At 61.3% G+C, this 41,636-nt stretch carries 26 protein-coding genes, 4 tRNA genes, 6 rRNA genes, 1 pseudogene and 2 riboswitches (1 of these 39 cut by a window edge); of the genes and pseudogenes, 28 read left to right on the forward strand and 9 right to left on the reverse strand.

Annotated features, from left to right (window positions below):
• Together upp and HH302_RS20700 are read left to right on the forward strand one after the other, a co-directional pair.
• Nucleotides 1-504, forward strand: partial view of a uracil phosphoribosyltransferase gene (gene upp, locus HH302_RS20695; protein ID WP_172204684.1) — the 3' portion only. 126 nt of this gene lie to the left of the window's left edge; the window shows 504 of its 630 coding nt (coding positions 127-630); its start codon lies off the left edge, out of view; its stop codon occupies nucleotides 502-504.
• Nucleotides 505-572: 68 nt separating this feature from the next.
• Nucleotides 573-1,802 (forward strand): uracil-xanthine permease family protein, encoded by a 1,230-nt coding sequence (locus HH302_RS20700; protein WP_172204686.1) that lies wholly within the window; start codon nucleotides 573-575, stop codon nucleotides 1,800-1,802.
• A 79-nt stretch (nucleotides 1,803-1,881) separates the two neighbouring features.
• Here HH302_RS20700 and HH302_RS20705 read toward each other — a convergent pair whose 3' ends face one another.
• The gene (locus HH302_RS20705) at nucleotides 1,882-2,409 is read right to left on the reverse strand and encodes a glycine cleavage system protein R (RefSeq protein WP_172204688.1); all 528 of its coding nucleotides are present in this window, start codon (nucleotides 2,407-2,409) and stop codon (nucleotides 1,882-1,884) included.
• 14 nt (nucleotides 2,410-2,423) lie between these two features.
• Nucleotides 2,424-3,335, reverse strand: a complete 912-nt coding sequence (locus HH302_RS20710; protein WP_172204690.1) for a DMT family transporter — start codon at nucleotides 3,333-3,335, stop codon at nucleotides 2,424-2,426.
• A 123-nt stretch (nucleotides 3,336-3,458) separates the two neighbouring features.
• Here HH302_RS20710 and HH302_RS20715 point away from each other — a divergent pair, with 123 nt between their 5' ends.
• Nucleotides 3,459-3,815 carry a rhodanese-like domain-containing protein gene (locus HH302_RS20715; RefSeq protein ID WP_172204692.1) on the forward strand — a complete coding sequence of 119 codons (357 nt, stop codon included), beginning with the start codon at nucleotides 3,459-3,461 and terminating at the stop codon, nucleotides 3,813-3,815.
• Nucleotides 3,816-3,834: 19 nt separating this feature from the next.
• Here HH302_RS20715 and HH302_RS20720 read toward each other — a convergent pair whose 3' ends face one another.
• From HH302_RS20720 to gcvT, 7 genes are all read right to left on the reverse strand, one after another.
• Nucleotides 3,835-4,365: an RHS repeat protein gene (locus HH302_RS20720; RefSeq protein WP_172204694.1), complete on the reverse strand. Its 531-nt coding sequence runs from the start codon at nucleotides 4,363-4,365 to the stop codon at nucleotides 3,835-3,837.
• Nucleotides 4,366-4,419: 54 nt separating this feature from the next.
• Nucleotides 4,420-6,174, reverse strand: a complete 1,755-nt coding sequence (locus HH302_RS20725; protein ID WP_172204696.1) for a diguanylate cyclase — start codon at nucleotides 6,172-6,174, stop codon at nucleotides 4,420-4,422.
• Nucleotides 6,175-6,319: 145 nt separating this feature from the next.
• A complete protein-coding gene (locus HH302_RS20730; protein ID WP_172204698.1) occupies nucleotides 6,320-7,234 on the reverse strand; it encodes a hypothetical protein in 915 nt (304 codons plus the stop codon).
• Nucleotides 7,235-8,103: 869 nt separating this feature from the next.
• Nucleotides 8,104-8,982 (reverse strand): hypothetical protein, encoded by an 879-nt coding sequence (locus HH302_RS20735; RefSeq protein ID WP_172204700.1) that lies wholly within the window; start codon nucleotides 8,980-8,982, stop codon nucleotides 8,104-8,106.
• A gap of 57 nt (nucleotides 8,983-9,039) precedes the next feature.
• Nucleotides 9,040-11,955 (reverse strand): aminomethyl-transferring glycine dehydrogenase, encoded by a 2,916-nt coding sequence (gene gcvP, locus HH302_RS20740; protein WP_172204702.1) that lies wholly within the window; start codon nucleotides 11,953-11,955, stop codon nucleotides 9,040-9,042.
• A gap of 222 nt (nucleotides 11,956-12,177) precedes the next feature.
• The gene (gene gcvH / locus HH302_RS20745; protein ID WP_172204704.1) at nucleotides 12,178-12,558 is read right to left on the reverse strand and encodes a glycine cleavage system protein GcvH; all 381 of its coding nucleotides are present in this window, start codon (nucleotides 12,556-12,558) and stop codon (nucleotides 12,178-12,180) included.
• Nucleotides 12,559-12,687: 129 nt separating this feature from the next.
• Nucleotides 12,688-13,779 carry a glycine cleavage system aminomethyltransferase GcvT gene (gcvT, locus tag HH302_RS20750; RefSeq protein WP_172204706.1) on the reverse strand — a complete coding sequence of 364 codons (1,092 nt, stop codon included), beginning with the start codon at nucleotides 13,777-13,779 and terminating at the stop codon, nucleotides 12,688-12,690.
• A 101-nt stretch (nucleotides 13,780-13,880) separates the two neighbouring features.
• A riboswitch (glycine riboswitch) is annotated at nucleotides 13,881-13,984 on the reverse strand.
• 19 nt (nucleotides 13,985-14,003) lie between these two features.
• A riboswitch (glycine riboswitch) is annotated at nucleotides 14,004-14,091 on the reverse strand.
• A gap of 75 nt (nucleotides 14,092-14,166) precedes the next feature.
• On the opposite strand from gcvT, the gene HH302_RS20755 reads away from it, so the two are divergent.
• From HH302_RS20755 to rrf (HH302_RS20875), 25 genes and pseudogenes are all read left to right on the forward strand, one after another.
• Nucleotides 14,167-15,066 carry an alpha/beta fold hydrolase gene (locus HH302_RS20755; RefSeq protein WP_253946258.1) on the forward strand — a complete coding sequence of 300 codons (900 nt, stop codon included), beginning with the start codon at nucleotides 14,167-14,169 and terminating at the stop codon, nucleotides 15,064-15,066.
• Between the two features lie 53 nt (nucleotides 15,067-15,119).
• Entirely contained in the window at nucleotides 15,120-15,956 is an 837-nt protein-coding gene (locus HH302_RS20760; protein ID WP_172204708.1) for a 3',5'-nucleoside bisphosphate phosphatase, read from the forward strand.
• A 62-nt stretch (nucleotides 15,957-16,018) separates the two neighbouring features.
• Nucleotides 16,019-16,648, forward strand: coding sequence for an L-threonylcarbamoyladenylate synthase (locus HH302_RS20765; protein WP_172204710.1), 630 nt, complete (start codon nucleotides 16,019-16,021; stop codon nucleotides 16,646-16,648).
• A 42-nt stretch (nucleotides 16,649-16,690) separates the two neighbouring features.
• Nucleotides 16,691-17,344: a site-2 protease family protein gene (locus tag HH302_RS20770; protein ID WP_172204712.1), complete on the forward strand. Its 654-nt coding sequence runs from the start codon at nucleotides 16,691-16,693 to the stop codon at nucleotides 17,342-17,344.
• A 64-nt stretch (nucleotides 17,345-17,408) separates the two neighbouring features.
• Nucleotides 17,409-18,221 carry a ScpA family protein gene (locus tag HH302_RS20775; protein WP_172204747.1) on the forward strand — a complete coding sequence of 271 codons (813 nt, stop codon included), beginning with the start codon at nucleotides 17,409-17,411 and terminating at the stop codon, nucleotides 18,219-18,221.
• On the forward strand, nucleotides 18,211-18,825 hold the full coding sequence (gene scpB, locus HH302_RS20780; RefSeq protein WP_206255169.1) for an SMC-Scp complex subunit ScpB: 615 nt from the start codon (nucleotides 18,211-18,213) through the stop codon (nucleotides 18,823-18,825). The genes HH302_RS20775 and scpB overlap by 11 nt, the downstream gene beginning before the upstream one ends.
• Nucleotides 18,779-19,612: pseudogene (rluB, locus tag HH302_RS22565) on the forward strand (23S rRNA pseudouridine(2605) synthase RluB); the annotation flags it as partial. The gene scpB and the pseudogene rluB, both read left to right, overlap by 47 nt.
• 699 nt (nucleotides 19,613-20,311) lie before the next feature.
• Nucleotides 20,312-20,740, forward strand: a complete 429-nt coding sequence (gene rimP, locus HH302_RS20790) for a ribosome maturation factor RimP (protein WP_172204716.1) — start codon at nucleotides 20,312-20,314, stop codon at nucleotides 20,738-20,740.
• Between the two features lie 21 nt (nucleotides 20,741-20,761).
• Nucleotides 20,762-22,234, forward strand: coding sequence for a transcription termination factor NusA (gene nusA / locus HH302_RS20795; RefSeq protein ID WP_172204718.1), 1,473 nt, complete (start codon nucleotides 20,762-20,764; stop codon nucleotides 22,232-22,234).
• A gap of 19 nt (nucleotides 22,235-22,253) precedes the next feature.
• Nucleotides 22,254-25,076, forward strand: coding sequence for a translation initiation factor IF-2 (gene infB, locus HH302_RS20800; protein ID WP_172204720.1), 2,823 nt, complete (start codon nucleotides 22,254-22,256; stop codon nucleotides 25,074-25,076).
• Between the two features lie 84 nt (nucleotides 25,077-25,160).
• The gene (gene rbfA / locus HH302_RS20805) at nucleotides 25,161-25,580 is read left to right on the forward strand and encodes a 30S ribosome-binding factor RbfA (protein WP_172204722.1); all 420 of its coding nucleotides are present in this window, start codon (nucleotides 25,161-25,163) and stop codon (nucleotides 25,578-25,580) included.
• On the forward strand, nucleotides 25,577-26,494 hold the full coding sequence (gene truB / locus HH302_RS20810) for a tRNA pseudouridine(55) synthase TruB (protein ID WP_172204724.1): 918 nt from the start codon (nucleotides 25,577-25,579) through the stop codon (nucleotides 26,492-26,494). Before rbfA ends, truB begins: the two co-directional genes overlap by 4 nt.
• Before the next feature lie 67 nt (nucleotides 26,495-26,561).
• Entirely contained in the window at nucleotides 26,562-26,831 is a 270-nt protein-coding gene (gene rpsO / locus HH302_RS20815; RefSeq protein ID WP_172204726.1) for a 30S ribosomal protein S15, read from the forward strand.
• A gap of 226 nt (nucleotides 26,832-27,057) precedes the next feature.
• Nucleotides 27,058-29,115, forward strand: a complete 2,058-nt coding sequence (gene pnp / locus HH302_RS20820; protein ID WP_371814747.1) for a polyribonucleotide nucleotidyltransferase — start codon at nucleotides 27,058-27,060, stop codon at nucleotides 29,113-29,115.
• Between the two features lie 108 nt (nucleotides 29,116-29,223).
• Nucleotides 29,224-30,615, forward strand: coding sequence for a replicative DNA helicase (dnaB, locus tag HH302_RS20825; RefSeq protein WP_172204728.1), 1,392 nt, complete (start codon nucleotides 29,224-29,226; stop codon nucleotides 30,613-30,615).
• Nucleotides 30,616-31,036: 421 nt separating this feature from the next.
• Nucleotides 31,037-32,567 (forward strand): 16S ribosomal RNA (locus HH302_RS20830).
• 66 nt (nucleotides 32,568-32,633) lie between these two features.
• Nucleotides 32,634-32,710: transfer RNA gene (locus tag HH302_RS20835), tRNA-Ile, on the forward strand.
• A gap of 37 nt (nucleotides 32,711-32,747) precedes the next feature.
• Nucleotides 32,748-32,823, forward strand: a tRNA-Ala gene (locus tag HH302_RS20840).
• Nucleotides 32,824-33,077: 254 nt separating this feature from the next.
• A 23S ribosomal RNA gene (locus tag HH302_RS20845) occupies nucleotides 33,078-35,963 on the forward strand.
• Between the two features lie 77 nt (nucleotides 35,964-36,040).
• Nucleotides 36,041-36,153, forward strand: a 5S ribosomal RNA gene (gene rrf / locus HH302_RS20850).
• A 318-nt stretch (nucleotides 36,154-36,471) separates the two neighbouring features.
• Nucleotides 36,472-38,002: ribosomal RNA gene (locus HH302_RS20855) — 16S ribosomal RNA — on the forward strand.
• 66 nt (nucleotides 38,003-38,068) lie between these two features.
• Nucleotides 38,069-38,145 (forward strand) — tRNA-Ile (locus HH302_RS20860).
• 37 nt (nucleotides 38,146-38,182) lie between these two features.
• Nucleotides 38,183-38,258, forward strand: a tRNA-Ala gene (locus HH302_RS20865).
• Nucleotides 38,259-38,512: 254 nt separating this feature from the next.
• Nucleotides 38,513-41,398: ribosomal RNA gene (locus tag HH302_RS20870) — 23S ribosomal RNA — on the forward strand.
• A 77-nt stretch (nucleotides 41,399-41,475) separates the two neighbouring features.
• A 5S ribosomal RNA gene (gene rrf / locus HH302_RS20875) occupies nucleotides 41,476-41,588 on the forward strand.
• The 16S, 23S and 5S rRNA genes sit together here with 4 tRNA genes alongside, the layout of an rRNA operon.
• Nucleotides 41,589-41,636: the final 48 nt, after the last annotated feature.

The raw sequence follows: 41,636 nt of genomic DNA on the forward strand, positions 1-41,636 counted from the left end.
GCTGCGAAAGACTTTGAGCTGGAGCGCATCACGATCGAAGGCTGGGCCGGTCCGGTCGAGATCGACCAGATCAAGGGCAAGAAGCTGACTGTTGTGCCGATCCTGCGGGCTGGCATCGGCATGCTCGACGGTGTGCTGGACATGGTGCCGAGCGCCAAGGTCTCGGTCGTCGGCATTGCGCGTAACGAAGAAACCCTGATGCCGGAGCCGTACTTCGAGCGCTTCGTGGGCAACCTGGCGGAGCGCAGCGCCTGGATCATCGACCCGATGCTGGCGACCGGCGGCTCGCTGATCGCGACGATCGAGATGCTCAAGCGCAACGGTTGCCGCCACATCACCGCGCTGACCCTGGTGTCGGCGCCCGAGGGCATCCGCGCACTGGAGGCGGCGCATCCGGACGTTGCGGTCTACACCGCCGCGATCGACAGCCACCTCAACGAGCACGGCTACATCATCCCCGGCCTCGGGGATGCCGGAGACAAGATCTTCGGCACCAAAGTCTGACTCATCGATCGGCCGCCACCCGCGGCCGTTTTTTCATCCACCCTCCGTCACCCGGAAAGGCCCCCTGCATGTCCGCTACCCCCGAGCCCGTATGGCGCACCGCGCTATCCGGCGCGCAGATCCTGTTTGTCGCCTTCGGCGCCACCGTGCTGGTGCCGCTGCTCACTGGCCTGAACCCCAGCCTCGCCTTGCTTGGCGCAGGCATCGGCACGCTGATCTTCCAGATCTGCACCAAGCGTCAGGTGCCGATCTACCTCGGATCGAGCTTCGCCTTCATCGCGCCGGTGATCTACTCGGTGCAGACCTGGGGCATGCCTGCCACGCTGGGTGCGCTCGCTTCAGCCAGCTTCTTCTACTACGTGGCGGCTGGCCTCGTGAAATGGCGTGGCGTGGATTTCATTCACAAGCTGCTGCCGCCGGTGGTGATCGGCCCGGTCGTGATGGTGATCGGCCTCGGGCTCGCGCAAGTGGCCGTCAATATGTCTTCCGGCAAGGCCGGTGATGCGCAGGTGGTTCCGTACGGCACGGCGCTGGGCGTTGCCGCGGTGTCGCTGATCGCCACCATGCTGACCGCGATTCGCGCCAAGGGCCTGCTGAAGCTGGTGCCGATTCTCGTTGGCGTGGCGGTTGGCTACGTGCTGTCGCTGTTCCTGGGCATCGTGAACTTCCAGAAGGTGATCGACGCACCGTGGCTGGCACTGCCCCAGTTTGGCCACCCGGAGTTCAACATCGCCGCGATCCTCTTCATGATCCCGGTCGCGATCGCGCCGATCGTCGAGCACGTGGGCGGCATCCTCGCGATCGGCTCCGTGGTGGGCAAGGACTACACCGACTCGCCCGGCCTGCATCGCACGCTGCTCGGCGATGGCCTCGCGGTGAACGTCGCCGGCCTGTTCGGCGGCCCGCCGGTTACGACATACGGCGAAGTCACCGGCGCCGTGATGCTGACGAAGAACTACAACCCGGTCGTGATGACCTGGGCCGCCGGCTTCGCGATCCTGATGGCCTTCGTCGGCAAATTCGGCGCGCTGCTGCAGACGATTCCGATGCCGGTGATGGGCGGCATCATGATGCTGCTGTTCGGTTCGATCGCCGGCATCGGCCTCAAGACGATCATGGACGGCAAGGTCGAGCTGATGAACCCGCGCAACCTGTGCATCGTGTCGGTCACCTTGGTTACCGGCATTGGCGGGCTCGGTGTCCATATCGGCAGCTTCAGCCTGCAGGGCATCAGCCTGTGTGGCGTACTGGCGGTGTTGCTGAACCTGGTATTGCCGAAGGTGCAGGCCGATCACTGACCCAGCGCAATCGCGCAAACGAAACGGGGCGCCGGTGTTGATTCACCGGGCGCCCCGTTTTCATTTCAGCGAAGTCAGGTCAGATCTTCACGACTTCGTCGAGCGTGATGTCGACCATCAGGTCGTCCGAGATGCGCTCCAGGTCGGCTTTCAGCGCGCGCGCGTCGAGATCGTCCGCGGCCTGCAGTTCGGCTTGCGCGTGGAACATGATTTCGGCCGACATCGGTGCGCTGGCGGTGAAGGTGTTCAGCGCCTCGACGTTCACCGCATGGCGCGCCAGCACTTGCGAGACCTCGCGCACGATGCCGATACGGTCGTGCCCGATCAGCGCCAGCGTCAGCCGACGGCCCTTGTGCGATTCCGCGCCGGCGTTGGCTTCTTCCACCGTCACCTTCAACGCGCCGAGGCCCGCCAGCGCGCGGCGCAGCGCGTCGACCTCCTCGCTCGCCACACTGACCTCGACGATGCCGGCGAACTTGCCCGCCAGATGCGCCATCGAGGATTCCAGCCAGTTGCCACGGTGTTCGCTGATCGCGGCAGCGAGCTGCTCGACGAGGCCGGGGCGGTCGTCGCCGATCACGGTGAGAACGAGGAAAGTGGTGCTCATGCGCGAACTCCTGTTTAGGTTTGCGTGGATTTTACGGTGCGCCGCAGTGTCGTGAGCAGAATGCCGCCGAGGATCAGTGCCATCCCGGCAAAGTGGTACGCGTGCGGCGCCTCACCGAGGAACAGGGCGGAGAGCAGCGGCGTGAACACCGGCATCAGGTGGATGAACAGCCCGGATACCGGCCCGCCGACCTGCGCCACCGCGCGGTTCCAGAACACATAGCCGAGAAAGGCCGGGAACACGCCGGTGTAGAGAATGCCTGCGAAAGCGGCCGCGCTGGGGTGAATCAGGCGCCCCTGCGCAAGCTCCCAGCCGTAAAGCGGGGCGAGCATCAGCACGCCGAATGCAGTCAGGATCGACAGCATCGCCATTGGATGCAGGCCCGCCGGCCGGTATTGCAGCAGCAGCGTGTAGCCGGCCCACACGAATACCGACACCATGATCCACAAGTCGCCCGGGTTCAGCGACAGCGCCGCGAGTTTGGCGAGATCGCCATGCGCCACGATCACGGTGACGCCGCACAAGGAGATCAGCGCGCCGAAGCCTTCCCGCAGCGATAACCGTTTGCCGAAGAAGGCCCACGAAAGGCCGATGATCACGATCGGGATGAAGGAGTTCAGCAGCACGCCATTGGTGGCCGTGGTCTGCTGCAGACCGATGTAGGTGATGGTGTTGTAGCCGCTGATGCCCAGCAAGGACAGCAACAGCAACATGCCAAGGTGGCCACGCAGTGCGGCGCCGATCTGGTGGCGGTGGGGCCAGGCGAAGGGCAGGGTGCAGGCAAAGGCGAGTGTCCAGCGCCAGAAGGCCAGCGCCACCGGTGGCACATCGCCACGCAGGCCGCGCCCGACGACCCAGTTGCCGGACCAGAACAGCACGGTCAGCAACAACAGCAGGTATGGGTTGTCCAAGCGGAGTCGAGACATGGCGGGCAGCGCAGACGAACGGGCCGCCACTATGTCACCGCCCGGGGGCGTGCGCCAGCCTGGGCTGCTACAGTGCCGTCGAGCGGCTGCCGTGGCGGCCCGGCGTCTTTCAAGGAGGATGGAATGCAAGTTCGTGGTTTTCTGCACCGTTTGGTGATGAGTATGGGCGTGGCGCTGTGGGCGTCGGTGGTCTTTGCGGCGGCGCCGGTCGTGATCGATGTTCGCACGCCGGAAGAGTTTGCCGCGGGGCATGTGGATGGCGCGATGAACGTGCCCTACGAGCAGATCGGCGGGCGCATTGCTGCGCTGGCGCCGGGCAAGGACACACCGGTCGTGCTCTACTGCAAGAGCGGGCGCCGTGCCGGCATCGCGCAACAAACACTGCGCGACATGGGCTATTCGAAGGTCGAGAACTACGGCGGCTTCGAGGATGCACGCAAACGCCTCGCGGGCGGCTGCACCGCCGGCACCAACTGCTGATCGCGCACAGCACCGCGGCCTAAAGCGGCGGGCAAGGCGGTTTCACCAGCGCCATCAACGCCTGAAAGGCCTGCGTCACGCCCAGTGCGGTGGCTGCACCGCTCGGTGAGTGCACCGCCGCGATTTCGCCGTCGGCGTCGTAGCGAACCGTGATCACGCCGGTGCCCAGCAGTTCGATGCGTATCGGTCTCTCGGTGTCGCTGTAAGCGAATCGCAACTCGCGCTTTGCCTGCGCCGCGTCGGTCGTGGCCCACATGTGGATGACGCGGCCCCGGGTGTCGTACGCAAGGCGCACGGCTCGCCCGTCAGATGCCTCGGCAATCTCCAGCAGCCCTTGCGGGTCGTAGTGGTATTGGATGAACAGCGTGCCACTGCGCAGCAGAATCAGTTTGCCGCTGCGTGGGTGGCGAATTTGTTCCTGGTCACCCGCGCAGACGACCGGGCCATCGCAAGCGCTTGGCGCGCGAGCCGGCGCTTCGCCGGCAAATACGGGTTGAGCGACCAGCGCGAGCGCGATGCAAATCAGCAGATTTCGGATGTGTTCTTGCACGTTGCGTTCCTTATGTTGGGCACAAGGACTTGGACGTGCGAAGGTGTGGGACTGTCAGGCGGTGGGGCCGCCCAGCGGTTGCGCGGCCTCGCTTGAATTGGCGACGACGCGGTCGCGCCCGAGTTGTTTGGCGCGGTAGAGCAGCCTGTCCGCGTTGTCGATCAGCGCATCGAGCGAGGCTTCACCGCGACGCTGGGCGACGCCGAAACTGGCTGACAGCGAGATCTCGGTATCGCCCGCGCGCAGCCGAATCAGCGCGATCTTTTGGCGCAAGCGCTCGGCCAGTGCCGCCGCCTGTGTTTCGTTGGTCTCGGGCAGCAACAGCACGAATTCCTCACCGCCCCAGCGTGCCGCCACATCGCCGCGCCGCCCCGCGGCCAGCAGGATCTGGCCCACCGCAGCGAGCGCTTCGTCGCCCCGCTGGTGCCCGTAGCGGTCGTTGAGCTGCTTGAAGTGATCAATGTCGATCATGACCAGGGTGATGTCGCGCTCGCGCCGCAGTGCGGTGCTCCAGATCGCCTCGGCCTGTTCGCGGAATGCGCGCCGGTTGGGCAACCGGGTCAGCGGGTCGGTACGCGCGAGGTGTTCCGCCCGGATGCGCTCCTGCTGGTCCTGCCGGAAGCGGTGGGCGATCGCCAGCGCCAGCAGCGTCGCGTCTGCCAGCATGCCAAGCTCCACGGCGCGATAGGTCCACTCGTTGAAGGGGATGAAGCCCCATACCGCCAATGAGCTCGCCAGGGTGCCACTCATGCCGGCCACCGCTGCGGCGAGGAAATAGCGCGCCGCGGTGTAGCCGTGGCGCACCGCGAGCACACCGAGCAGCAGCATCACCAACGCGAACATCACCACGAAGCCGAACGCAATCCAGGCCGTGATCGCCTGTTGCCCAGCTGCTGCTGCGGCCCCCACAGCGAGCAGGGCGGCGACACACAGCAGGTGCACCGCGTTGCGCAAGGCGGGCGCATGGCGCGCAAGATCGAGAAAGCGCGCGGCGAACTGCAGCCCTGCCACGCCGAACAGCACCATGCTGATCAGAATCACATAGCGCTGTACCCCGGGGTAGTCGGGCCACAGCCACGCGTAACCGTGCCCGGTGTAGCCCAGATTCATCAGGATGAAGGCGGCGAGGTAAACCGCGTAGAGCAGATGGCTGCGCTTGCGCAGCCCGGTGTAGAGCAGCAGGTTGTAGGCAATCAGCGCCAACAGGTAGCCATACACGAAGCCGTGGCTGTAATGCGTCCAGCGATGCGCTGTGCCGGCCGTCTCGATCGCTTGCAGCGAGGTCGGCAACACCATCGGGTCGGCGGTTGCGGCGCGCATCAGTACGTCCGTGCGGCCCGGTTCCAGATGCAGATCGAACGCGAACCCCAGGCCAGCGATCGGGCGCTGGCGCTGCGGTCGTGCGTCGCCGGTCTGCCAGTGCGCCTGCACCGTGCCGGCCTGGATCACGTAGACATCGAGGTCGTCCACCCACGGCGTATCCATGCTTAGTCGCCGGATCAGCGACTGCGCAGCATGGTTCTCGATGCGCCAGTGCAGCCACACCGGCCGTGCGCCGATGCCGAAATCCGGCACCGGGCGGCGTGGCGTAGCGCCCTCGCCGCGCCGCAGGCGAGTCATGACCTCATCCGGCGTCAGGCGTACCCCCGATTCCTGCAGGAAATCGGCGTAATGCCCCAGCGGGCCATCTGGCGGCGCCTCCGCGTTGAGCGCGTGGGCCGCATCGGCCGACGCGCTCAGCAGGCAAAGCCCGGTGAGCAGCGCGGCTGCAAGTGCGCCTTCAAGCAAACGGACGATTCGATCAAGCACGTGAAGTCCCGGCCCCCAACGTGGCGCAGCCACCCGGCAGCGCCAATGCAATGCGGGCCCCACCCGCACACATGTCAGGGTAACAGCCGGGCCGGGGCCGCGTGTAGGGGCTGATCTGTCGTGTTGTGGCCGGGCCCCTGCCGACTCACGCGGCGGCGGGCGGCAAAAGCGCGCCGAGCAGGCTCGCGATGCCCCCGATCTGCCGTGCCGGCACGCTCAGCGCAAAGCCGACGTCGCTCTCGATCGCGATCCGCACGGTGCTGTCACCACGGCGCTGGGGCTGCGGCAGATGCAATGCCAGTGGGTGTTGCCGCAGCACATAGGTGGCGATCTTGCCGTGCGGCGATTTGCCCTTGTGCTGCTTTTCCTTGCCGGCCGGCGGATCGGTGATCACGCCGAGGTAGCTGTCGGTCACCGCCAGCACACCCGCCGGCGCCGCCGGCTTCATGAACAACAGCCGCGCGAGGGGCGACACCTCGCTCGTCCAGCTGCGCACATCGCGCAGCGCGACGCCGCTTGGCGTCTGCTCCTGCAGTGCCGTGCGGAACTTGAAGCTCAGCACCGAAAGCTCCGCCTCGATGTTGCCGCCGCGCGTAGGGTTCGTTGCGGCGGGCCGGGCACCCGCGAGCATGATGAACAGCGCTTCGCGGAACAGTTCGATCGACACCATGTTGAAGCCCACCGCGCAGCCCGCGGCGCCACCCACCGACTCGATCCGCAACTGCCCGCCGAGCAGGATCATCGTCAGCTCGATGACCGCTGCGGCGGCGAAGGGGGCGGTGCTCGTCACGGTGCCAGTGGCCGTCTTAGCGACCAGGATCCAGCGCGTGCTCGTCAAGGCGAACACATTCTCCGGGCTGCTCTGCCCTACGGTGGCAAATGCCGGCGAGTGGATGATCAATTGCAGCGCATCGGCCTCCGCGCCAAGCGCGGTTCTCAGGGCTGCGGCAAGCGCTTCGGGCAGGTCGTCCGGTGACCCGATGCTTTCGGAAAAGGGCAGGGCACGGCCCACGTTGGCGGCCTGGCGGCCAAAGGCGGAAACACGGGCGACATCAGTCATGGCGAAACAGCTTTCATCAGCGCGGCGTTTTGGCCGTTGCCGGTCGGACGGCACGGCGCTGGTCGGCCGCTCTTGCGGCGGCTCGTTGTACTTGCCAGCGTACCAAGTGGGGGGCGCTATTTTTTTCTCAGCGGTGAGAATGAGTTGAGCGGGCTCAAACGGAAGGCTCTGCGGTGTTGTTGGCTGGCGTAGGTTGGCGTTGGTGTTTTTCAAAGCCCAACGCTTCGCCTTGCGAATGACGCAGGCAATTTGCGCCGGCCTTCCCGCTGAAGCCGGGTCCCGCCCCGGCGGCCGGGGTACTTTCTTTGTGCGAACAAAGAAAGTACCCACAGAAAGTCGCCCCGCTTCAACGCCCCGACTCTGTCGGGGTGCCCTGCGCTGCTCGAAACATCGGGTGTCTGCGCAACTCGCCCTCGCTGCGCTCGGTGCTCGAACAGTGCTCGCCACCGCCATGCTTCGCATGTCGGAACCCGATGCTTCTGCGCTGCTCGGCGTTTCAGAGGGGGGGGAAGAAAAGCGTCGACAATCAACCGTTCTCTGCAATTTCCCGGCGCGTGAAAATTGTGATGGTCTTGATTTTGGGTCCCGTCGAGAGCGCCGAGTAGCGGAGCGCGACCGGGAAGAAGGCCGAGGACTGTCTGAGCTCCGAGCGCAGCGAGGGCGAGTTCCGCAGGCCCCCGGTCGTGCGAGCAACGCAGGGGAGTCAGGTGCGTAGCACCTGACCGCAAACGCCGGGTCGTCTTTTCTTGGTTACTTCTTTTGACGAAGCAAAAGAAGTAACACGCCCGCCGGGTGCGGGAACCCGGCCATTCCGTACTTGCTCGCGGTACACCGGGTCGGACGGCGTTCAGCCTTCCCTATGGCAATTTTTACTTTGACTCGCGAGCGACCGGCCCATTTGAGAATCTATATTGGGAATCCGAAGTGAACACCATTAGGTTGTAGATGCGCCCGTAATCACCCCACATTGCCCGAAGTGTTAAGTGGCCAGCCTCGTTTTTGCCGATATCGCCGGGCATTCCGACGCTATTTCCAAAGCACTCAGGAGAGTCGACCCATGCGATATCACGTTTGGGCTTTTGAGTTGTCGAAAGATCTCGTTCGATTTCGCTTAGCAGCTCGGTGAAGCCGGCCTTAATGCTGGCTTTGTACACATCGAGCTCCTGCGTTGGAATTGGACTGCTGAGCCATGCTGCGGGCAGTGTTCTATTCGAGCAATAGAAGTAATTGCCCGTCCATGGTGTTTTTGCCTCTCCGATCGCAGTGGGCCCTTCGGCGCGTACCGCTATAAGGGTGTTGATAGGGAGATCCTTCCCTTGTGAAAGCAGAACCAGATAGGGCTTCAATTGAATTAATTGCGCGGAACTGTGTTTGGCCGGAATCCGATCCGCCCAAGCCGATTTCGCGAGATCGAGTGAATCTAGGGTGTAGAGTGACGCGCTCTTGCCGGACTCCCCCATCTCCTGCGTAATCCGATCGATGTTGGCAGAGTTTGCCAGTACGCCTAGAGGTCCAAGCAGGACGCCTAGTGCTGCATTGCCTCCAGATGTCTGTTGGACAAATAGTGAGCGCTCCGGAACTTCATAGGCGCGAGGGGCGACTAGATCCTTTGTGGGTCTTGACTCGGCGACCGACAAGCCACCACTGCGGATATCCGACGGAACCTCCGCTACTCGTACTGCTTGCAGATTCCCGCAGGCAGACAGAATCAATGACACAAAGCTTATGAGGCCGACTCGTAGAAACATCAAATAGCTCCCGATCCTTAAAATTGAATTCGGGCGCCTAGGCGCCCGAATGACATGCTAAGCGGAGTATTCTTCCATCGGCACACAAGCACAGAACAAATTCCGATCCCCATACACGTCATCAATCCGATTGACGCTCGGCCAGAACTTGTTCTCGGCAACGTAAGCCAGCGGGAACACCGCTTCTTCACGCGAATACGCGCGCGACCACTCCGCCACCATCACGTCCGCTTGCGTGTGCGGGGCGTGCTTGAGCGGGTTGGCGTCGGCGGGCCACGTGCCTTGTTCGACCTTGCGGATCTCTTCGCGGATCTGCGTCATCGCGGCGATGAAACGATCCAGCTCACCTTTCGATTCCGACTCGGTCGGCTCGACCATGATCGTGCCGGCGACCGGGAAGGACATCGTGGGCGCGTGGAAGCCATAGTCCATCAGGCGCTTGGCGATGTCGACCTCGGTGATGCCGGTGGCGGCCTTGATCGGGCGGATGTCGAGGATGCACTCGTGCGCGACGCGGCCGTGCGTGCCGCGGTAGAGCACCGGGTAGTGCGGCGCGAGCTTGGCGGCAACGTAGTTGGCGTTGAGGATCGCGTACTCGGTCGCCTGCTTGAGCCCTTCGCCACCCATCATCGTGATGTACATCCACGAGATGGTGAGGATGCTGGCCGAGCCGAACGGGGCGGCTGACACGGCGCCCTGGCCAGCGTGCGAACGCGCGTCGGCGCCGGTGGGCTTCACGGCGTGGTCGGCCATGAACGGGGCGAGGTGCGCCGCGAGGCCGATCGGGCCCATGCCGGGGCCGCCGCCGCCGTGCGGGATGCAGAAGGTCTTGTGCAGGTTCATGTGGCTCACGTCGGCGCCGATGGTGGCGGGCGAGGTGAGGCCGACCTGCGCGTTGAGGTTGGCGCCGTCCATGTAGACCTGGCCGCCGAAGGCGTGCACCGTGGCGCAGATGTCCTTCACGGCTTCCTCGAACACGCCGTGCGTCGAGGGGTAGGTGATCATCAGCGCGGCGAGGTTGTCCTTGTGCTGTTCCGCCTTGGCCTTGAGGTCCGCGACGTCGACGTTGCCGTTCTCGTCGCAGTCGACCACCACCACATCCAGCCCGCACATCTGCGCGGTAGCGGGGTTGGTGCCGTGGGCGGATTTCGGGATCAGGCAGATGTTGCGGTGCGCGTCGCCGCGCGACTCGTGGTAGCGGCGGATTGCGACGAGGCCGGCGTATTCGCCCTGCGCGCCGGAGTTCGGCTGCATGCAGATCGCCGGGAAGCCGGTGACTGCGCGCAGGTAGTCGGCGAGGCCCTCGATCATTTCGAGGTAGCCCGCAGCCTGCTCGCGCGGCACGAAGGGATGCACATCGCCGAACTCGGGCCAGGTGACCGGGATCATCTCGCTGGTGGCGTTGAGCTTCATGGTGCAGGAGCCCAGCGAGATCATCGAGTGGTCGAGCGCGAGGTCGCGGTTCTGCAGCTTCTTCAGATAGCGCAACATCTCGTGCTCGGTGTGGTGGCTGTTGAACACCGGGTGCGTGAGGATGGCATCGGTGCGCAGCAGCGACGCGGGGATCGCGCAGCTCTGCTCCAGCGCGGCGAGGTCCGATTCATCGAAGGCGCGCGCGAGTTCGCACACATTGGCGAGCCGGCCCACTTCGGCGAAGGCGTTCAGCAGCGTCAGCACATCGGCGCGGGTGGTCTTCTCATCGAAGGACACGCCCAGCACCGAGGGCGAAACCTGGCGCAGGTTGTAGCCGGCGGCCAGCGCTGCAGTATTGATCGCCTCGGTCTGTGCGCCGGTGGCGATATCGAAGGAATCGAAGAACTGGCTGCCGAGTACCTTGAAGCCCACCTGCTTCAAGCCGGCGGCGAAGATCGCGGCGAGCTTGTGGATGCGCGAGGCGATGGTCTGCAGGCCCTTGGGCCCGTGATACACCGCGTACATGCCCGCCATGTTGGCCAGCAGCACCTGCGAGGTACAGATGTTGGAGTTGGCCTTCTCGCGGCGGATGTGCTGCTCGCGCGTCTGCAGCGCCATGCGCAGCGCCTTCTTGCCGCGCGCGTCGACCGACACGCCGATGATGCGGCCCGGCACCGAGCGCTTGTGCTCGTCGCGGGTCGCGAAGAAGGCGGCGTGCGGGCCGCCGAAGCCCATCGGCACGCCGAAGCGCTGCGCCGAACCCAGCGCGATGTCCGCGCCCATCTCGCCCGGCGATTTGAGCAGCACCAGCGCCATCAGGTCCGACGCCACGGCCACCAGGGCGCCCTTGGCCTTCAGTGCGGCGATGATGGCGGTCAGGTCACGCACCGCGCCGGTCTTGTCCGGGTACTGCAGCAGCGCGCCGAACACGTCGGCGGATGCGGCTTCCTCGGCGGTGCCGAAGACCAGATCCCAGCCGAAGTACTTGGCGCGCGTCTTCACCACGTCGATGGTCTGCGGGAAGGCGGCGCTGTCGACGAAGAAGGCGTTGGACTTGCTCTTCGATGCGCGGCGCGCCATCGCCATGGCTTCGGCCGCGGCGGTGGCTTCATCGAGCAGCGAGGCGTTCGCCAGCTCCAGCCCGGTGAGGTCCATCACCATCTGCTGCCAGTTCAGCAGCGCTTCGAGGCGGCCCTGGGCGATCTCGGCCTGGTAGGGCGTGTAGGCGGTGTACCAGCCCGGGTTCTCCAGCACGTTGCGCAGGATGACCTTGGGCAGGATGGTGTCGTAGTAGCCGAGACCGATCAGCGAACGCTTCAGCACGTTCTTGCCGGCGATGGCCTTGAGCTTGGCGAGCGCTTCGTGCTCGGGCACGGCGGCGGCGATCGGCAGCGGCGCGGCCAGGCGGATGCCGGCAGGCACGGTCTCGGAAATCAGCGCGGCGAGCGACGCGGCGCCGATGTCGGCACACATCGCGGCGGTCTCGGCGGCATCGGGGCCGATGTGGCGGCCGATGAAGTCATCGCGCTGTTCAAGCGCGGAAAGCGGAAGGTTCAGCATGGTCTGGCTCTGTCAGGATGCGGTACAGGTCGGGGCAGAGGCGCGGTGTGTTGTTCTTTTGGGCGCCGGCAATCAGGGTAGATCGCGTGCTCAGAAACGCGGATTTGCGCGAAGCGATCGTCGCGAGCGACCCAAGCTCGGGCCGAGAAGGGCAGCCGTACATGCGTACGGCGAGCATCGCAGGCCCGTGATTGGATCGCGCAGCAGATCGATACGCGTAAATCAGGCGTCGGCGATCTTGTCGTAGGCGGCCGCGTCGAGCAGCTTCGCCACGTCGTCCGCATTCACCGGCTTGAGCTTGAACAGCCACGCGGCGTAGGCGTCGGCGTTGACCGATTCCGGAGCATCCACCGCGGCCTGGTTGGTCTCGATCACTTCACCCGCGATCGGGGCGTAGATGTCGGACGCAGCCTTCACCGATTCGACGATGGCGCAGTTCTCGCCGGCCTTAAGCGTGCGGCCGACATCCGGCAGCTCAAGAAAAACCACATCGCCCAGTGCGTTCTGCGCGTGGTCGGTGATGCCGACGGTCACGGTGCCGTCCGGCTCCATGCGGACCCATTCGTGCGATTCGGTGTAGCGCAGGCTGGTCGGGGTGCTCATGTGTTCGCTCCTGTGAGTGAAGTTCAGATGTTCAAAGCCAATCAAGTGTCGCCGCAGCCTTCATTCGCGCACCGGGATGAAGTCAAAACATCGCGATGCATCGTCTGAATTTGCCGGCAGTCGTGTCGCTCAGGCCAGTACCTTGCCGTTGCGCACGAACGAGAGTTTGGTGACGCGCGCCTTCAGCAGCTTGCCGCGGATGTCGACCTCCACGGTGTCGCCCTGTTGCACCGCAGCCGGGACGCGCGCGAACGCGATCGAGGCGTTCATCGACGGCGCAAACGAACCGCTGGTCGTCTCGCCCTCGCCATGCGGGGTGACGACGCGCATGTGGCCGCGCAGCACGCCGCGGTCTTCGAGCAACAGACCCACCAACTGCTTGCTGCGATCGTAGGCTTCGAGCGCGGCGCGGCCGATGAAGTCGCGACCCTCGGTGAAGTCCACCGTCCAGGCGAGGCCGGATTCGAGCGGGTTCTTCGTCTCGTCCATGTCCGAGCCGTAGAGGTTCATACCGGCTTCCAGGCGCAGCGTGTCGCGTGCGCCCAGGCCGATCGGCTTCACGCCGGCAGCTTCCAGCGCCTTCCAGATCTCGGCTGCGCGTTGCGCCGGCACGATCAGTTCAAAGCCGTCTTCGCCGGTGTAGCCGGTACGGCAGATCATGATTTCGCCGAACCCGCCATTCCACTTCGCGGCCTGAAAGGGCTTGAGCCCCTCGCTGGCGGCTTGCGAGCCGGGCAGGGCTGCCCAGGCCTTGGCGCGCGCATTCGGGCCTTGCACCGCGATCATCGCCAGATCGCGACGCGACGCGATGGTGACGTTGGCGCCCATCTTCGCCGCCTGCGTGCGCATCCACGCGATGTCCTTGTCGGCGGTGCCGGCGTTCACGACGATGCGGTAGTCGTCCGGCGCGAAGAAGTAGGTGATCAGGTCGTCGACTACGCCGCCATCGTCCTGCAGCATGCAGGAGTACAGTGCCTTGCCAGGCAGCGTGAGCTTGCCGATGTTGTTGGCGAGCAGCTTGCTGAGGAAGGCCTGCGCACCGGCGCCGGAAACGTCCACCGGCAGCATGTGTGAGACGTCGAACATGCCGGCGTCGCGGCGCACCTGGTGGTGCTCTTCGAGTTGGGAGCCGTAGTGGATCGGCATGTCCCAGCCGGCGAAGTCGACGATCTTCGCGCCTGCGGCCACATGGAGGTCAAAAAGAGGTGTCTGCTTGCCCAAGTGAGGCTCCCGGAGTGTTGGCAACTAAGGTGCCAAATAAGGTGGCAAATTCAGGTTAGTCCAAAAACGCAAAAGGGCCCGCCGCACGATGCGCTGTGCGGCGGGCCCCATCTGTCCTTGGTACCTGAGAGATTACATGCCGCCTGGCATGCTGCCCCTTCGGTGGGCGCGGTCGATGCCGCGCCTGCTCTCCAGATTGTGTTCCACGCAGCGGCGCGCGCTGCGCGTGTCGTCGGTCCTTTGTACCTGAGCGGTTCCGGGGTTACGCCTTCGGCGGCCTGCACAGGGCAGGCGCTCTCCCGAGCGACAGGGGCGGGACTCTACCGGAAGGGCTGAGGCACGGCAACCTGCTGATAACATTTACGCTTTTCGCGCACGGAGCTCGCCATGCCGACTGCTGCAACGCCGTGGATGCCGCGCCGTGAATCGCATAGCGAATGGCTCGATGTGCGTGGTCTGCGCCTGCATGTGCGGCGCTGGCCATGTACCGGAGCGCGCAAGCTCTTCCTGCTGCATGGCTGGATGGATGTGTCGGCGTCCTTCCACTTCCTTGTCGATGCACTGGCGGACGATTGGGATGTGATCGCGCCGGACCTGCGCGGTTTCGGCGAGAGTGCGTGGAGCGCCGACAGCTACCTCTTTGCGCACTACCTCAGTGATCTCGACGCCTTGCTGCAGGCCTACAGCCCGGACGAACCGGTGCGCCTGGTCGGCCACAGCCTCGGCGGCAATCTTGTTTGCATGTATGCCGGCGTGCGCCCAAACCGGGTGCGCGCAGTCGCGTCCCTCGATGCGTTCGGCCTGCGCGACGCCGCACCGGAGGACGCCCCTGGCCGCCTCGAAAAATGGCTGCACCAGTTGCGCGAGCCGGAGCGATTTCGCAGCTACCCGGACTTCTCCGGTCTGGCGCGCCAGTTGCGTTTCGAGAATCCGCGTCTGCCACCGGAGCGCGCCGAGTTCCTCGCCCGTCATGTTGGTGAGGAGGATGGCCTGGGCGGCGTAATTCGCGCGGCGGACCCGGCGCACAAGCATGTCAGCCCGGCGCTCTACCGCTTCGCCGAGACGGCTGCCGTGTGGCGGCGCATCGCCGCTCCCGTCCTCGCGGTGCTGGCCGACGACACCGCGCTGCTGGAGCGGCTTGGTTTGACGCGCGATGAGGTGAGCGCGCGGCTGGCAGTCATTCCGGACTTGCAGCTCGCCACCCTTCGCGATTGCGGCCACAACCTGCACCTGGAGCGGCCGGCTGATGTAGCCGCCCTCCTGCAGACCTTCTTCGACACGCGCTGAGTGCCGCGCAAGATCGCCGGGTTACCGGCGGGGCGGTGGAGTACACTTGCTGCATGCCCCCAATCAACGCCGATCTTCACTGTCACTCCACCATTTCGGATGGCCTGCTTGCCCCTGCCGAGGTCGTCGCACGCGCCGCGCGCAACGGCGTCGAACTGCTTGCGCTGACCGATCACGACGAGCTCGCCGGCTTGGCCGACGCTCGCGAGGCCGCCCGTATCCACGGGCTTGCGTTCGTGAATGGGGTGGAGGTGTCGGTGTCGTGGGGCGAACAGACGGTGCATATCGTCGGCCTTGGCGTAGATCCGGCGTGTACCGTGCTGGCGGACGGACTGGCCGATGTGCGCGCCGGCCGCGACGGCCGCGCGGCGCGCATGGGCGAGGCGCTTGCCGCGATCGGCATTCGTGGCGCCTATGAAGGTGCCTTGAAGTATGTCGGCAATCCTGCGCTCGTCAGCCGTTCGCACTTCGCGCGTTACCTTGCCGAGATCGGCGCCGCGCGTGACGTGAAGAGCGTGTTCGACCATTACCTTGTGCGCGGAAAGCCGGGCTACGTCGAGCATGTATGGGCGACGATGGAGGACGCGCTGGCGTGGATCCATGCCGCGGGCGGCCTGGCCGTGATCGCGCATCCGGGCCGCTATCGGTTGTCCAAGCGCGAGCTCGACGAACTGTTCGTGCGCTTTCACGACTTGGGCGGCGAGGCAATCGAGGTGGTCTCCGGGTCGCATAATCGCGAGGCCACGCTGGAGTTCGCTCGCGTCGCCCGGCGCTACGGTTTCCTCGCGTCGCGCGCGTCGGACTTTCACGGGCCTGGCGAGAGTAGCGTCGACCTCGGCGGATCCGATCCGTTGCCGGAGGATCTGACGCCCGTCTGGTCAAAGCTCTGAAACCCGCGACAGCCTTGGGGCTGCAGGCATAGAATCCGCGCTTTCCTGCCCGGTCTGCAAACGTGGCCCAGTTCTTCTCACTCTTTCCTGAAAACCCACAGCCACGGCTGCTGCGACAGGCCGCGGAGATCATCCGCGACGGCGGTCTTGTGGTCTTCCCGACCGATTCGGCCTACGCGTTGGCGGGGCAGACGGGCGACGCGCACCTGCTCGAGCGCATCCGCCGCATCCGTGGCGTGGACGACCGCCACCACCTGACCCTGATGGTGCGGGATCTCTCCGAGATTGCGCACTATGCGCGGGTCGATAACGCGCAGTACCGACTGCTCAAGGCGGTGACCCCCGGCCCCTACACCTTCATCCTCGAAGGCACCAAGGAGCTGCCCCGTCGCGTGCTGCACCCCAAGCGCAAGACGATCGGCATCCGCTGCCCCTCCCATCCGGTTGTCGCGGCCCTGCTTGGCGAACTCAATGAGCCGATGCTCACCTCGACCCTGTTGCTGCCGGGCGAAGATCTGCCGCTGACCGACGCCGAGGAAATCCGCGAGCGTCTCGAAAAGCAGGTCGATCTGGTGATCGAAGCGGGCGCCTGCGGCCCGGAAGCGACGACCGTGATCGACCTGACCGGCGGTGCGCCGGCGGTGATCCGACGCGGCCTCGGGCCGCTCGGGCCGCTCGGGCTGGACGACTGAGGTCGTCTGGTAAACTGCTGTTTTCCCTGAAATTGAGTGGCCATGGACATCGTCCTGACGATCGTGGTTTGGGCGCTGCCTGTGTTGCTGGCGATCACCTTGCACGAGGCCGCACACGGCTATGCGGCCTTCCGCCTTGGCGACCCCACCGCGCATTTGGCCGGGCGCATCAGCCTCAATCCGCTGCGTCACGTCGATCCGGTCGGCACGCTCGCCGTGCCGCTCGGCATCGTGCTGCTGAACCTCGCCACTGGCGCGAGCTTCCCGCCCTTCGGCTGGGCGAAGGCGGTACCGGTCAACTTCGGCCGCCTGCGCCACCCCAAGCGCGACATGTTCTGGGTCGCCGCTGCGGGGCCGGCCGCGAACCTCGCGCAGGCCTTCGGATGGGGCTTGATGATTGGTCTGCAGACGGCACTGGATGGCTATGGCGGTGACTACTTCTTCGCCATGGCGACTGCCGGTATCGTCGTGAACCTCGCGCTGATGCTGTTGAACTTGCTGCCGATTCCGCCGCTCGATGGCGGCCGCATCGCGATCAGCCTGTTGCCGGGGCCCTTGGCGTGGAAGTTCGCGCGCCTTGAGCCCTACGGTTTCATGATTCTGATCGGCTTGCTGTACCTGCGGGTGCTGGATTACGTGCTGTGGCCGTTGATCGCCCCACTGAAGCGTTTGATCCTGTTATTGACCGGCTCATGAAGGGGCGTGCTGTTCGCTGCAATCTGACGATAGGTGACGCGCGGTGAGCGAAGTCGAGACGCCGATGCTCGACCTGCGCCCGCACGAGGAACCGCTGCCCCCAGCCCTGGCGCGGATCTATGGCGAATCGCTGTTCGAGCTGCCGAAGGATCTCTACATCCCGCCGGATGCGCTGCAGGTGTTCCTCGAAGCGTTCGAGGGGCCACTCGACTTGCTGCTTTATCTGATCCGCAAGGCGAACATCAACGTCCTCGATATTCCGATGGCGCCGCTGACTGCGCAGTACCTGAAGTACGTCGAGGCCATGCGCCGCAGCAACCTTGAGCTTGCGGCCGAGTATCTGCTGATCGCCGCGATGCTGCTCGAGATCAAGTCCCGCATGCTGCTGCCGCGGCCCGCCCAGGCGGAAGCAGAGGAAGCCGACCCGCGTGCCGAACTCGTGCGCCGGCTGCTCGAATACGAACAGATGAAGATCGCCGGCGCACGACTCGATGCACTGCCGCGGGTGGAGCGCGATTACGAATGGGTCACCGTGTGGGTGGCCGAAAAGGTGGCGGAACGTTTGCCTGAAGTGAGCCTGCACGATCTGCAGGTCGCCTGGCTGGGTCTCGTGCGCAAGGCGAAGCTGACCCGTCACCACACGATTCAGCGTGAGGAACTCTCGGTTCGCGAACGGATGACCACCATCCTGCGCCAGCTCGGCGGTGGCCAATTCCAACCCTTCGTCGAGTTGTTCGATTTGACGGCGGGCGTGCCGATGCTGGTTGTCAGCTTCCTTGCCGTGCTGGAACTGGTGAAGGAGCGCCTGGTTGTTGTCAGCCAGGTTGCACCTCTGGAGCCGATTTATGTCAGACTTAATACCTCGGATGCCGACTGAAGCTGGCATTCCGGTGCAAGCCGAAGATTCGATAGACTTCGAATTTGCCTTGCGCGTGCTGGAAGCTGCCCTTCTGGCAGCCGCCGAGCCGCTTGCAATGGCCGAGCTGCGCAGGCTCTTCGATGAGCAGTTGGATGCGGATCTGATTCGCCGCCTGCTCGAAACCCTGCGTGAGCGCTGGAATGATCGCGGCGCCGAACTAGCCCAACTGTCGACCGGATGGCGTTTCCGTACTCGTGCGGAGTACCAGCCCTACCTCGATCGGTTGCGCGAACAGAAACCGCCGAAATATTCGCGTGCTGTTCTGGAGACCCTGGCGATCATCGCCTACCGTCAGCCGGTCACGCGAGGCGATATTGAAGATATTCGCGGCGTTGCCGTCTCTCCGAACGTGTTGAAAACGCTGGAATCGCGCGGATGGGTCGACGTTGTCGGCCATCGCGACACCCCGGGGCGCCCGGGCCTGTACGCCACCACGCGACGCTTCCTGGATGAACTTGGCCTGCGCAGCCTCACCGAGCTGCCGCCTCTGGCCGAAATTGAAAAGGTGATGGATCTTGTCGATACCGCAACGCAAACCGCGCCCGCAGCAGCGGCGGAATAGCAACGCACCCGCTCCTGGCCGCCGTGGCCGTGGCGTCAAGGCACAGGCTGAGGCCTACGAGCCGCAGCGACTGCACAAACTGCTCGCTGAAGCCGGCTACGGTTCGCGTCGCGAACTCGAAGAGTGGATCATCGCCGGCCGCGTCAGCGTGAATGGCCTGCCCGCAGGGCTCGGTCAGAAGATCGGCCCGGGTGACCGGATCAAGATCAACGGCAAGCTGGTGAACATCCGTTTCACTGAACGCGCGCCGCGTGTGCTGATGTACCACAAGCCGGAGGGCGAGATCGTCAGTCGCGACGATCCGGAAGGTCGTCCCACGGTCTTCGAGCGCCTGCCGGTGCTCAATCGCGGGCGCTGGATCGCGATCGGCCGACTCGACTTCAATACCTCCGGCCTGTTGCTTTTTACCAGCAACGGCGATCTGGCCAACCGCATGATGCATCCGCGCTACGAACTCGAGCGCGAATACGCAGTGCGCGTGATTGGCGAGCTGACCGAAGAACAACAAGCCACGCTGACGACGGGCGTCGCCCTTGAAGACGGCGAAGCGCGTTTCAACTCGCTGCACGATGGCGGCGGCGAGGGCAGCAACCACTGGTATCGCGTCACGATCTCCGAAGGTCGCAATCGCGAAGTGCGTCGCATGTTTGAATCGGTTGGGCTGACGGTGAGCCGGCTGATGCGTGTTCGCTATGGCCCGGTCCAGCTTCCGCGTCAGCTCAAGCGCGGCGCCTGGACTGAAATGTCCGACGCCGATGTGCGTGCATTGATGGCGGCGCTGCCGGAGGATGTCGAGCCTGAATCGCCGTTTGCAGAGCCGGATGAGCATCAGCTTGAGGTCGATCTGGAGGCGGAAGACGCCGAGGCCTGGGCCAAGGCGCAGCGCCTGGCGGTTCCCGGCGTGCGCCCGCTCAATCCTGGCGGCGCCCCGCGTGGCGATCGCGCGCCCGGTCGTGGCGCGCCACAAGGCGGTCGTCGCCGTGGCGGCGATGGCGGCCCACGCCCGCAAGGCGGTGGTCCGCGTCCGCAAGGTGGGCAAGGGCCGCGCCCGCAGGGCGGCAAGGGGCCCCGTCCGCCACGCGGTGCACGTCCGGTCGAGGCTGGTCAGCCCGGTGAAGTCGGGCGTGTTGATGCGCCGGTTGATGGCGTGAGGCCGGAGCAGGGCGCTGAGCCGCGCCGCCCGAAGCGCCCGAACAAACCAAGGAAGCCGCAAGGCGGGCCGCGCCCGCCGCGTCCCGAAGGCGCGCCCGCCCCGCAGGATGGGGCTGCGCCGCGTCCGGAAGGTGAAGCCGGCGCACGCAAGCGCCCAGCTGGTCGTGGCCGTCGGCCGCGCAAGCCGCCGGTTGCCGAGTAAACGCATTTACGTGGCACGCCAGGTCTGCTAAACTCTCGCCGGTTATACGATCTGGCGGCCGCATTGCTTCGGGCCGCGATTGTTGTTTTTTGATGAGTGGGCATTGCGCCCACTTTTTGTTTGTAGCGGCGCATGGATCTGAAACTGCTGATTGAAAAGACGGCCGAGGGCCTGGGTTTCGAGGTGATCGACATCGAGTCGTCGCCCCGTGGCCGGCTTCTGCGCGTGTTCATCGACAAGCCTGAGGGCATTACCGTCGAGGATTGCGCAACCGTCAGCAACCAACTGACCCGTCTGTTCGAGGTCGAGAACATCGACTACGACCGGCTGGAAGTCTCATCGCCCGGGCTTGATCGCCCGCTGACCAAGCTGGCGCATTTCGAGCGCTTCGCTGGCGAGGAAATCCAGCTGCGCGTGCGGATCCCAGTCGCCAATCAACGCAATTTCAGCGGCACCCTGAGAGGGGTCGACGGCGAGACCGTGATCCTTGAGACCGCAACCGGCGAGCAGCGCTTCGCATTCGACGATGTCGAGCGTGCGCGGATCGTTCCCAAGTTTTGAGAGATTTGAGGGGTTGATGCAATGAGCCGCGAGGTTTTGCTGCTTGTCGATGCGCTGTCGCGCGAGAAGAACGTCTCCAAGGAGATCGTTTTCCAGGCGCTTGAGTCGGCGCTGGCTTCGGCCACCAAAAAGCGCATTCACGACGACGCCGATGTGCGCGTCACGATCGACCGCGAGACGGGCGCTCACGAAGCGTTCCGCCGTTGGCTGGTGCTGCCGGACGCCGAAGTGACGAACGATGAGGCCGAGATGGGCATCATCGATGCACGCGAGCAGTTCGAGGACATCCAGGTTGGCGAGTACGTCGAAGAACCGCTCGAGCCGATCGACTTCGGCCGTATCGGTGCGCAGGCGGCCAAGCAGGTGATCCTGCAGCGCATCCGCGACGCCGAGCGCGAGCAGATCCTGAATGACTTCCTCGAGCGCGGCGAGCATCTCGTCACCGGCAACATCAAGCGCATGGAGCGTGGCAACGCGATCGTCGAAGTCGGCCGCCTCGAGGCAGTGCTACCCAAGGATCAGATGGTGCCGAAGGAAAACCTTCGTGTGGGCGACCGTACGCGCGCCTATCTGAAGGAAATTGCCCGTGGCGCCCGCGGTCCGCAACTGATCCTGTCGCGCACCGCGCCGGAGTTCGTCACCAAGCTGTTCGAGCTTGAAGTGCCGGAGATGGAAGACGGCCTCCTCGAAATCAAGGCCTGCGCACGTGATGCTGGTATGCGTTCCAAGATCGCGGTCAAGGCCAATGATGCCCGCATCGATCCGATCGGCACTTGCGTCGGCCTGCGTGGTTCGCGGGTTACCGCGGTGCGCAATGAGCTCGGTGGCGAGAACATCGATATCGTGTTGTGGTCAGCCGACCCCGCGGAATTTGTGATCAAGGCGCTGGCGCCGGCCGAAGTGTCGTCGATCGTGGTCGACGAAGAGGCTCATGCGATGGATGTGGTGGTCGATGAGAGCAATCTCGCGATCGCGATCGGCCGCGGCGGCCAGAACGTCAAGCTCGCGTCCGAGCTGACGGGCTGGCAGATCAACCTGATGACGGTGGAAGAGAGCACGCAGAAGAGCGAGGCCGAACGCGGCCGTCTGCGTAGCGCATTCACCGAGAAACTCGATGTGGACGACGAAGTCGCCGACATCCTGATTGACGAAGGCTTCACCTCTCTTGAGGAAATCGCCTACGTCCCCCTTTCTGAAATGCTGGAAATCGAAGCCTTTGACGAAGAGACGGTTAACGAACTGCGGACACGTGCCCGCAACGTTCTGCTGACCGAAGCCATCGTCAGCGAGGAGCAACTCGAGCAAGTCGCTGAAGACTTGCTGGCACTCGAAGGCATGGACAAGCCGCTCGCCGCCAAACTGGCGCGTGCCGGCGTTAAAACCCGCGACGATCTCGCTGACCTTGCCGTCGACGAGCTGACCGAGATTGCGGGTATCACCGAAGAAAGTGCCAAGGACCTGATTACCAAGGCCCGTGCGCACTGGTTCGAGTAAGACGGAGGTTGTTTCGTTTATGGCAGAAATGAGCGTGGCGCAGTTCGCCAGCGAGCTGAGGATGCCTGCATCCGTCTTGCTTGAGCAGTTGCAAAAGGCCGGTGTTGCAAAGTCGGGCGAAAACGATGGAGTGAGCGAAGCCGACAAGGCGCGCTTGCTGGACTATCTGCGTCGCTCTCATGGAGAAACGGCTCCGAAAGCCAAGATCACGCTGACGCGCAAGCAGACGTCCGAGATCAAGGCTTCCGATGCCACCGGCAAGGCACGGACGATTCAGGTCGAGGTGCGCAAGAAGCGCGTTTTCGTCAAGCGTGATCCTTCGGAGCTGCTTGCCGAAGGTGCGCAGCCGGAAGGCGAAGAGGCGCTCGATCACCACGAGGAAGATCTTTCGACGCTTCCCGAGGTCGTCGCGGAAGCTGCCCCTGTGGCGGCCGAACCCGAAGTGCAGGTGGCTCCCGAGCCCGAACCCGAGCCGGTCGTCGAAGTGGCGCCCGAACCCGAGCCGGAGCCCGTGCCTGAGCCGGAACCCCAGCCAGAGCCCGAACCTGAGCCGGTCGCAGCGCCCGTCGTTGAGGCTGCTGTTGAGACCGCTCCTGCGGCCGAGCCTTCGCCTGAAGCCGCTCCTGCGGCCCCGCGTTCGATCCTTGACATGCTGTCGCCCGAAGAGCGCGCGGCTCGCGAACGCGAAGCACGCCGTGCGTCGGAGCTTGCCCGCATTCAGGCTGAAGAGCTGCGCTTGAAGCAGGCACGCGAAGCGCGCAAGAAGGCTGATGAAGAGGCTGCGCGTCAGCGCGCCATCGAGGCTGCTGAGAAGGCGCGTCAACCGGCTGCGCCGGCCGCTGCAGCTGCGGCGCCTGCCGGCAAGTCCGGCACCCTGCACAAGCCGGTCAAGGCTGAGGGTGCGAAGGAAGAGAAGAAGGGCCCGGCCAAGAAGGGCGACCGCGAGGACGATTCCAAGCGTCGCCAGATCAAGACGCGTGGCGACACCGGCGGCGGAGCCGCTGGATGGCGTGGTGCGCGTGGCGGCGGCCGTCATGGCAAGGACAACCGCCAGCAGGACACCAACTTCCAGGCGCCGACCGAGCCGATCGTGCGCGAAGTGCATGTGCCGGAAACCATCTCGCTGGCTGACCTCGCCCACAAGATGGCGATCAAGGCGACCGAGCTCATCAAGCAGATGATGAAGCTGGGTCAGATGGTGACGATCAACCAGGTGCTGGACCAGGAAACGGCGATGATCCTCGTCGAGGAAATGGGGCACCAGGCGATCGCCGCCAAGCTCGACGATCCTGAGGCGCTGCTCGACGATTCGCAGAGCAAGGATGCTGAGCAACTGCCGCGCGCGCCGGTCGTGACCGTCATGGGCCACGTCGACCACGGCAAGACCTCGCTACTCGACTACATCCGTCGCGCCAAGGTTGCGTCGGGTGAAGCCGGCGGGATCACGCAGCATATCGGCGCGTACCACGTCGAAACGGACCGCGGCATGGTCACCTTCCTCGATACCCCGGGTCACGAGGCGTTTACCGCCATGCGTGCGCGTGGTGCCAAGGCGACCGACATCGTGATTCTGGTGGTGGCTGCCGACGACGGCGTGATGCCGCAGACGAAGGAAGCGATCCACCACGCGAAGGCGGCTGGTGTGCCGATCGTCGTTGCGATCAACAAGATGGACAAGCCCGATGCACACCCGGACCGCGTCAAGCAGGAACTGGTCGCCGAAGGTGTTGTGCCGGAAGAGTACGGTGGCGACTCGCCGTTCATCCCTGTGTCGGCCAAGACCGGCATGGGCATCGACGACCTGCTCGAGAACCTGCTGCTGCAGGCCGAAGTGCTTGAACTGACCGCCGCCGAGAAGGCGCCGGCCAAGGGGCTCATCATCGAAGCCCGCCTCGACAAGGGGCGTGGTCCGGTTGCGACCATGCTGGTTCAGAGCGGCACGCTCAAGCGCGGCGACGTGGTGCTGGCGGGGGCGACCTTCGGCAAGATCCGCGCGATGCTTGATGAGAACGGTAAGCCGATCAACGAGGCGGGCCCGTCGATCCCGGTCGAGATTCTTGGCTTGTCGGACGTTCCGGCTGCGGGCGACGATGCCATGGCGCTGGCCGACGAGCGTAAGGCGCGCGAAATCGCACTGTTCCGTCAGGGCAAGTTCCGCGATGTGAAGCTCGCCAAGCAGCAGGCTGCGAAGCTGGAGAACATGTTCGAGCAGATGAAGGAAGGCGAAATCAAGTCGCTGCCCCTCATCATCAAGGCGGACGTGCAGGGTTCGCAGGAAGCCTTGGTGCATGCGCTTACCAAGCTTTCGACCGATGAAGTTCGAGTGCAGGTCATCCACGCTGCCGTCGGTGGCATCACCGAGAGCGACATCAACCTCGCACAAGCCTCGAAGGCGGTGGTTATCGGCTTCAATACCCGGGCCGACGCTGGCGCGCGGAAGACGGCCGAGGCGTTCGACGTCGATATTCGCTACTACAACATCATCTATGACGCTGTGGATGACGTGAAGGCCGCGTTGTCGGGCATGTTGGCGCCTGAGCGTCGCGAGCAGATCATCGGTACCGTGGAGATCCGCCAGGTCTTCCGTATCTCGAAGGTCGGTGCGGTGGCTGGTTGCTATGTGCTGGACGGCAACGTCAAGCGCCATGCCCGCGTCCGCGTGCTGCGCAACAACGTGGTGGTGCACGATGGCGAACTCGAATCGCTGAAGCGCTTCAAGGATGACGTGAAGGAAGTGAAGTTCGGCTTCGAATGCGGCCTGCAGATCAAGAACTTCAACGACATCATGGAAGGCGATCACCTGGAAGTGTACGAAATCCAGGAAATCGCACGGACGCTCTGATCCGCGTCGCGGTGAAGCGCCAACGGGCCCCGCGACGGGGCCCGTTTTGTTTGAAGCCCCTTGCATGGGGGCAGGAGTAGCCGTATGGCAAAGACATTTTCGCGCGGCGACCGTGTCGCCGAGCAGATCCGCCGTGAATTGGCGGAGTTGATCCGCATGGAAGTAAAAGATCCCCGTGTCGGCTTCGTTACGCTGACGTCGGTTGAAGTGAGCCCGGATTACTCGCACGCCAAGGTATTCTTTACGACCCTCGAAGGCGAGCGTGCCGTGCCGGAACTCGCGCAAGGCCTGCGTCGTGCGAGCGGCTTTTTGCGCCGTGAGCTGGGGCGCCGAATCCGCATTCACACGATCCCGGATCTGCACTGGGTTTATGACCGCTCGATCGAGCGTGGCGCACAGCTATCCGCGCTGATCGACGAGGCGGTTCGTAGCGACGCCGCACACAGTGATGATGTGGATGAGGCCGCTGCCTCGCCCGACGAGGCGGAGAAGCCGGACGCATGAGTGCGCAACGGCCCGCTCGCGCGCCTCGATTGAAAGTGGATGGGGTCGTGTTGTTCGACAAGCCTTCCGGCATGAGTTCGAACGGCGCCCTGCAGACCGTGCGCCGCCTCTATTGGGCGGCCAAGGGCGGTCATACTGGCACGCTCGACCCGCTGGCGAGTGGCTTGTTGCCGTTGTGCCTGGGCGAAGCCACCAAGTTCAGCCAGATGCTGCTGGATGCGGACAAGACCTACCTTGCGCGCGTGAAGCTCGGCGTGACAACGACCACGGGCGATGCTGAGGGCGAGGTGACGTCCACACGACCGGTGGTGACCGACGACGCTCAGATCGCGGAGGTCGTTGCTCGATTTGAAGGCGAGATTGACCAGGTGCCGCCGATGTACTCGGCGCTCAAGCGCGACGGCAAGGCGCTCTACGAGTATGCGCGTGAGGGTGTGACGCTTGAGCGGGCGCCGCGCCGCGTAACGATCCACCGCATCGGATGTGGTCCGCTGTCCGGTGATGAGTTCGATCTCGAAGTGTGTTGCAGCAAGGGGACGTACATCCGGACGCTCGCCGAAGACATTGGCGAGGCGCTCGGTTGTGGCGCACATCTCGTTGGCTTGCGGCGCACTGCAATCGGTCCGTTTGTCATCGATCACGCCGTATCGCTCGAAGTTCTTGAATCTGGCGAGCAGGCCCGCGCCGACGCACTGCGTCCGGCCGATCTGCTCGCGTCACATTTGCCTGCTGTTCCGCTTGCTCCGGATGCAGCAGGCAGTTTTCTGCACGGTCAGTCTGTCGCTGTCCCGCTGCCGCCAGGCGCGGTGGAATGCCGTGTATTTGCCGATGGGCGTTTTCTCGGCCTTGGCCGGGTGGATGCCGACGGTCGGCTGGCACCTCGCAGGCTCATTGCGAGCGTCGCAGGTGCTTGATGCAACAGAAAATTCGCCGCTATAATGCGCGGCTCGACTGAAGACACAGACAACTGGATTAGAAGAGATGGCTATTGCTACCGAACAAAAGGCGCAGATCGTTGCTGATTTCCAGCGCGCCAAGGGTGACACCGGGTCGCCGGAAGTGCAGATCGCACTGTTGACCGCCCGCATCAATGACCTCACCGGTCATTTCAAGGAACACACCAAGGATCACCACTCCCGTCGCGGCCTGCTCGCGCTCGTCAGCCAGCGTCGTAAGCTGCTGGACTACCTGAAGCGCAAGGAAGTCGACCGTTACCGCAGCGTCATCGAACGCCTGGGCCTGCGTAAGTAATCGACGGCTGTCAGCCGTGATCACGACGCACTTCCCGCGGTTCGGCTGATATCGCAATGCCGGCGAGCCCTACGGGCCACGCCGGCATTGTTCCATTTGAAGCTCCGTTGCGCAGACGCGCGGCATTCGCCGCAGGCGTTGCTCCGCGACGGGCAGACTGAAAGGATTTCCCTTGCTGCCTACTCCGACCAAGAAGACCTTCACGTACGGCTCCCAGACGGTCACCATGGAGACCGGCGAGATCGCCCGTCAAGCACACGGTGCCGTCGTCGTCTCTGTTGAAGACACTGTTGTTCTCGCCACCGTCGTCGCCGCCAAGAACCCGAAGCCGGGTCAGGATTTCTTCCCGCTGACGGTCGACTACATGGAGAAGTTTTACGCCGCGGGCCGTATCCCCGGCGGGTTCTTCAAGCGCGAAGGTCGCCCGACCGAAAAAGAGACGCTGACCTCGCGCCTCATCGATCGCCCGATCCGACCGCTGTTCCCGGATGGTTTTTATAACGAAATCCAGGTTGTCGTGACCGTGCTGTCGCAGAACCCGGAAGTCGATGCGGACATCCCCGCGATGATCGGCGCTTCGGCCGCACTTGCGCTGTCCGGCGTTCCGTTCCAGGGCCCGATCGGCGCTTGCCGCGTCGGCTACGCGAATGGCGAATACATCCTGAACCCGACCGTTACCGAACTGAAGACCAGCCAGATGAACCTGGTGGTGGCCGGTACCGAAGTTGGCGTGATGATGGTCGAATCGGAAGCAAACGAGCTGCCGGAAGACGTGATGCTCGGCGCCGTCGTGTTTGGCCATCAGCAGATGCAGACCGTGATCAACGCGATCAACGAACTGGCTGATGAAGCTGGCAAGCCGGAATGGGACTGGCAGCCGCCGGCCAAGAATGAGGCGCTCGCCGCCAAGGTTGAAGAGCTCGCGCTGGCTGGTCTGAACGAAGCCTTCGGCCTGACGGTCAAGCAGCAGCGCAGCGACCGTATCAAGGAAGTGACCGCCGCGACCATCGCTGCGCTCGCAACCGGTGAAGAAGGTGCGCCGACCGATGCGCAGATCAAGGATCTGTTGTTCGGCCTGGAGTCGCGGATCGTCCGCAACCGTATCCTGAATGGCGAGCCGCGCATCGACGGTCGCGACACCCGCACGGTGCGCCCGATCACGATCCGTACCGGCGTGCTGCCGCGCACCCACGGCTCGGCCCTGTTTACCCGTGGCGAGACTCAGGCGCTGGTCGTTGCGACCCTCGGTACTGGCCGCGATGAGCAAATCATCGACGCCATCGCTGGCGAGTACAAGGAGCGCTTCATGCTCCACTACAACTTCCCGCCCTTTGCGACCGGCGAAACCGGCCGTGTCGGCGCGCCGAAGCGCCGTGAGATCGGCCATGGCCGTCTTGCCAAGCGCGCCCTGGTTGCAGCCCTGCCGCCGGACAACGAGTTTAGCTACACGATGCGCGTGGTCTCCGAGATCACCGAATCGAACGGCTCGTCCTCGATGGCTTCGGTGTGTGGTGGGTCGCTCGCGATGATGGATGCCGGTGTCCCGCTCAAGAATCACGTGGCAGGCATCGCCATGGGCCTGATCAAGGACGGCAACCGTTTTGCGGTGCTGACTGACATCCTGGGTGATGAAGATCACCTCGGCGACATGGACTTCAAGGTTGCCGGTACCGAAAACGGTGTTACCGCGCTGCAGATGGACCTCAAGATCGACTCGATCAACCCGGCCATCATGAAGAAGGCGCTGGAGCAGGCGCGCGAAGGCCGCATGCACATTCTGGAGCTGATGAAGCAGGCGATGGGCGGGCACCGGACCGAGTTGTCCGAGTTCGCGCCGCGTCTGCTGACCATCAAGATCAATCCGGAGAAGATCCGCGATGTGATCGGCAAGGGTGGCGCCGTGATTCGTGCGCTGACCGAAGAGACTGGCACCGTGATCGACATCCAGGACGACGGCACCGTGACCATCGCGTCGGTGGATGGCGCCAAGGCGGAACTCGCCAAGAGCCGGATTGAAGCGATTGCGGCCGACGTCGAAATCGGCAAGATCTACGAAGGTCCGGTGCTCAAGATTCTTGAGTTCGGCGCAATCGTCAACATCATGCCGGGCCGCGACGGCCTGCTGCACGTCTCTCAGATTGCGAACAAGCGCGTCGAGAACGTCTCCGACTACCTCAAGGAAGGCCAAGTCATCCGTGTCAAGGTCATCGAGACCGACGACAAGGGCAAGATTCGCCTGAGCCTGAAGGCAGTTGAGGCAGAGGCGCAGCAACAGCAGCAGTAAGCGCTTCCGTCGTCAAGCAAAGGGCCCGTTCGCGGGCCTTTTGTTTTTTGTGTTGTCCGCGCAGTGGTCGGTGCTTGGTTAGAATCGCCGATCGATTCGAGGTAATTCATGTCCCAGTTCAGTATGTCCGCCGACGCGCCCGATCCGTTGCTTGCCAAGCTCAAGCTGCCGCCACACTCAATCGAGGCGGAGCAGTCCTTGATTGGTGGCCTGCTGCTGGACAACGAGGCATGGGACCGCATCGCTGATCTGGTCAACGAAAGCGACTTCTACCGCGACGACCATCGTCGGATCTTTCGGCACATCGCCACCTTGGTCGAGCAGGGCAAACCTGCCGACGTCGTGACTGTGTTCGAGTCGCTCGACAAGTCGGCGGAGGCCGCACAAATCGGTGGCCTTGCCTATCTGGCCGAAATCGCAAACAACACCCCGTCGGCGGCGAATATTCGTCGCTACGCCGAGATCATTCGCGAGCGCTGCATTCTGCGTCGACTGGTCACAATCGGCGATGACATCGCGGCCAATGCGCTCGCGCCTGCCGGTCGTGATGCCAAGGACCTGCTCGATCAGGCTGAAGCGAAGATCTTCGAGATCGCCGAGTCAGGCGCACGCCACGCCTCAGGCTTTGTGCCGATTCAGCCGGTGCTCGGGCAAGTGGTCGACCGCATCCAGGAGCTCTACGACCGCGACGACCCGGACGAAGTCACGGGAATTCCCTACGGCCTAGTTGATCTAGATGACAAGATGTCGGGCCTGCACGGCAGCGACATGATTGTTATCGCCGGCCGCCCTGGTATGGGAAAAACCACTTTTGCGCTGAATGTGGCCGAAAACGTCGCCATTCATTCAAAGCTCCCCGTTGCGATCTTTTCGATGGAAATGCCCGCGACCCAGTTGGCAATGCGTTTCATCGCGTCCGTTGGGCGACTCGATCAGACCCGGTTGCGCAGCGGCAAGCTGACTGACGACGACTGGCAGAACCTAACGATGGCGCTTGGGCTGCTCCACGAAGCGCCCATCTTCATCGATGAAACGCCTGGCCTGAACCCGACCGATCTGCGCGCGCGCTGCCGTCGCCTGCATCGTCAATGCGGGAAGCTGGGCCTGATCGTCATCGACTACCTCCAGCTGATGACCTCGCTGAAGGAGACCGATAACCGCGCGCAGGAGCTCTCCGACATTTCGCGGTCGATCAAATCGCTGGCCAAAGAACTCAACGTGCCGATCTTCGCGCTCTCGCAGCTCAACCGCAGTCTTGAGCAGCGCCCCAACAAGCGCCCGGTTGCGTCGGATCTTCGAGAGTCGGGCGCCATTGAGCAGGACGCGGACATCATCATGTTCATCTACCGCGACGAGATCTATAACCCGGACTCTCCGGACAAGGGCACGGCTGAGCTGATTGTTGGCAAGCACCGTAATGGCCCGACCGGCACAGTGCGCCTGACGTTCCGCGGCGAGAGCACGCGTTTCGAGAACTACGTCGCAGCACCGAGCTACTGACGCGACACAGCTTTTCGGCTATCAGCGTAAATAGGCGAGCGAGCGCAAATTAGAAAATATTGCTTTGGCAGTTGACGCGAAAAGGCGGGGTCGCTATAGTCTCACCTCTCTGCTGCTGACGAAGCGAAAGCAACGGCGCGGCAGGGTTTCAAGCGGTTCTGGCTGTCGCGAAATGCGGCAGCGAAAATGAAAAGCTTGACAGAAAATTTTGAGTTGGTAATATAGCCGGCTCAGCACAAACGACGCAGTCGGGTGTGCGCAGTAAGAAGTTGAGCAGTTTGCAGTTGATCTTTAAAAATTTGGACAACCGATAAGTGTGGGTGCTCGGTTGAAGCGAATCGAAACTTCGGTTTCGAAAAAGCAAGAGACTTGAGTGCCAATACTACATCGTCAGTGATGATGAGTTTGGCCAATTTGGATTGAACTTAAGAGTTTGATCCTGGCTCAGATTGAACGCTGGCGGCATGCCTTACACATGCAAGTCGAACGGATCTAGGGGCTTGCTCCTAGGTTAGTGGCGAACGGGTGAGTAATGCATCGGAACGTACCCAGTCGTGGGGGATAACGTAGCGAAAGTTACGCTAATACCGCATACGTCCTGAGGGAGAAAGCAGGGGATCGCAAGACCTTGCGCGATTGGAGCGGCCGATGTCGGATTAGCTAGTTGGTGGGGTAAAGGCCTACCAAGGCAACGATCCGTAGCTGGTCTGAGAGGATGATCAGCCACACTGGGACTGAGACACGGCCCAGACTCCTACGGGAGGCAGCAGTGGGGAATTTTGGACAATGGGCGAAAGCCTGATCCAGCCATGCCGCGTGAGTGAAGAAGGCCTTCGGGTTGTAAAGCTCTTTCAGACGGAAAGAAAACTTCGAGGCTAATACCTTCGGAGGATGACGGTACCGTAAGAAGAAGCACCGGCTAACTACGTGCCAGCAGCCGCGGTAATACGTAGGGTGCGAGCGTTAATCGGAATTACTGGGCGTAAAGCGTGCGCAGGCGGTTTTGTAAGACAGCTGTGAAATCCCCGGGCTCAACCTGGGAACTGCGGTTGTGACTGCAAGACTTGAGTACGGCAGAGGGGGGTGGAATTCCTGGTGTAGCAGTGAAATGCGTAGATATCAGGAGGAACACCGATGGCGAAGGCAGCCCCCTGGGCCTGTACTGACGCTCATGCACGAAAGCGTGGGGAGCAAACAGGATTAGATACCCTGGTAGTCCACGCCCTAAACGATGTCGACTAGTTGTTCGGAGGGTAAAACCTTTGAGTAACGTAGCTAACGCGTGAAGTCGACCGCCTGGGGAGTACGGCCGCAAGGTTAAAACTCAAAGGAATTGACGGGGACCCGCACAAGCGGTGGATGATGTGGATTAATTCGATGCAACGCGAAAAACCTTACCTACCCTTGACATGTCAGGAACTTTCCAGAGATGGATTGGTGCCCGAAAGGGAGCCTGAACACAGGTGCTGCATGGCTGTCGTCAGCTCGTGTCGTGAGATGTTGGGTTAAGTCCCGCAACGAGCGCAACCCTTGTCATTAGTTGCTACGCAAGAGCACTCTAATGAGACTGCCGGTGACAAACCGGAGGAAGGTGGGGATGACGTCAAGTCCTCATGGCCCTTATGGGTAGGGCTTCACACGTCATACAATGGTCGGTACAGAGGGTTGCCAAGCCGCGAGGTGGAGCCAATCCCAGAAAGCCGATCGTAGTCCGGATCGTAGTCTGCAACTCGACTACGTGAAGTCGGAATCGCTAGTAATCGCGGATCAGCATGCCGCGGTGAATACGTTCCCGGGTCTTGTACACACCGCCCGTCACACCATGGGAGTGGGTTTCACCAGAAGCAGGTAGCCTAACCGCAAGGGGGGCGCCTACCACGGTGGGATTCATGACTGGGGTGAAGTCGTAACAAGGTAGCCGTACCGGAAGGTGCGGCTGGATCACCTCCTTTCTAGAGCAAAGCAGATGCCGAGCTCCCACAACTTATCGGTTGTTCAGTAAAGACAGCGGACGTGCAGGGTCTGTAGCTCAGCCGGTTAGAGCACCGTCTTGATAAGGCGGGGGTCGTTGGTTCGAATCCAACCAGACCCACCATCAAATACTGATGGGTTCGGCTCGTACCACGGAACATGGGGCTGTAGCTCAGCTGGGAGAGCACCTGGTTTGCAACCAGGGGGTCGTCGGTTCGATCCCGTCCAGCTCCACCAATCTTGGTTACGTCAAAAGTCGCGTCATGAATGCAGATGGTGTCTGCATTCATGACTCTTCTTGAGTCAGCTGTCGATCTTTAAAAATCTGGAAGGCATGTATGAAGTCAGCGTGATGAGCGCTGAGCTTCATAGGTTGTGATTGCATCGAATTACATTCCATCCTTTGAACCAGCGATGGGGTGTAAAGAAACATTTGGCGTTTGAATCGAACACTGTAGCCGCCTGAAGCAATTCAGGGTTCAAGGTTATAGGATCAAGCGACTAAGTGCATGTGGTGGATGCCTTGGCGATCACAGGCGATGAAGGACGTGGCAGTCTGCGAAAAGCCTCGGGGAGCTGACAAGCAAGCTTTGATCCGGGGATGTCCGAATGGGGAAACCCACCTCTTACGAGGTATCCCGCACTGAATACATAGGTGCGCGGAGGCGAACGCGGCGAACTGAAACATCTAAGTAGCCGCAGGAAAAGAAATCAACCGAGATTCCCATAGTAGTGGCGAGCGAATTGGGAAGAGCCTGTACGTGATAATCGAATTGCTAGTGGAACGGTCTGGAAAGTCCGGCAATAAAGGGTGATAGCCCCGTACGCGAAAGCAAATCGATGGTACTAAGCGTACGACAAGTAGGGCGGGGCACGAGAAACCCTGTCTGAACATGGGGGGACCATCCTCCAAGGCTAAATACTCGTGATCGACCGATAGTGAACAAGTACCGTGAGGGAAAGGCGAAAAGAACCCCGGGAGGGGAGTGAAATAGATCCTGAAACCGCATGCATACAAACAGTGGGAGCCTCCTTGTGGGGTGACTGCGTACCTTTTGTATAATGGGTCAGCGACTTACGTTCAGTAGCGAGCTTAACCGAATAGGGGAGGCGTAGCGAAAGCGAGTCTGATAAGGGCGCTTTAGTTGCTGGGCGTAGACCCGAAACCGGATGATCTACCCATGGCCAGGATGAAGGTTGGGTAACACCAGCTGGAGGTCCGAACCCACTAGTGTTGAAAAACTAGGGGATGAGCTGTGGGTAGGGGTGAAAGGCTAAACAAATCCGGAGATAGCTGGTTCTCCCCGAAAGCTATTTAGGTAGCGCCTCGTGTATCACTCTCGGGGGTAGAGCACTGTAATCGTTGAGGGGGTCATTGCGATCTACCTCGCGATAGCAAACTCCGAATACCGAGAAGTGCGAGCACGGGAGACAGACCTGGGGTGCTAACGTCCTGGGTCAAGAGGGAAACAACCCAGACCGCCAGCTAAGGCCCCAAATGCGTGGCTAAGTGGAAAACGAGGTGGGAAGGCATAGACAGCTAGGAGGTTGGCTTAGAAGCAGCCACCCTTTAAAGAAAGCGTAATAGCTCACTAGTCGAGTCGTCCTGCGCGGAAGATGTAACGGGGCTCAAGCCACGAGCCGAAGCTGCGGATGTGTCTATGACACATGGTAGGGGAGCGTTCCGTAAGCCTGCGAAGGTGGATCGAGAGGTCTGCTGGAGGTATCGGAAGTGCGAATGCTGACATGAGTAGCGATAAAACGGGTGAAAAGCCCGTTCGCCGAAAGCCCAAGGTTTCCTACGCAACGTTCATCGGCGTAGGGTGAGTCGGCCCCTAAGGCGAGGCAGAAATGCGTAGTCGATGGGAAACAGGTCAATATTCCTGTACCGCTCTTTGATGCGATGGGGGGACGGAGAAGGTTAGGTCAGCCGGGTGTTGGACGTCCCGGTTCAAGCCTGTAGGCGTGCTGCGTAGGCAAATCCGCGCGGCTTAGCTGAGGGGTGATAACGAGCGAACTTGTTCGCGAAGTGACTGATACCAAGCTTCCAGGAAAAGCCTCTAAGCTTCAGTCAAAGAGTGACCGTACCGCAAACCGACACAGGTGGGCAGGTTGAAAATACCAAGGCGCTTGAGAGAACTCAGGAGAAGGAACTCGGCAAATTGATACCGTAACTTCGGGAGAAGGTATGCCCCGGTAGCTTGTAGGAGTACATCCGAAGGGCGATGGGGCCGCAGAGAATCGGTGGCTGCGACTGTTTAATAAAAACACAGCACTCTGCAAACACGAAAGTGGACGTATAGGGTGTGACGCCTGCCCGGTGCCGGAAGGTTAAGTGATGGGGTGCAAGCTCTTGATCGAAGCCCCGGTAAACGGCGGCCGTAACTATAACGGTCCTAAGGTAGCGAAATTCCTTGTCGGGTAAGTTCCGACCTGCACGAATGGCGTAACGATGGCCACACTGTCTCCTCCTGAGACTCAGCGAAGTTGAAATGTTTGTGAAGATGCAATCTACCCGCGGCTAGACGGAAAGACCCCATGAACCTTTACTGTAGCTTTGCATTGGACTTTGACGGGGCTTGTGTAGGATAGGTGGGAGGCTATGAAACGGTGACGCTAGTTGCCGTGGAGCCGTCCTTGAAATACCACCCTGGCGTCGTTGAGGTTCTAACCTTGGTCTGTGAATCCAGATCGGGGACCGTGCATGGTAGGCAGTTTGACTGGGGCGGTCTCCTCCTAAAGGGTAACGGAGGAGTACGAAGGTCTCCTAGGTACGGTCGGAAATCGTACTGATAGTGCAATGGCAAAAGGAGGCTTGACTGCGAGACCCACAAGTCGAGCAGGTGCGAAAGCAGGTCATAGTGATCCGGTGGTTCTGTATGGAAGGGCCATCGCTCAACGGATAAAAGGTACTCTGGGGATAACAGGCTGATTCCGCCCAAGAGTTCACATCGACGGCGGAGTTTGGCACCTCGATGTCGGCTCATCACATCCTGGGGCTGTAGCCGGTCCCAAGGGTATGGCTGTTCGCCATTTAAAGTGGTACGTGAGCTGGGTTTAAAACGTCGTGAGACAGTTTGGTCCCTATCTGCCGTGGGCGCTGGAAGTTTGAGGGGGCCTGCTCCTAGTACGAGAGGACCGGAGTGGACGGATCTCTGGTGTACCGGTTGTCACGCCAGTGGCATTGCCGGGTAGCTAAATCCGGAAGAGATAACCGCTGAAAGCATCTAAGCGGGAAACTCGCCTCAAGATGAGACTTCCCTCGAGACTCGATCTCGCTAAAGGGTCGTGGAAGACCACCACGTTGATAGGCTGGGTGTGGAAGCGCAGTAATGCGTTAAGCTAACCAGTACTAATTGCCCGTGCGGCTTGATCCTATAACCTTGAGCTAATCAAGGTGTGCGACATATCGCCAAATCAGCGATCGCAACCTATACATGCCTACCAGTTACAGTCTGACGCCCATAGCGCTTTGGTACCACCCCTTCCCATCCCGAACAGGACCGTGAAACAAAGCCGCGCCAATGATATTGCGGTCTCCCGTGAGAAAGTAGGTCAGCGTCAGACTACCCCATTCAAAAAACCCCCGCCGCTATTAAGCCGGTGGGGGTTTTTCTTCCCTGGAAGAGCGAGAGTGTTTTGATGAATCAAAACGGCGCTTGACAGAAAATTTTGAGTTGGTAATATAGCCGGCTCAGCACAAACGACGCAGTCGGGTGTGCGCAGTAAGAAGTTGAGCAGTTTGCAGTTGATCTTTAAAAATTTGGACAACCGATAAGTGTGGGTGCTCGGTTGAAGCGAATCGAAACTTCGGTTTCGAAAAAGCAAGAGACTTGAGTGCCAATACTACATCGTCAGTGATGATGAGTTTGGCCAATTTGGATTGAACTTAAGAGTTTGATCCTGGCTCAGATTGAACGCTGGCGGCATGCCTTACACATGCAAGTCGATCGGATCTAGGGGCTTGCTCCTAGGTTAGTGGCGAACGGGTGAGTAATGCATCGGAACGTACCCAGTCGTGGGGGATAACGTAGCGAAAGTTACGCTAATACCGCATACGTCCTGAGGGAGAAAGCAGGGGATCGCAAGACCTTGCGCGATTGGAGCGGCCGATGTCGGATTAGCTAGTTGGTGGGGTAAAGGCCTACCAAGGCAACGATCCGTAGCTGGTCTGAGAGGATGATCAGCCACACTGGGACTGAGACACGGCCCAGACTCCTACGGGAGGCAGCAGTGGGGAATTTTGGACAATGGGCGAAAGCCTGATCCAGCCATGCCGCGTGAGTGAAGAAGGCCTTCGGGTTGTAAAGCTCTTTCAGACGGAAAGAAAACTTCGAGGCTAATACCTTCGGAGGATGACGGTACCGTAAGAAGAAGCACCGGCTAACTACGTGCCAGCAGCCGCGGTAATACGTAGGGTGCGAGCGTTAATCGGAATTACTGGGCGTAAAGCGTGCGCAGGCGGTTTTGTAAGACAGCTGTGAAATCCCCGGGCTCAACCTGGGAACTGCGGTTGTGACTGCAAGACTTGAGTACGGCAGAGGGGGGTGGAATTCCTGGTGTAGCAGTGAAATGCGTAGATATCAGGAGGAACACCGATGGCGAAGGCAGCCCCCTGGGCCTGTACTGACGCTCATGCACGAAAGCGTGGGGAGCAAACAGGATTAGATACCCTGGTAGTCCACGCCCTAAACGATGTCGACTAGTTGTTCGGAGGGTAAAACCTTTGAGTAACGTAGCTAACGCGTGAAGTCGACCGCCTGGGGAGTACGGCCGCAAGGTTAAAACTCAAAGGAATTGACGGGGACCCGCACAAGCGGTGGATGATGTGGATTAATTCGATGCAACGCGAAAAACCTTACCTACCCTTGACATGTCAGGAACTTTCCAGAGATGGATTGGTGCCCGAAAGGGAGCCTGAACACAGGTGCTGCATGGCTGTCGTCAGCTCGTGTCGTGAGATGTTGGGTTAAGTCCCGCAACGAGCGCAACCCTTGTCATTAGTTGCTACGCAAGAGCACTCTAATGAGACTGCCGGTGACAAACCGGAGGAAGGTGGGGATGACGTCAAGTCCTCATGGCCCTTATGGGTAGGGCTTCACACGTCATACAATGGTCGGTACAGAGGGTTGCCAAGCCGCGAGGTGGAGCCAATCCCAGAAAGCCGATCGTAGTCCGGATCGTAGTCTGCAACTCGACTACGTGAAGTCGGAATCGCTAGTAATCGCGGATCAGCATGCCGCGGTGAATACGTTCCCGGGTCTTGTACACACCGCCCGTCACACCATGGGAGTGGGTTTCACCAGAAGCAGGTAGCCTAACCGCAAGGGGGGCGCCTACCACGGTGGGATTCATGACTGGGGTGAAGTCGTAACAAGGTAGCCGTACCGGAAGGTGCGGCTGGATCACCTCCTTTCTAGAGCAAAGCAGATGCCGAGCTCCCACAACTTATCGGTTGTTCAGTAAAGACAGCGGACGTGCAGGGTCTGTAGCTCAGCCGGTTAGAGCACCGTCTTGATAAGGCGGGGGTCGTTGGTTCGAATCCAACCAGACCCACCATCAAATACTGATGGGTTCGGCTCGTACCACGGAACATGGGGCTGTAGCTCAGCTGGGAGAGCACCTGGTTTGCAACCAGGGGGTCGTCGGTTCGATCCCGTCCAGCTCCACCAATCTTGGTTACGTCAAAAGTCGCGTCATGAATGCAGATGGTGTCTGCATTCATGACTCTTCTTGAGTCAGCTGTCGATCTTTAAAAATCTGGAAGGCATGTATGAAGTCAGCGTGATGAGCGCTGAGCTTCATAGGTTGTGATTGCATCGAATTACATTCCATCCTTTGAACCAGCGATGGGGTGTAAAGAAACATTTGGCGTTTGAATCGAACACTGTAGCCGCCTGAAGCAATTCAGGGTTCAAGGTTATAGGATCAAGCGACTAAGTGCATGTGGTGGATGCCTTGGCGATCACAGGCGATGAAGGACGTGGCAGTCTGCGAAAAGCCTCGGGGAGCTGACAAGCAAGCTTTGATCCGGGGATGTCCGAATGGGGAAACCCACCTCTTACGAGGTATCCCGCACTGAATACATAGGTGCGCGGAGGCGAACGCGGCGAACTGAAACATCTAAGTAGCCGCAGGAAAAGAAATCAACCGAGATTCCCATAGTAGTGGCGAGCGAATTGGGAAGAGCCTGTACGTGATAATCGAATTGCTAGTGGAACGGTCTGGAAAGTCCGGCAATAAAGGGTGATAGCCCCGTACGCGAAAGCAAATCGATGGTACTAAGCGTACGACAAGTAGGGCGGGGCACGAGAAACCCTGTCTGAACATGGGGGGACCATCCTCCAAGGCTAAATACTCGTGATCGACCGATAGTGAACAAGTACCGTGAGGGAAAGGCGAAAAGAACCCCGGGAGGGGAGTGAAATAGATCCTGAAACCGCATGCATACAAACAGTGGGAGCCTCCTTGTGGGGTGACTGCGTACCTTTTGTATAATGGGTCAGCGACTTACGTTCAGTAGCGAGCTTAACCGAATAGGGGAGGCGTAGCGAAAGCGAGTCTGATAAGGGCGCTTTAGTTGCTGGGCGTAGACCCGAAACCGGATGATCTACCCATGGCCAGGATGAAGGTTGGGTAACACCAGCTGGAGGTCCGAACCCACTAGTGTTGAAAAACTAGGGGATGAGCTGTGGGTAGGGGTGAAAGGCTAAACAAATCCGGAGATAGCTGGTTCTCCCCGAAAGCTATTTAGGTAGCGCCTCGTGTATCACTCTCGGGGGTAGAGCACTGTAATCGTTGAGGGGGTCATTGCGATCTACCTCGCGATAGCAAACTCCGAATACCGAGAAGTGCGAGCACGGGAGACAGACCTGGGGTGCTAACGTCCTGGGTCAAGAGGGAAACAACCCAGACCGCCAGCTAAGGCCCCAAATGCGTGGCTAAGTGGAAAACGAGGTGGGAAGGCATAGACAGCTAGGAGGTTGGCTTAGAAGCAGCCACCCTTTAAAGAAAGCGTAATAGCTCACTAGTCGAGTCGTCCTGCGCGGAAGATGTAACGGGGCTCAAGCCACGAGCCGAAGCTGCGGATGTGTCTATGACACATGGTAGGGGAGCGTTCCGTAAGCCTGCGAAGGTGGATCGAGAGGTCTGCTGGAGGTATCGGAAGTGCGAATGCTGACATGAGTAGCGATAAAACGGGTGAAAAGCCCGTTCGCCGAAAGCCCAAGGTTTCCTACGCAACGTTCATCGGCGTAGGGTGAGTCGGCCCCTAAGGCGAGGCAGAAATGCGTAGTCGATGGGAAACAGGTCAATATTCCTGTACCGCTCTTTGATGCGATGGGGGGACGGAGAAGGTTAGGTCAGCCGGGTGTTGGACGTCCCGGTTCAAGCCTGTAGGCGTGCTGCGTAGGCAAATCCGCGCGGCTTAGCTGAGGGGTGATAACGAGCGAACTTGTTCGCGAAGTGACTGATACCAAGCTTCCAGGAAAAGCCTCTAAGCTTCAGTCAAAGAGTGACCGTACCGCAAACCGACACAGGTGGGCAGGTTGAAAATACCAAGGCGCTTGAGAGAACTCAGGAGAAGGAACTCGGCAAATTGATACCGTAACTTCGGGAGAAGGTATGCCCCGGTAGCTTGTAGGAGTACATCCGAAGGGCGATGGGGCCGCAGAGAATCGGTGGCTGCGACTGTTTAATAAAAACACAGCACTCTGCAAACACGAAAGTGGACGTATAGGGTGTGACGCCTGCCCGGTGCCGGAAGGTTAAGTGATGGGGTGCAAGCTCTTGATCGAAGCCCCGGTAAACGGCGGCCGTAACTATAACGGTCCTAAGGTAGCGAAATTCCTTGTCGGGTAAGTTCCGACCTGCACGAATGGCGTAACGATGGCCACACTGTCTCCTCCTGAGACTCAGCGAAGTTGAAATGTTTGTGAAGATGCAATCTACCCGCGGCTAGACGGAAAGACCCCATGAACCTTTACTGTAGCTTTGCATTGGACTTTGACGGGGCTTGTGTAGGATAGGTGGGAGGCTATGAAACGGTGACGCTAGTTGCCGTGGAGCCGTCCTTGAAATACCACCCTGGCGTCGTTGAGGTTCTAACCTTGGTCTGTGAATCCAGATCGGGGACCGTGCATGGTAGGCAGTTTGACTGGGGCGGTCTCCTCCTAAAGGGTAACGGAGGAGTACGAAGGTCTCCTAGGTACGGTCGGAAATCGTACTGATAGTGCAATGGCAAAAGGAGGCTTGACTGCGAGACCCACAAGTCGAGCAGGTGCGAAAGCAGGTCATAGTGATCCGGTGGTTCTGTATGGAAGGGCCATCGCTCAACGGATAAAAGGTACTCTGGGGATAACAGGCTGATTCCGCCCAAGAGTTCACATCGACGGCGGAGTTTGGCACCTCGATGTCGGCTCATCACATCCTGGGGCTGTAGCCGGTCCCAAGGGTATGGCTGTTCGCCATTTAAAGTGGTACGTGAGCTGGGTTTAAAACGTCGTGAGACAGTTTGGTCCCTATCTGCCGTGGGCGCTGGAAGTTTGAGGGGGCCTGCTCCTAGTACGAGAGGACCGGAGTGGACGGATCTCTGGTGTACCGGTTGTCACGCCAGTGGCATTGCCGGGTAGCTAAATCCGGAAGAGATAACCGCTGAAAGCATCTAAGCGGGAAACTCGCCTCAAGATGAGACTTCCCTCGAGACTCGATCTCGCTAAAGGGTCGTGGAAGACCACCACGTTGATAGGCTGGGTGTGGAAGCGCAGTAATGCGTTAAGCTAACCAGTACTAATTGCCCGTGCGGCTTGATCCTATAACCTTGAGCTAATCAAGGTGTGCGACATATCGCCAAATCAGCGATCGCAACCTATACATGCCTACCAGTTACAGTCTGACGCCCATAGCGCTTTGGTACCACCCCTTCCCATCCCGAACAGGACCGTGAAACAAAGCCGCGCCAATGATATTGCGGTCTCCCGTGAGAAAGTAGGTCAGCGTCAGACTACCCCATTCAAAAAACCCCCGCCGCTATTAAGCCGGTGGGGGTTTTT

The organism is Niveibacterium sp. COAC-50 (assembly GCF_013184235.1).
Classification (GTDB): Bacteria; Pseudomonadota; Gammaproteobacteria; order Burkholderiales; family Rhodocyclaceae; genus Niveibacterium; species Niveibacterium microcysteis.

Bases quoted from the DNA above. Each gene is read 5' to 3' on its own strand.
- HH302_RS20700 (WP_172204686.1), top strand. From the start codon at position 573: ATGTCCGCTACCCCCGAGCCCGTATGGCGCACCGCGCTATCCGGCGCG.
- HH302_RS20705 (WP_172204688.1), bottom strand. From the start codon at position 2,409: ATGAGCACCACTTTCCTCGTTCTCACCGTGATCGGCGACGACCGCCCC.
- HH302_RS20710 (WP_172204690.1), bottom strand. From the start codon at position 3,335: ATGTCTCGACTCCGCTTGGACAACCCATACCTGCTGTTGTTGCTGACC.
- HH302_RS20715 (WP_172204692.1), top strand. From the start codon at position 3,459: ATGCAAGTTCGTGGTTTTCTGCACCGTTTGGTGATGAGTATGGGCGTG.
- HH302_RS20730 (WP_172204698.1), bottom strand. From the start codon at position 7,234: ATGACTGATGTCGCCCGTGTTTCCGCCTTTGGCCGCCAGGCCGCCAAC.
- HH302_RS20735 (WP_172204700.1), bottom strand. From the start codon at position 8,982: ATGTTTCTACGAGTCGGCCTCATAAGCTTTGTGTCATTGATTCTGTCT.
- gcvP (WP_172204702.1), bottom strand. From the start codon at position 11,955: ATGCTGAACCTTCCGCTTTCCGCGCTTGAACAGCGCGATGACTTCATC.
- gcvH (WP_172204704.1), bottom strand. From the start codon at position 12,558: ATGAGCACCCCGACCAGCCTGCGCTACACCGAATCGCACGAATGGGTC.
- HH302_RS20755 (WP_253946258.1), top strand. From the start codon at position 14,167: ATGCCGACTGCTGCAACGCCGTGGATGCCGCGCCGTGAATCGCATAGC.
- HH302_RS20760 (WP_172204708.1), top strand. From the start codon at position 15,120: ATGCCCCCAATCAACGCCGATCTTCACTGTCACTCCACCATTTCGGAT.
- HH302_RS20770 (WP_172204712.1), top strand. From the start codon at position 16,691: ATGGACATCGTCCTGACGATCGTGGTTTGGGCGCTGCCTGTGTTGCTG.
- HH302_RS20775 (WP_172204747.1), top strand. From the start codon at position 17,409: ATGCTCGACCTGCGCCCGCACGAGGAACCGCTGCCCCCAGCCCTGGCG.
- scpB (WP_206255169.1), top strand. From the start codon at position 18,211: ATGCCGACTGAAGCTGGCATTCCGGTGCAAGCCGAAGATTCGATAGAC.
- rimP (WP_172204716.1), top strand. From the start codon at position 20,312: ATGGATCTGAAACTGCTGATTGAAAAGACGGCCGAGGGCCTGGGTTTC.
- nusA (WP_172204718.1), top strand. From the start codon at position 20,762: ATGAGCCGCGAGGTTTTGCTGCTTGTCGATGCGCTGTCGCGCGAGAAG.
- infB (WP_172204720.1), top strand. From the start codon at position 22,254: ATGGCAGAAATGAGCGTGGCGCAGTTCGCCAGCGAGCTGAGGATGCCT.
- rbfA (WP_172204722.1), top strand. From the start codon at position 25,161: ATGGCAAAGACATTTTCGCGCGGCGACCGTGTCGCCGAGCAGATCCGC.
- truB (WP_172204724.1), top strand. From the start codon at position 25,577: ATGAGTGCGCAACGGCCCGCTCGCGCGCCTCGATTGAAAGTGGATGGG.
- rpsO (WP_172204726.1), top strand. From the start codon at position 26,562: ATGGCTATTGCTACCGAACAAAAGGCGCAGATCGTTGCTGATTTCCAG.
- pnp (WP_371814747.1), top strand. From the start codon at position 27,058: ATGGAGACCGGCGAGATCGCCCGTCAAGCACACGGTGCCGTCGTCGTC.
- dnaB (WP_172204728.1), top strand. From the start codon at position 29,224: ATGTCCCAGTTCAGTATGTCCGCCGACGCGCCCGATCCGTTGCTTGCC.